53 protein-coding genes (2 of these 53 running past the window's edge) are annotated in these 56,142 nt (G+C 67.7%); 18 read left to right on the forward strand and 35 right to left on the reverse strand.

Annotated features, from left to right (window positions below; genetic code table 11):
* The 13 genes from UN84_RS07935 to UN84_RS07995 all read right to left on the reverse strand — a co-directional run.
* Positions 1-422: the 5' portion of a YciK family oxidoreductase gene (locus tag UN84_RS07935; RefSeq protein WP_035593158.1), read on the reverse strand. Its footprint begins 343 nt before the window's first position; only the first 422 of its 765 coding nucleotides appear in the window; it begins with the start codon at positions 420-422; the stop codon falls past the left edge of the window.
* A 15-nt stretch (positions 423-437) separates the two neighbouring features.
* On the reverse strand, positions 438-1,235 hold the full coding sequence (gene ybgF, locus UN84_RS07940) for a tol-pal system protein YbgF (RefSeq protein ID WP_046078700.1): 798 nt from the start codon (positions 1,233-1,235) through the stop codon (positions 438-440).
* Between the two features lie 44 nt (positions 1,236-1,279).
* Complete coding sequence (gene pal / locus UN84_RS07945) at positions 1,280-1,819, reverse strand: peptidoglycan-associated lipoprotein Pal (protein ID WP_046078701.1); 540 nt, start codon at positions 1,817-1,819, stop codon at positions 1,280-1,282.
* Between the two features lie 29 nt (positions 1,820-1,848).
* A complete protein-coding gene (gene tolB, locus UN84_RS07950) occupies positions 1,849-3,132 on the reverse strand; it encodes a Tol-Pal system beta propeller repeat protein TolB (protein WP_046078702.1) in 1,284 nt (427 codons plus the stop codon).
* Complete coding sequence (tolA, locus tag UN84_RS07955) at positions 3,132-4,244, reverse strand: cell envelope integrity protein TolA (RefSeq protein WP_173834984.1); 1,113 nt, start codon at positions 4,242-4,244, stop codon at positions 3,132-3,134. Before tolA ends, tolB begins: the two co-directional genes overlap by 1 nt.
* 9 nt (positions 4,245-4,253) lie before the next feature.
* Positions 4,254-4,694: a protein TolR gene (gene tolR / locus UN84_RS07960; protein WP_046078704.1), complete on the reverse strand. Its 441-nt coding sequence runs from the start codon at positions 4,692-4,694 to the stop codon at positions 4,254-4,256.
* 12 nt (positions 4,695-4,706) lie between these two features.
* The gene (gene tolQ / locus UN84_RS07965; RefSeq protein ID WP_172977757.1) at positions 4,707-5,384 is read right to left on the reverse strand and encodes a protein TolQ; all 678 of its coding nucleotides are present in this window, start codon (positions 5,382-5,384) and stop codon (positions 4,707-4,709) included.
* 34 nt (positions 5,385-5,418) lie between these two features.
* Complete coding sequence (gene ruvB / locus UN84_RS07970; protein ID WP_046078705.1) at positions 5,419-6,453, reverse strand: Holliday junction branch migration DNA helicase RuvB; 1,035 nt, start codon at positions 6,451-6,453, stop codon at positions 5,419-5,421.
* A 51-nt stretch (positions 6,454-6,504) separates the two neighbouring features.
* Positions 6,505-7,116, reverse strand: a complete 612-nt coding sequence (ruvA, locus tag UN84_RS07975) for a Holliday junction branch migration protein RuvA (RefSeq protein ID WP_046078706.1) — start codon at positions 7,114-7,116, stop codon at positions 6,505-6,507.
* A 124-nt stretch (positions 7,117-7,240) separates the two neighbouring features.
* Positions 7,241-7,786, reverse strand: coding sequence for a crossover junction endodeoxyribonuclease RuvC (gene ruvC, locus UN84_RS07980; protein ID WP_016854887.1), 546 nt, complete (start codon positions 7,784-7,786; stop codon positions 7,241-7,243).
* Between the two features lie 90 nt (positions 7,787-7,876).
* Entirely contained in the window at positions 7,877-8,629 is a 753-nt protein-coding gene (locus UN84_RS07985) for a YebC/PmpR family DNA-binding transcriptional regulator (RefSeq protein ID WP_046078707.1), read from the reverse strand.
* Between the two features lie 244 nt (positions 8,630-8,873).
* Positions 8,874-10,655 (reverse strand): aspartate--tRNA ligase, encoded by a 1,782-nt coding sequence (gene aspS, locus UN84_RS07990; RefSeq protein WP_046078708.1) that lies wholly within the window; start codon positions 10,653-10,655, stop codon positions 8,874-8,876.
* 51 nt (positions 10,656-10,706) lie between these two features.
* Complete coding sequence (locus tag UN84_RS07995) at positions 10,707-10,940, reverse strand: FmdB family zinc ribbon protein (protein ID WP_016854884.1); 234 nt, start codon at positions 10,938-10,940, stop codon at positions 10,707-10,709.
* Between the two features lie 192 nt (positions 10,941-11,132).
* On the opposite strand from UN84_RS07995, the gene UN84_RS08000 reads away from it, so the two are divergent.
* From UN84_RS08000 to UN84_RS08010, 3 genes are all read left to right on the forward strand, one after another.
* Positions 11,133-12,065: a D-2-hydroxyacid dehydrogenase gene (locus UN84_RS08000; protein ID WP_046078709.1), complete on the forward strand. Its 933-nt coding sequence runs from the start codon at positions 11,133-11,135 to the stop codon at positions 12,063-12,065.
* 157 nt (positions 12,066-12,222) lie between these two features.
* On the forward strand, positions 12,223-13,137 hold the full coding sequence (locus UN84_RS08005; RefSeq protein WP_046078710.1) for a ribokinase: 915 nt from the start codon (positions 12,223-12,225) through the stop codon (positions 13,135-13,137).
* A 19-nt stretch (positions 13,138-13,156) separates the two neighbouring features.
* A complete protein-coding gene (locus UN84_RS08010) occupies positions 13,157-14,098 on the forward strand; it encodes a nucleoside hydrolase (protein ID WP_173834985.1) in 942 nt (313 codons plus the stop codon).
* An 88-nt stretch (positions 14,099-14,186) separates the two neighbouring features.
* Here the strand turns inward: UN84_RS08010 and UN84_RS08015 are convergent, their stop codons facing one another.
* Positions 14,187-14,468: an acylphosphatase gene (locus tag UN84_RS08015; RefSeq protein WP_046078711.1), complete on the reverse strand. Its 282-nt coding sequence runs from the start codon at positions 14,466-14,468 to the stop codon at positions 14,187-14,189.
* A 129-nt stretch (positions 14,469-14,597) separates the two neighbouring features.
* Here UN84_RS08015 and UN84_RS08020 point away from each other — a divergent pair, with 129 nt between their 5' ends.
* Positions 14,598-15,650 (forward strand): Glu/Leu/Phe/Val family dehydrogenase, encoded by a 1,053-nt coding sequence (locus tag UN84_RS08020; RefSeq protein ID WP_046078712.1) that lies wholly within the window; start codon positions 14,598-14,600, stop codon positions 15,648-15,650.
* 3 nt (positions 15,651-15,653) lie between these two features.
* On the opposite strand, the gene UN84_RS08025 is transcribed toward UN84_RS08020, so the two are convergent.
* Positions 15,654-16,766 carry a YhjD/YihY/BrkB family envelope integrity protein gene (locus UN84_RS08025; RefSeq protein WP_173834986.1) on the reverse strand — a complete coding sequence of 371 codons (1,113 nt, stop codon included), beginning with the start codon at positions 16,764-16,766 and terminating at the stop codon, positions 15,654-15,656.
* A 126-nt stretch (positions 16,767-16,892) separates the two neighbouring features.
* Here UN84_RS08025 and UN84_RS08030 point away from each other — a divergent pair, with 126 nt between their 5' ends.
* Positions 16,893-17,987 (forward strand): bifunctional nicotinamide-nucleotide adenylyltransferase/Nudix hydroxylase, encoded by a 1,095-nt coding sequence (locus tag UN84_RS08030; RefSeq protein WP_035598507.1) that lies wholly within the window; start codon positions 16,893-16,895, stop codon positions 17,985-17,987.
* A 122-nt stretch (positions 17,988-18,109) separates the two neighbouring features.
* On the opposite strand, the gene UN84_RS08035 is transcribed toward UN84_RS08030, so the two are convergent.
* From UN84_RS08035 to UN84_RS08065, 7 genes are all read right to left on the reverse strand, one after another.
* On the reverse strand, positions 18,110-19,027 hold the full coding sequence (locus UN84_RS08035; RefSeq protein ID WP_046078713.1) for a LysR substrate-binding domain-containing protein: 918 nt from the start codon (positions 19,025-19,027) through the stop codon (positions 18,110-18,112).
* Positions 19,028-19,119: 92 nt separating this feature from the next.
* Positions 19,120-20,538 carry a cardiolipin synthase gene (gene cls, locus UN84_RS08040; protein WP_046078714.1) on the reverse strand — a complete coding sequence of 473 codons (1,419 nt, stop codon included), beginning with the start codon at positions 20,536-20,538 and terminating at the stop codon, positions 19,120-19,122.
* Between the two features lie 109 nt (positions 20,539-20,647).
* A complete protein-coding gene (locus UN84_RS08045) occupies positions 20,648-22,153 on the reverse strand; it encodes a fumarate hydratase (RefSeq protein WP_046078715.1) in 1,506 nt (501 codons plus the stop codon).
* Between the two features lie 220 nt (positions 22,154-22,373).
* The gene (gene nei / locus UN84_RS08050; protein WP_046078716.1) at positions 22,374-23,195 is read right to left on the reverse strand and encodes an endonuclease VIII; all 822 of its coding nucleotides are present in this window, start codon (positions 23,193-23,195) and stop codon (positions 22,374-22,376) included.
* Positions 23,196-23,236: 41 nt separating this feature from the next.
* Complete coding sequence (gene uvrB / locus UN84_RS08055) at positions 23,237-25,258, reverse strand: excinuclease ABC subunit UvrB (RefSeq protein ID WP_046078717.1); 2,022 nt, start codon at positions 25,256-25,258, stop codon at positions 23,237-23,239.
* A gap of 45 nt (positions 25,259-25,303) precedes the next feature.
* Positions 25,304-25,714, reverse strand: a complete 411-nt coding sequence (locus UN84_RS08060; protein WP_046078718.1) for an OsmC family protein — start codon at positions 25,712-25,714, stop codon at positions 25,304-25,306.
* Complete coding sequence (locus UN84_RS08065; protein WP_046078719.1) at positions 25,714-25,911, reverse strand: hypothetical protein; 198 nt, start codon at positions 25,909-25,911, stop codon at positions 25,714-25,716. Before UN84_RS08065 ends, UN84_RS08060 begins: the two co-directional genes overlap by 1 nt.
* A gap of 141 nt (positions 25,912-26,052) precedes the next feature.
* On the opposite strand from UN84_RS08065, the gene ygfZ reads away from it, so the two are divergent.
* The gene (gene ygfZ / locus UN84_RS08070) at positions 26,053-27,090 is read left to right on the forward strand and encodes a CAF17-like 4Fe-4S cluster assembly/insertion protein YgfZ (RefSeq protein WP_082090842.1); all 1,038 of its coding nucleotides are present in this window, start codon (positions 26,053-26,055) and stop codon (positions 27,088-27,090) included.
* A 205-nt stretch (positions 27,091-27,295) separates the two neighbouring features.
* On the opposite strand, the gene UN84_RS08075 is transcribed toward ygfZ, so the two are convergent.
* Together UN84_RS08075 and UN84_RS08080 are read right to left on the reverse strand one after the other, a co-directional pair.
* Positions 27,296-30,679 (reverse strand): peptidoglycan-binding protein, encoded by a 3,384-nt coding sequence (locus UN84_RS08075; protein WP_046078720.1) that lies wholly within the window; start codon positions 30,677-30,679, stop codon positions 27,296-27,298.
* Positions 30,680-30,697: 18 nt separating this feature from the next.
* Positions 30,698-31,522 (reverse strand): SH3 domain-containing protein, encoded by an 825-nt coding sequence (locus tag UN84_RS08080; RefSeq protein WP_046078721.1) that lies wholly within the window; start codon positions 31,520-31,522, stop codon positions 30,698-30,700.
* Positions 31,523-31,953: 431 nt separating this feature from the next.
* On the opposite strand from UN84_RS08080, the gene UN84_RS08085 reads away from it, so the two are divergent.
* Positions 31,954-32,388: a hypothetical protein gene (locus UN84_RS08085; protein ID WP_152662847.1), complete on the forward strand. Its 435-nt coding sequence runs from the start codon at positions 31,954-31,956 to the stop codon at positions 32,386-32,388.
* Positions 32,389-32,618: 230 nt separating this feature from the next.
* Here UN84_RS08085 and UN84_RS08090 read toward each other — a convergent pair whose 3' ends face one another.
* The 5 genes from UN84_RS08090 to UN84_RS08110 all read right to left on the reverse strand — a co-directional run bounded on the left by UN84_RS08090 (position 32,619) and on the right by UN84_RS08110 (position 37,292).
* Positions 32,619-33,389 (reverse strand): TatD family hydrolase, encoded by a 771-nt coding sequence (locus tag UN84_RS08090; RefSeq protein ID WP_046078722.1) that lies wholly within the window; start codon positions 33,387-33,389, stop codon positions 32,619-32,621.
* A 162-nt stretch (positions 33,390-33,551) separates the two neighbouring features.
* A complete protein-coding gene (gene prfC, locus UN84_RS08095) occupies positions 33,552-35,141 on the reverse strand; it encodes a peptide chain release factor 3 (protein ID WP_035598590.1) in 1,590 nt (529 codons plus the stop codon).
* 192 nt (positions 35,142-35,333) lie between these two features.
* The gene (locus UN84_RS08100) at positions 35,334-35,639 is read right to left on the reverse strand and encodes a hypothetical protein (protein ID WP_046078723.1); all 306 of its coding nucleotides are present in this window, start codon (positions 35,637-35,639) and stop codon (positions 35,334-35,336) included.
* Between the two features lie 136 nt (positions 35,640-35,775).
* Complete coding sequence (gene cysQ, locus UN84_RS08105; RefSeq protein ID WP_046078724.1) at positions 35,776-36,633, reverse strand: 3'(2'),5'-bisphosphate nucleotidase CysQ; 858 nt, start codon at positions 36,631-36,633, stop codon at positions 35,776-35,778.
* Positions 36,627-37,292, reverse strand: coding sequence for an SDR family oxidoreductase (locus tag UN84_RS08110; RefSeq protein WP_046078725.1), 666 nt, complete (start codon positions 37,290-37,292; stop codon positions 36,627-36,629). The genes cysQ and UN84_RS08110 overlap by 7 nt, the downstream gene beginning before the upstream one ends.
* 145 nt (positions 37,293-37,437) lie before the next feature.
* Between UN84_RS08110 and UN84_RS08115 the strand changes: the two genes are divergently transcribed.
* Positions 37,438-38,784, forward strand: coding sequence for a type II toxin-antitoxin system HipA family toxin (locus UN84_RS08115; protein ID WP_046078726.1), 1,347 nt, complete (start codon positions 37,438-37,440; stop codon positions 38,782-38,784).
* Positions 38,781-39,089 carry a helix-turn-helix transcriptional regulator gene (locus UN84_RS08120; RefSeq protein ID WP_046078727.1) on the forward strand — a complete coding sequence of 103 codons (309 nt, stop codon included), beginning with the start codon at positions 38,781-38,783 and terminating at the stop codon, positions 39,087-39,089. Before UN84_RS08115 ends, UN84_RS08120 begins: the two co-directional genes overlap by 4 nt.
* A gap of 16 nt (positions 39,090-39,105) precedes the next feature.
* On the opposite strand, the gene UN84_RS08125 is transcribed toward UN84_RS08120, so the two are convergent.
* Both UN84_RS08125 and UN84_RS08130 read right to left on the reverse strand, forming a co-directional pair.
* A complete protein-coding gene (locus UN84_RS08125) occupies positions 39,106-42,243 on the reverse strand; it encodes an efflux RND transporter permease subunit (protein WP_046078728.1) in 3,138 nt (1,045 codons plus the stop codon).
* Positions 42,240-43,490 (reverse strand): efflux RND transporter periplasmic adaptor subunit, encoded by a 1,251-nt coding sequence (locus UN84_RS08130; protein ID WP_046078729.1) that lies wholly within the window; start codon positions 43,488-43,490, stop codon positions 42,240-42,242. The genes UN84_RS08125 and UN84_RS08130 overlap by 4 nt, the downstream gene beginning before the upstream one ends.
* Positions 43,491-43,929: 439 nt before the next feature.
* Between UN84_RS08130 and UN84_RS08135 the strand changes: the two genes are divergently transcribed.
* Entirely contained in the window at positions 43,930-45,201 is a 1,272-nt protein-coding gene (locus UN84_RS08135) for an ATP-binding protein (protein ID WP_046078730.1), read from the forward strand.
* A gap of 21 nt (positions 45,202-45,222) precedes the next feature.
* Entirely contained in the window at positions 45,223-45,762 is a 540-nt protein-coding gene (locus UN84_RS08140; protein ID WP_035598567.1) for a response regulator transcription factor, read from the forward strand.
* A 159-nt stretch (positions 45,763-45,921) separates the two neighbouring features.
* Here UN84_RS08140 and UN84_RS08145 read toward each other — a convergent pair whose 3' ends face one another.
* Both UN84_RS08145 and hybE read right to left on the reverse strand, forming a co-directional pair.
* Positions 45,922-46,692 (reverse strand): 3-hydroxybutyrate dehydrogenase, encoded by a 771-nt coding sequence (locus UN84_RS08145; RefSeq protein WP_046078731.1) that lies wholly within the window; start codon positions 46,690-46,692, stop codon positions 45,922-45,924.
* A 98-nt stretch (positions 46,693-46,790) separates the two neighbouring features.
* Complete coding sequence (gene hybE / locus UN84_RS08150) at positions 46,791-47,225, reverse strand: [NiFe]-hydrogenase assembly chaperone HybE (protein WP_046078732.1); 435 nt, start codon at positions 47,223-47,225, stop codon at positions 46,791-46,793.
* A gap of 124 nt (positions 47,226-47,349) precedes the next feature.
* Here hybE and UN84_RS08155 point away from each other — a divergent pair, with 124 nt between their 5' ends.
* From UN84_RS08155 to UN84_RS08165, 3 genes are all read left to right on the forward strand, one after another.
* Entirely contained in the window at positions 47,350-48,171 is an 822-nt protein-coding gene (locus tag UN84_RS08155) for an inositol monophosphatase family protein (RefSeq protein WP_046078733.1), read from the forward strand.
* A 162-nt stretch (positions 48,172-48,333) separates the two neighbouring features.
* Positions 48,334-48,609: a GrxA family glutaredoxin gene (locus UN84_RS08160; protein ID WP_035595881.1), complete on the forward strand. Its 276-nt coding sequence runs from the start codon at positions 48,334-48,336 to the stop codon at positions 48,607-48,609.
* Positions 48,610-48,754: 145 nt separating this feature from the next.
* A complete protein-coding gene (locus UN84_RS08165; RefSeq protein ID WP_035595880.1) occupies positions 48,755-49,522 on the forward strand; it encodes a hypothetical protein in 768 nt (255 codons plus the stop codon).
* A 384-nt stretch (positions 49,523-49,906) separates the two neighbouring features.
* On the opposite strand, the gene UN84_RS08170 is transcribed toward UN84_RS08165, so the two are convergent.
* Positions 49,907-50,569, reverse strand: coding sequence for a CoA transferase subunit B (locus UN84_RS08170; protein ID WP_035595879.1), 663 nt, complete (start codon positions 50,567-50,569; stop codon positions 49,907-49,909).
* 162 nt (positions 50,570-50,731) lie between these two features.
* Complete coding sequence (locus tag UN84_RS08175) at positions 50,732-51,433, reverse strand: CoA transferase subunit A (RefSeq protein WP_046078734.1); 702 nt, start codon at positions 51,431-51,433, stop codon at positions 50,732-50,734.
* Positions 51,434-51,618: 185 nt separating this feature from the next.
* Between UN84_RS08175 and UN84_RS08180 the strand changes: the two genes are divergently transcribed.
* The 4 genes from UN84_RS08180 to UN84_RS08195 all read left to right on the forward strand — a co-directional run.
* Positions 51,619-52,521 (forward strand): LysR family transcriptional regulator, encoded by a 903-nt coding sequence (locus tag UN84_RS08180; protein WP_046078735.1) that lies wholly within the window; start codon positions 51,619-51,621, stop codon positions 52,519-52,521.
* A 37-nt stretch (positions 52,522-52,558) separates the two neighbouring features.
* Positions 52,559-54,508, forward strand: coding sequence for an acetoacetate--CoA ligase (locus UN84_RS08185; protein WP_046078736.1), 1,950 nt, complete (start codon positions 52,559-52,561; stop codon positions 54,506-54,508).
* A gap of 271 nt (positions 54,509-54,779) precedes the next feature.
* Entirely contained in the window at positions 54,780-55,649 is an 870-nt protein-coding gene (locus tag UN84_RS08190; protein ID WP_035595871.1) for an acetyltransferase, read from the forward strand.
* Positions 55,598-56,142: the 5' portion of a LysM peptidoglycan-binding domain-containing protein gene (locus tag UN84_RS08195; RefSeq protein ID WP_237022385.1), read on the forward strand. 382 nt of this gene lie beyond the right edge of the window; 545 of the gene's 927 nt are visible here — the first part of the coding sequence; it begins with the start codon at positions 55,598-55,600; its stop codon lies beyond the right edge, outside the window. The genes UN84_RS08190 and UN84_RS08195 overlap by 52 nt, the downstream gene beginning before the upstream one ends.

Consider the following 56,142-nt stretch of genomic DNA (forward strand, 5'->3'; position numbering starts at 1 on the left):
AGCAGCGCCTGGGTCATCCAGATCGGCCCGTTGATGTTGACCTGCATCACCTGCTCCCACAGCGCCGGATCGTACTGGGCGAAGGGGGTGATGTCGCCCAGCAGGCCGGCGTTGTGCAGGATGCCGTCCAGGCGTCCGAACTCCTTGTCCAGGGCCGCGGCCATGTCGTGGTAGTCCTTGAGCGTCGCCCCCTCGAAGTTGAGCGGGAAGATCGCCGGCTGCGGCAGTCCCTCGGACTCGATGGCGTCGTACACCGCTTCCAGCTTGGCGATCGTCCGCCCCAGCAGGACCACCGTGGCGCCGTGGCGGGCATAGGCGAGCGCCGCGGCGCGGCCGATGCCGTCGCCCGCGCCGGTGACGAGGATCACCCGGCCGTCGAGTAGCCCCTGCGGCGCTTCGTAGTCGATCTTGCAGACCGTCATGATGTCCCTCCGGGGCTAGTTGCCCGACTGCCGCTGGAAGTCGGCCGCCAGGTTGGCGGCGCTGCTGTCGGGGTACGCCTGCTGTACCCGCTCGAGCAGCGCCTGGCCGGCTTCCGGATCCCCCTGGCGGGCCTTGAGCAGGCCCAGCTTGTAGAGGGTGTCGGGTACCTTGTTGCTGTCGGGGAAGTCGTCGAGCACGCGTTGGAAGGCCGCGTCGGCGGCGTCGAGATCACCGCCGGCCGAATGCAGCTCACCGAGCCAGTAGTAGGCGTTGGCGGTGAGGGTACTGCTCGGATGTTTGTCGACGAAGGACTCGAAGGCCCGCGTCGCGGCATCGAACTCCCGGGCCTGCACCTTGGCGAAGGCCGCCTGGTAGTCGGCCCGGGCGCCGGCATCGCTGCCGCTGGCTGACTGACCAGAGCTCGATTGGCCCGATGCCTCCGCCCCACCGCTGTCGGCCACCTGCTCGGCCGCGGCGGCACCGGCCCCGCCCGCCGCGCTGGCGGCGTTCGCGGACAGGCGCTCGTCCAGATCCATGTACTGCTGGCGGGTCTGACGCTTGAGGCGGTCGAGCTGGTAGCGCAGCTCCTCGACCTGGCCACGCAGCTGGCGAAGCTGCTCCTGGTTGCGCTGCAGCTCGTTGAACAGCTCCAGATTGCCGCCCGCCGGTTCGCGGGCGGCGGTTTGGTCGTAGAAGCTGCCTGAGCCGGAGCGGGCGGTGAGATCCTCCACCACCGGCTGCTGAGCCAGCGCCGGGGCGGCCAGCAGGCTCAAGGCGCCGGCGGCGGTCCAGATTCTGAGACGCGGTCTCATCGCTTTCTCCCTTCGCTATGGTGGTGCCGTGCGTGGCGCGGGGCTCAGTAGGCGAAGACCACCCGGCGGTTCTGGGCGTAGGCTTCCTCGTTGCTGCCGCGGGCCGCCGGACGCTCCTCGCCGTAGCTGACGACCTCGACCTGGGACGGCGAGACGCCCTGCACGCTCAGGAAGCGCTTGACGGCGTCGGCGCGGCGCTCACCGAGGGCCAGGTTGTACTCGCGGGTGCCGCGCTCGTCGGTATGGCCCTGCAGCACCACGCTGGCGTTGCCGTTGTTTTGCAGGAAGCGGGCGTGGGACTGGAGTACCGACTGGAACTCGGGGCGGATGGTGTCGCTGTCGTAGGCGAAGTAGATGGTGCGGACTTCGGGAATCCGCGAGCCGGCCATCTGACCGGCGCCCTCGCCGAGGCCGCTGCCGCTGACCTGGCCGGTGCCGGCGGTGCCGGTCCCCACGCCACCGGCACCGGTGCCGGCGGTGCCGTCCATGGTCCCTTCCTGGGTGCCACCGGTGCTGGAGCAGCCGGCCATGACGGCCATCGACATGGCGGCGATCAGAGTGCGGGCATAAGGCTTGAATTGCATCGTTCGACTCCTTTCCTTGCGGGATACATTCAGTTCAGAAACGGGGACCAGGCGGGCTCACGCACGTCGCCCTGGGCCGCGGGAAGACGGAACGAGGCCCGGCCGTCCGCGGAAACGCCCCCCAGCACACCATTACCGCCCTGCTGGGTGGCGAAGATTACCATGGTGCCGTTGGGCGCGACACTGGGGGACTCGGCCTGGCGGGAGTCGCCGAGCTCGACCAGGCGGCCGCTCTCCAGATCCTGCTTGGCCACCCGGTAGCCGTTGCTGCCGCGGTGGATCAGGAAGATGGATTCACCGTCAGGGGCGAAGCGCGCCCGAGCGTTGTAGTTGCCGGTGAAGGTGATGCGCTCCGGCGAGCCGCCAAGCGACTGACGATAGATCTGCGGGCCGCCGCTGCGGTCCGAGGTGTAGATCAGGCTGTTGCCGTCCGGCGACCAGGCCGGCTCGGTCTCGATGCTCTGGCTGTTGGTGACGCGTTGCAGATTCTGCGAGGCGACGTCCATGACGTAGATCTCCGGCTGCCCGTCGCGGGACAGCGCCATCGCCAGCCGACGGCCGTCCGGCGACCAGGTCGGGGCGCTGTTGAGACCCTCGAAGGAGGTCAGGCGTGCCCGACGGCCGCTGGCCACTTCCTGCACGTAGATGCCGGGCCGGCCGGACTCGAACGACACGTAGGCCAGCTTGCCGCCATCCGGTGACCAGGCCGGCGACATGATCGGCTCGTCCGAGCTCAGCACCTGCTGGCTGTTGCGACCGTCGGCGTCGGCGACGTAGAGCTGATAGGCGGTGTCGTCGCCGACGCCCTGGGAGGTGACGTAGGCGATGCGCGTGGAGAAGGCGCCGCGAATGCCGGTGATCTCCTCGAAGATCTTGTCGCTGATGCGGTGGGCGGCGGCGCGCATCTGATCCTGACCGGCGGTGATCACCTCGCCCAGCATCCGCGATTCGCCGCTGACGTTCATCAGCTCGTACTGGATCTCGACGCCGCCGCCGGTGCGGCTGACGCGGCCGACCACCAGATAACGGGTATCCAGCGCCTGCCAGTCGCCGAAGCTGACGTCGTCGCCGCGGGTCGGCCTGGCGAACATCGCCTCGCGCTCCAGGGGCGCGAAGTAGCCGCTGCGCTCCAGGTCGTCGGAGATGATCCGCGCCACGTCCTGGGGCAGGTTCTCGCCCTCGGCGAACGGCACCACGGCGATCGGCGTGGCCTGCTCGTTGCCCTGGGTGATGTCGATGGTCAGGTCGGCCTGGGCCAGCGACGTGCACAGCAACAGCACGGCCGCCAGCCAGGTGGTGATCAAGGCTCTCATCAGCGTATGTCCCCCGGTCGGAATCTGAGATTGAACTCACGGTACTGGCGCTGCACCGAAGCGGGCAGCTCGCGCAGCTCGGCGAAGGGCGCGGCGGTTTCCACCGCGCTCAGCGCCGAACGGTCGAAGGCACTGTTGCCACTGCTACGACCGATGTTGGCGGCGAATAGCTCCCCGGAGGGCCCCAGGCGAACCGATATCTCGGCCGTGGCGCCGTCGGGGACGTTGGGCGGAATCGACCAGGCCTGCTCCACCGCCTGGCGCACCAGGTTGATGAAGCCGTTGGCCGCTTCCTCTGCCTGCTTGGCGTTGGCCACGGCCTCGGATTCGCCGGCGATGGCCTGGTCGAGGCTGTTCTGGGCGGCCTCGGCGGCGCGCTTGGCGGCGGCCTCACGCTCGCGCTGTTCCTCGGCTTCACGCTGGCGACGGGCCTCTTCCTCGGCCTGGCGCTGGCGTTCGGCTTCCGCCTCGCGCCGTCGCTGCTCCTCGGCTTCACGCTGACGGCGGGCCTCCTCCTCGGCCTGACGCTGGCGTTCGGCCTCCGCCTCGCGCTGGCGCTGTTCCTCGGCTTCGCGCTGACGGCGGGCCTCTTCCTCGGCTTGACGCTGGCGTTCGGCTTCCGCCTCGCGCTGCCGCTGTTCCTCGGCTTCGCGTCGTTGGCGCGCGGCCTCCTGCTGACGCTCCCGCTCGGCCGCCTGCTCCGCGGCTTCGCGCTCGCGGCGCTCTGCTTCGGCGGCGGCCTGTTCGGCGGCCTCACGGGCTTGCTCGCGCTCGGCGGCCTGGGCCGCCTCCTGTGCCTGGCGCTGGGCTTCTTGCGCCTGCCGCTCCGCTTCGGCGGCGGCCTGACGTTCCGCCTCCGCCCGTTCGGCGGCTTCGGCCTCCCGTCGCTGCTGCTCCGTCCTGGCCTCGGCCCGGGCCTGCTGCTGCGCCTGCTGGGCCTGATCGGTGGCGGTCTCGGCGCGCACCAGGGTGGCGTTGACGATGGCCTGGTTGGGCGGCTCCTGCTCGGCGCTCGGGAAGCGGATCACGCTGACGACCAGCAGCCCCAGGTGCAGCCCGACGGCGAGGATCAGCGGCAATCCGTAGCCGACATGGCGATGTTGTTTAGCCATGCGTCCTCCTCAGGCGTCCCCGGGCGGGGGCTCGGAGATCAGCCCGACGTTGGCCACGCCCGAGGTCTGCAGGGTGCTCATCAGGGTGACGATCTGGCCGTAGGCCACGTTGCGGTCGCCGCGGACCAGGACGCGGGTGCCCGGCTCGCGCTCGAGCAGGATACCGACCCGCTGGCCGAGCTCGTCGAGGTCGACGGCGGTCTCGTCACCGCTCAGGCTGACGTAGATCTGGCCCTCGCTGTCCACCGAGACGACGATCGGGTCGCGATCCTCGCTGTCCTCGATCGGCTCGGAGGTCACCTGGGGCAGGTCCACCTTGACGCCCTGGGTCAGCATCGGCGCGGTGATCATGAAGATCACCAGCAGCACCAGCATCACGTCGATGAAGGGGACGACGTTGATCTCGTTCATCGGCTTGCGCCGGCCCATGCGGTTGAAGGGTCCGTGCATGGCGTGCCCTCCTTAGCCGGCGGCGGATTCGCCGCGACCCTGCAGGTTGCGGTGCAGGATGGAATGGAACTCCTCGGCGAAGTCCTCGTACTTGCCCAGCAGGCGGCTGGATTCCGCCGACAGCCGGTTGTAGAAGATCACCGCGGGGATGGCCGCGAACAGGCCCATGGCGGTGGCGATCAGCGCCTCGGCGATCCACGGCGCCACGGTGCCGAGCGTGGCCTGCTGGGCCATGGACAGCGACTGGAAGGAGCCCATGATGCCCCACACGGTGCCGAACAGCCCGATGTAGGGGCTGGACGAGGCCACGGTGGCCAGGAACACCAGGTGCAGGTTGAGGCGGTCCTCCTCGCGGGACCAGGCCACGCGCATGCTGCGCTGCACGCCGTCGAGGATGGCCTGGGGACTCTGGGTCTTCGGCATCAGGCGATTGAACTCGCGGAAGCCGGCGCGAAAGATGTGCTCGGCGCCCAGGGTCTCCTGCTCGGCGGGCGTCTCGCGATACAGCTCGTTGAGGTCGACCCCGGACCAGAAGCGGTCCTCGAATTCACGGTGGGCCTTGCGCGCGCGGCGCATCACGAAGGTGCGCTGGAAGATCACCACCCAGGACAGCAGCGAACCCAGCAGCAGCAGCAGCATCACCGCCTGGACCACGCCGCTGGCGTTCATGATCAGGTGGGGAATGGACATGGCGTCGTTCACGGGAATCCTCGTCTCGTCGAAGTCAGTCTTGGGAAGGCGTCGGCGCCGGGGCGCGGTCGTCCGGAGCCAGGCCGAAGTGCTGCCAGGCCTGGCGGGTCACCACCCGGCCGCGGGCGGTGCGCATCATCAGCCCCTGCTGGATCAGGTAGGGCTCGATGACGTCCTCGATGGTGTCGCGCTCCTCACCGATGGCCGCGGCCAGGGAGTCGACGCCCACCGGGCCGCCGTCGAACTTCTCGATCATCGCCAGCAGCAGCCGGCGGTCCATGTGGTCCAGGCCGTGGTGGTCGACGTGGAGCATGTTCAGGGCCTGGTCGGCGATCTCGGCGTCGATGCGTCCGCCGCCGCGTACCTCGGCGTAGTCGCGCACGCGGCGCAGCAGGCGGTTGGCGATGCGCGGGGTGCCGCGGGAGCGGCGCGCCACTTCCCGGGCGCCGGCGTCGTCGGTGGTCACGCCCAGCAGCCGCGCTGAACGGGCGACGATCTCGCTGAGCTCGTCGATGGAGTAGAACTCCAGGCGCTGGACGATGCCGAAGCGGTCGCGCAGCGGCGAGGTCAGCAGGCCTGTCCGGGTGGTGGCGCCGACCAGGGTGAACGGTGGCAGGTCGAGCTTGATCGAGCGCGCGGCCGGCCCCTCGCCGATCACGATGTCGAGCTGGAAATCCTCCATGGCGGGATAGAGGATCTCTTCCACCACCGCCGACAGGCGATGGATCTCGTCGATGAACAGCACGTCGCCGGGCTGAAGGTTGGTGAGCATGGCGGCGAGATCGCCGGCCCGCTCGAGCACCGGCCCGGAGGTCGACTTCAGGCCGACGCCCATCTCGGTGGCGATGATGTTGGCGAGCGTGGTCTTGCCGAGCCCCGGTGGGCCGAACACCAGGGTGTGGTCGAGGCTCTCGTCGCGGCCGCGGGCGGCGTGGATGAAGATCTCCAGCTGCTCGCGAACCCTCGGCTGGCCGATGTAGTCGCCGAGCTGCTTGGGGCGGATGGCGTGATCGAGGTGGCCCTCGCCCTCGCGATCCTCGGCGGCGATCAGGCGGTCAGTCTCCAGCATGGGTGTCCTCCGCCGGCATCGTGATGAAAGGCTGCGTATCGTGCATGGTCATCAACCGGCCATGCGACGCGCGAGCGCCGCCTTGATGATCGCCTCGGTGCTGCCCTCTTCCTCGAGGCCGGCGAGCATGCGCGCGGCCTCGGCCGGCTTGTAGCCGAGGCTGACCAGCGCCGCCTCGGCCTCGGCCAGCGGGTCCTGGCGCGGTTCGGCGGCGGCGCCGGGCGACGGTGCCACGCCGGCGGCGGGCGCTTCGGCCTCCCAGTGCGGGAAGCGGTCGCGCATCTCGACGATCAGCCGCTCGGCGGTCTTCTTGCCGACGCCGGGCAGGCGTGTCAGCGACTTGACGTCGTCGTCCATCACGCAGCGGATGAAGGCGTCCTCGTCCATGCCGGAGAGGATGGCCAGGGCCAGCTTGGGGCCGACGCCGTTGACCTTGATCAGGGCACGGAACAGCGCCCGCTCCTGCTCGCGGGCAAAGCCGTAGAGCAGGTGGGCGTCGTCGCGTACGGTGAGATGGGTATGCAGCACCACGTCCTCGCCGACCCCGGGCAATGCCACCAGGGTGGTCATGGAGGCCTCCAGCTCGTAGCCGACCCCGGCCACGTCCAACAGCAGCCAGGGCGGCTGCTTGTCGATCAGGGTGCCTCGCAAGCGTCCGATCATGATATGTCACTGTCCTTGATGATGAATCCGCAGCGCGTCGCGCTCACTATACTGGTCCCCCCCGGGCCATGCCAGCCCGCGGAACGCTGTTCGACAACCGACTCGGCGTCGCCGTCAGGCGACATCACTCGGGGCGAAAGTCGCGCCAGGACGCGCTCTTGCCGCGGCCTCGCCCGCCTCCACCATAGCTGCCCCGACGGATCAGCCCGAGCCGGGCATAGGCATGCGTCAGGGCGATGGCCAGGGCGTCGGCGGCATCGGCCTGGGGCGTGCCGGAGAGCCCCAGGATGGCGGTCACCATGTGCTGCACCTGGGCCTTGTCGGCGGCCCCGCCGCCGGTGACTGCCTGCTTGATCTGGCGCGGGCCGTACTCGCTGACCGGCAGGCCGTGATTGGCCGCGCAGACGATGGCGGTGCCCCGCGCCTGGCCGAGCTTGAGCGCCGAGTCGGCGTTCTTCGACATGAACACCTGCTCGATGGCGAACTCGCCGGGCCCGTGCAGGCCGATCACCTCGCTGACCCCGGCGTAGACCTGGGCCAGGCGCTGAGCGAGATCGTCGCCGCGGGTGCGGATGCAGCCGCTGGTCACGTACTTCGGCTTGGGCTCGGTCACGTCCAGCACGCCGTAGCCGGTGATCCGGGATCCCGGATCGATGCCCAGGATCAGCATGTCGGGCCCTTCATCTCGCGGGGGCTAGTCATCATGCAGTGCTTCCAGAATGTCATGGGCGCACGGTCGAGAGCGCGCGGGTGTACGGCTTCAATCATGCAACGCTTCCAGAATGTCATCCGAGAAGTCGGCATTGGTGTAAACATTCTGCACATCGTCCAGGTCCTCGAGCCGGTCGACCAGCCCGACGATGCGCCGGCCGAGTTCGACGTCGTCGATGCGAGTGTAAGTGTCGGGATACAGCCCCACGTCGCTGGCCTCGGGCGTGATGCCCGCCTCCAACAGGGCGTCCTTGACCGCACCGAAGGTGTCCGGCGTGGTGACGATCTCCAGGCGACCGTCCTCGAGGGTCTCGATGTCCTCGGGCTCGGCGGACAGGGTCGCTTCCATGGCCGTCTCCTCGTCGACGCCTGGCGGCAGCGTCAGCCTCCCCTGCTTGTGGAACATGAAGGCCACCGAGCCGGAGGTGCCGAGGTTGCCGCCGTGCTTGCCGAAGGCGTGTCGCACCTCGGAGACAGTTCGATTGCGGTTATCGGTCATGGCCTCGACCATCACCGCCACGCCTTCGGGGCCGTAGCCCTCGTAGACGACCTCCTCCATGGCGTCGCCGTCGGTGTTGCCGGCGCCGCGATCCACCGCCCGCTGCACGGTGTCCTTGGGCATGTTGCTGCCGAGCGCCTTGTCCATGGCCGCGCGCAGGCGCGGGTTGTCCTCGGGATCGCCGCCGCCCTGCCGCGCGGCCACGGTCAGCTCGCGAATCAGCTTGTTGAAGATCTTGCCGCGCTTGGCGTCCTGAGCCGCCTTGCGATGCTTGATATTGGACCATTTGCTATGGCCGGCCATATTCCCTCCTTCGTGTCTCGTCGGTGAATCGGGAAGCCACTGCGGGTTCACCGTTAACGGCCGCTCGAGGTCAAGCCGTGGCGAGGACGCTGTGAACCCGTCCCTGGGCGCTTTCTTTGACCATCCATGGTCAAAAAAACCTCGCCCCGACTCGCCCTCGGCTGGCACGGTGCCGTCGTTTCTCTGGGGCAGAAACGACACCGGCGCCACAAGGGGCGCCGGTGCGATCGCGTGAGACGGCCGATTATTCGGCGCCGCCCTCCGCCTTGGCCTTCTGGCGCAGGCGGATGTTGAGCTCCTTGAGCTGCTCGCCGCTGACCTCGCCCGGGGCGTCGGTCATCAGGCAGGCCGCGCTCTGGGTCTTGGGGAAGGCGATCACCTCACGGATGGTGCGGGCACCGCTCATCAGCATCACCAGGCGGTCGAGGCCGAAGGCCAGGCCGCCGTGGGGCGGCGCGCCGTACTGCAGGGCGTCGAGCAGGAAGCCGAACTTCTCGCGGGCCTCTTCCTCGCCGATGCCGAGTAGCTCGAGCACGCTCTGTTGCATGGCCTGGTCGTGGATACGGATCGAGCCGCCACCCAGCTCGGTGCCGTTGAGGACCATGTCATAGGCGCGGGACAGCGCCTCGGCCGGGTTGTTCTTGAGCGTTTCCACGTCGCAGGACGGCGCAGTGAACGGGTGGTGCAGCGCCTGCAGGCGCGCTTCGCCGTCGGCCTCGAACATCGGGAAGTCGACCACCCACAGCGGCGACCACTCGGCGGTGTAGAGCTCGAGGTCCTCGCCCAGCTTGACGCGCAGCGCCCCCAGCGCCTCGTTGACGATGTTGGTCTTGTCCGCGCCGAAGAAGATGATGTCGCCGTCCTCGGCGCCGACGCGATCCAGCAGCTGCTCGACCACGCCTTCCATGAACTTGACGATCGGCGACTGCAGGCCCTCGAGGCCCTTGGCGCGCTCGTTGACCTTGATCCAGGCCAGGCCCCGGGCGCCGTAGATACCGACGAACTTGGTGTACTCGTCGATTTCCTTGCGGGTCAGGGTGGCGCCGCCCTTGACCTTGAGCGCGGCCACGCGGCCGTCATCGGCGTTGGCCGGGCCGGAGAAGACCTTGAAGTCCACGTCCTTCATCAGGTCGTCGACGTCGGTCAGCTCGAGCGGGATACGCAGATCCGGCTTGTCGGAACCGAAGCGCTGCATGGCCTCGGCGTAAGGCATGCGCGGAAATGCCGGCAGCTCGACGTCCAGCACGTCCTTGAACAGGTTGCGCACCATGTTCTCGGTGATCGACATGATGTCCTCTTCCTCGACGAAGGAGGCCTCGAGGTCGATCTGGGTGAACTCGGGCTGGCGGTCGGCGCGCAGGTCCTCGTCGCGGAAGCACTTGGCGATCTGGTAGTAGCGGTCGAAGCCGGAGACCATCAGCAGCTGCTTGAACAGCTGCGGCGACTGCGGCAGCGCGAAGAAGCTGCCGGCGTGGGTGCGACTCGGCACCAGGTAGTCGCGGGCGCCTTCCGGGGTGGCGCGAGTCAGGATCGGCGTCTCGATGTCGAGGAAGCCCTGCCCCTCGAGATAGGCGCGCACGCTGTGGGAGATGCGCGAGCGCAGGCGCAGCTTGTCGATCATCTCCGGACGGCGCAGGTCGATGTAGCGGTGCTTGAGGCGCACTTCCTCGCCGACCTTGCCGTGCTCGTCGAGCTGGAACGGCGGCGTGGCGGCGGTGTTGAGGACCTCCACGTCCTTGGCCAGTACCTCGATCAGGCCGGTGGGCATGTTCGGGTTCTGGGTGCCCTCGGGGCGCAGACGCACGCGGCCGCTGATGCGCAGCACGTATTCGCTGCGGGCGCGGTCGGCATTGGCGAAGGCCTCGGCGGTGTCGGGGTCGACCACGACCTGAGCGATGCCGTCCCGGTCGCGCATGTCGAGGAAGATGACCCCGCCATGGTCACGGCGGCGGTGGACCCAGCCGCACAGGGTGACCGTCTGATCCACCATGGTCTCGTTCAGCTGGCCGCTATAATGGCTGCGCATGTCGTATCCTGTTCTGTTGCGTGAAGTGATGTAGGGAGGCGACGACCGCGGTCAGGCCGCCGACCCGGACGTCTCGCCCCCGCCGGCCAGGTTCTTCTTGCTGCCGGACTTGAAGTCGGTCTCGTACCAGCCGCTGCCCGCCAGGCGAAAGCCCGCCGCGGAGACCAGGCGGTCGAGCTCGGCCTGTTCGCAGGCCGGGCAGTCGGTCAACGGCGCGGCGCTGATCTTCTGCAGCTTTTCCAGGCGGTGGCCGCAGGCCTTGCACTCGTATTCGTAGATGGGCATGGTTCGATATCTCCCGGTAACGACGTCCCAGAGGGCGATGCGGACCGAACGGGCCCGCGACACGTTCTGCGATATAGGGTCGGGCGGCGAAGATTCCAACACTGGCCTGCCCGGAAAGCCCGACATTATAGCCTGCCGTCAGGCCCCAGGCCCAGCCCCGCGGCGACGTCTCTAACGACAAGGAAGACCGCCATGCATGCCGTGATTCTCGACGCCGCCAGTCTGGGCGATGGTATCGATCTGTCGCCGATCCGCGAACGTGTCTCTCGCCTCGACGTTCACGACTTCACTGACCGCGACGAGGCCGTTGCACGGCTCGAGGGCGCCGAGGTCGCCATCGTCAACAAGGTGGTGCTCGATGCCGAGACCCTGGCCGCCCTGCCCCATCTCAGGCTGATCTGCGTGCTGGCCACCGGCACCAACAACATCGCCATGGACGAGGCCGAGCGCCGCGGCATCGAGGTGCGCAACGTCGCCGCCTACGGCACGGCGAGCGTGGCGCAGCACACCCTGATGCAACTGCTGGCCCTGGCCAACCGCCTGCCGCGCTACCAGCGTGACGTGGCCGATGGACGCTGGGGAAAAAGCCCCTTCTTCTGCCTGATGGATCACACCACCCTGCAGCTCGAGGGCAAGCGGCTGGTCATCGTCGGCCAGGGTGAGCTCGGCACTCGGGTCGGCGAACTCGCCGGCGCCTTCGGCATGGAGGTCGTCTTCGCCGCGCGCCCCGGCGCCGAGCAGGATGCCCGCCCGACGCTCGCCGAGCTCGTCCCCACCGCCGATGCCATCAGCCTGCACTGTCCGCTCACCGAAGCCAGCCGCCACCTGGTCGACGCCGACCTGCTGGCCAGGCTCAAGCCCTCGGCGCTGGTGGTCAACTGCGCCCGTGGCGGCATGATCGACGAGATTGCCGCCCTCGACGCCCTGCGCGAAGGCCGGCTCGGCGGGCTCGCCGTCGACGTGCTGCCCGAGGAGCCGCCGCGCGACGGCCATCCTTTAATCGATGCCCTGAGCGAACCGCTCAACCTGATCGTCACGCCCCACAGCGCCTGGATCAGCCCCGAGGCTCGCCAGCGCATCGTCGAGCTCACCGCCGACAATCTGAGTCGCCCCCTTCGGGACTGAAAACCGTTATACCGCCAGGCTTGAGCTTGGTGTTCCAAGATAAGAGATAACGGTATAAATCAGAGATCGGGTCGCAGCCTGGCTTGCGAAGGTCGCTCCGGGCCCCGATACTCTCGCCGGTATCGTTTTCACCCAAGCCCCTCATCCGGACGACGGCATGCTGCACAACTTCGGGTCGATCAATCTCGACCACATCTATCGTGTTCCCCACCTGGTCACGCCCGGCGAAACCCTCACCAGCCACGGCTACCGCGTCGGGCTCGGCGGCAAGGGCGCCAACCAGTCGCTGGCCATGGCCCGTGCCGGCGGTCAGGTGCGCCACTGGGGCCGCCTGGGCCGGCAGGACGCCTGGGCACGCGACCTGCTCGAGGCCTCCGGGGTCGGCGTCGACAGCGTGGAACTGGTGGATGAGCCCAGCGGCCACGCCATCATCCAGGTCGACGACGCGGGCGAGAACGCCATCCTGCTCTTCCCCGGTGCCAATCACGGCTTCACCGAGGCGGCGCTGGACGCCCGTCTGGCCGAGGCCACGCCCGGCGACTGGCTGCTGGCCCAGAACGAATGCATCGCCCTGCCCTACCTGTTCAAGGCAGCGCGCGAGCGCGGGCTGCATATCGCCTTCAACCCGGCGCCGATGACCGCCGACGCCGCCGAGCTGCCGCTGGAGGCCTGCCGGCTGCTGTTCGTCAATCGCAGCGAGGCCGAGATGCTCACCGGCCTGCCCGCCGGCAGTGCCGCCTCGGCCCTGCTCGACGCCCTGGCCCAGCGCCTGCCGGCCACCGAGACCGTGCTGACCCTGGGCGGCGACGGCGCCTGGTACCAGGTCGGCGAGACGCGCCACTTCCAGCCGCCGATGCCGGTCACGCCGGTCGACACCACCGCCGCCGGCGACACCTTCATCGGCTACTATCTGGCGGCACTGCAGGAAGGCGAAGGCCCCGAGGCCTGCCTGGAACGGGCCGCCGCGGCCGCCGCCCTCGGCGTGCAGCGCTCCGGCGCGGCCGAGAGCATTCCCGAGGCCGCCGAGGTGGCTCAGTGGCAACGCCAGACTCAGACCCCGAACACTCCCTGAACCGACCGCCGAGGACGCCATGTCTGAACCGATCATCTTCGATACCGATCCGGGCGTCGACGACGCCCAGGCCATCGCCATCGCCCTGCGCCATCCCGACATCGAGCTGCTGGGCATGACCACCACCTTCGGCAACGTCGACGTGGAGACCGCCACCCACAACGCGCTGCTGCTGTCCGAGCTGGCCGGCCGGCACATCCCGGTGGCCCAGGGCGCGGCGGTGCCGATGGTCAAGCCGCGTCATCCGGCGCCGGCGCATATCCACGGCGCCAACGGCCTCGGCGACATCGAACTGCCGGCGGTGACCGGCCAGGCCGACGCCCGCAGCGCGGCGCAGTTCATCGTCGATACCGTCAACGCCCGCCCCGGCGAGGTGTCGCTGGTGGCCGTGGGGCCGCTCGGCAACCTGGCCGCGGCGCTGCAGATCGACCCGAGCATCACCGAGCGGGTCAAGCGCGTGGTGGTGATGGGCGGCTCGATCAGGGAAGGCGGCAACGTCACCCCGGTGGCCGAGGCCAACATCTTCAACGACCCACACGCCGCCCAGCGGGTGCTGACCGCCGGCTGGCCGCTGACCCTGGTCGGCCTCGACGTCACCCATCGCTGCGTGCTGGCGCCGCAGCACATGGAACGCATCGCCGCCGGCCAAGGCACGCTGGGCGAGGTGCTGGCCGGCAGCTACGCCTTCTACCGCGAGTTCTACCAGGGCGCGCTGGGCATCGACGGCTGCTGCCCGCACGACAGCCTGGCCCTGGCCTGGCTGGTGCGTCCGGAGCTGTTCACCGTCGCCAGCGGCCATCTCAACGTGGCCACCGAAGGCCCGGCGGAGGGGCAGACCCTGTTCGCGTCCGAGGGCCGCGAGTTCATCGCCCCGCGCTGGTCGCAGACGCCGCTGGCCGACGTCTGCCTGGGCGTCGACGGCAGTGCCGTGGTCGACTGGATCACCGAGACCCTCGCCTGATCCGCATCGAAACGTCAGTCATGACGACACCGCCGGCCCCGTGGGCCGGCGGTTTTCGTTGGGGCGCGGTATCCGGCTCTTGGCGCCGTCAGCCGGTAATGAAGTCGTCCGGCGCCTCGCCCTCCGCCAGCGCGATCTCCTCGGTCTCGACGCTCGTGACCTCGGCGTTCGGCGGCCCCTGCCACAGCCAGGCCGCCACGGCCTCGACGTCCTCGCGTGCCCCGCACAGCAGCACCTCCACGCGGCCATCGGCGAGATTGATGGCGTAGCCGGTCACCCCGGACTGCCTCGCGCGCTCCTGGGTGGAGCGGCGATACCAGACGCCCTGGACGCGGCCGCTGACACGCGCCTTGATGGCATGAGCATCCATTCGACGCCTCCTTCGTGAGCGGTTGGCGATGATGATAACCTAATCTACAGGGTGACATCGGCGTTTGCGCGGTCACAAGCCTCGTCGCGCCGTCTCGCTGCCCCGGTTTCCTCATAAGGGAGACGCCTCATGCCGGTCTTCGATCATCCCGATTTCGACCACCATCAGCAGGTCATTCACGGCTGCGACGCGGCCAGCGGCCTGCGCGCCATCATCGCCATCCACGACACCACCCGCGGCCCGGCGCTCGGCGGACTGCGAATCTATCCCTACGCCAGCGAGGCCGACGCCCTCACCGACGTGCTGCGGCTGTCCCGCGGCATGACCTACAAGTCGGCATTGGCCGATCTGCCGCTGGGCGGCGGCAAGGCGGTGATCATCGCCGATCCGCGTCGCGACAAGACACCCGAGCTATTGCTCGCCATGGGCCGACTGATCGACTCGCTGGGCGGGCGCTACATCACCGCCGAGGATTCCGGTTCCGGCGAGGCGGACATGCGCGTCATCGCCGAGGTCACCCCCCACGTGGGCGGGCTCGGCCGCGATGGCAGCTCCGGCGACCCCTCGCCCTGGACCGCGCTCGGCGTCTTCCATGCCATGCAGAGCGCCGTGTATCACGGCCTCGGCCGGGCGGAATCCGAGGATCAGTTCGCCGGGCTGCGGGTCGCCCTCCAGGGCGTCGGCCACGTCGGCACCCACCTGGCCCGTCGGCTCCACGACGCCGGCGCGCGGCTGGTGCTGGCCGACGTCGACCGCGACGCGGTGACCCGGCTGGCCGGGGAGCTGGAGGCCGAGATGGTGGCGCCCGAGGCCATCGTCGATGCCGAGGTGGACGTCTTCGCCCCCTGCGCCATGGGCGCGGCGCTGACGCCGGAGGTGGTGAGGCGCCTCAAGGCGCGGGTGGTGTGCGGGGCGGCCAACAATCAGCTGGCCCACGCGGAGGTGGCGGGCCAGCTGCAGGCCCGCGGCATCCTCTACACGCCCGACTACGTGGCCAATGCCGGCGGCGTGATCGAGATCGCCTGGCAGCGCCGTGACGACGCTCGCCCCGAGGCGGTGATGGCGCATATCGCCGGGATCGGCACGACCCTGGACGAGATCTTCGCCAGGGCCGCGCAGGAGGGCCGCAGCCCGGCCCCGGTCGCCGACGACATGGCCCGGGAGCGGTTCGAGGCCGGCTGAGGCTCAGCGAGGCGAAGTGGGTCGGGAGACCGGGTCGCCATTGGTGCCATCGGCGTCCTTCGCCCTCGCCTCGGCGTGGGAGGACGACCCGCTGGCACGTTCGCCGGCGGGCATGCGATCAGACGTCTCGTGAGGCGTCGCGTCGGCACGGTGGCGGCCGGGCCACCAGCGATGGCCGTTCGTCGCGGGCTCGTCACGGGACTCGTCCTCGACCAGCTCGTGATGCACCAGCACGGCGGTATTGCGCGGGATCACCTTGCCGCCCCGTGCCAGCAGCAGGCTCTTGGTGAAGGCGGCGCCGAACAGCAGGATCAGCGAGCTGTAGTAGACCCACAGCAGCACGACCACCACCGAGCCCGCCGCCCCGTAGGTGGACGCGGTGGCGGTATAGGCCAGGTAGGTGGCGATGGCGCTGCGACCCACAGCGAACAGCAGTGCGGTCACCACGGCCCCCACCAGCACGTCGCGCCAGCTCAGCAGCACGTCCGGCAGCACCCGGAAGATGGTCGCGAACAGGGCGCTGACCAGCGCCAGGGAGATCAGGAACTCGATGCCAGCGGTCAGGGCACCGACGAACGGCATCAGGTCATTGGCCGCGTGCAGCAGCGACCTGACCGCCACGCCCAGCACCAGCGACACCAGCAGGATGAAGCCGATGGCCAGCACCACCGTCATCGACAGGGTGCGCTTCTTCAGCAGCAGCAGCACGCTGTTGGCCTTCGGGTGAGCAGTGACGCCCCACAGGGTATTCAGCGAGTACTGCATCTGGCCGAACACGGTGGTCGCACCGACCAGCATGGCGCCGATGCCCATCAGCGTCGGCCACAGCCCCGAGGCCTCGATGCGCGACTGGGCCACGGCATTCTGGATGGCCTCGGCGGCCCCGGTGCCCATGGTGCCCTCGAGCTGGGCAACGATCTGCCCCTGGGCGGCCTCCTCGCCCAGCACCACGCCGATGACGGTCACCGCGATGATCATGGTCGGTGCCAGCGAGAACAGCGTGTAGAAGGCCAGCGAGCCGGCATAGCTGAAGGCGTTGCGCTCGACCCACAGCTTGACGGCGTCGCGGGTCACGACCCACCAGAAGAGTACGACCTGCTTGATACGGCGCCACATCACGATGTCTCCTTCACAGTCCCTTGCCGCGTCAGCATACCGGAGCCTTCCGGTCGTCACGAGCATTCGCATTGCACGGCTTCATGGGGCTCACCATAATGGGCCTTTTCCCGCCGGAGCCCCGCCATGTGTCCGCCGCCGGACGCCGAGACGTCCTCCCCCGACTTCGATTGCCTGGTCTTCATCGGTCGCTTCCAGCCGCCCCACCTGGGGCATCTGGCGGTGATCCACGAGGCGCTCAAGCGGGCCCGGCAGGTGATCGTGCTGGTGGGCTCCGCCTGGCAGGCCCGCTCGCTGCGCAATCCCTGGCGCTTCGACGAGCGCCGCCGGATGCTCAGGAGCGCCTTCGATGCCGACGACAACGCCCGGCTCGAGATCGTGCCGCTGCTCGATGCGCTCTACAACAACGACGTCTGGGTCCGTGACGTGCAGCGCAAGGTGCGCGACATTGCCTCGCCGAGCCATGCCAGACTGCCGCGTATCGGCCTGATCGGCGCCAGCCGCGGCCAGTCCAGCTACTACCTTTCGCTCTTCCCACAGTGGGAGTCCGTCAGCGTGCCGATGGTCGAGGGCATCTCGGCGAGCCAGATCCGCGAGCGCCTGTTCCGCTCGTCGATCGCCGCGGCCGACTACGCCAGCGCCGGCGCCTCCCACGACCTGCCGCCGGGTGTGGTGGACAGTCTCAAGGGATTCCTCGAGACCGAGGCCTTCGAGCAGCTGGTGGAGGAACAGGGGCTGCTGGAGCAGTACCGTCAGGCCTGGGCCCACGCGCCCTACCCGCCGGTGTTCGTCACCGCCTGCGCGGTGGTGGTGCAGTCGGGGCACGTGCTGCTGGTCAAGCGTACCGCGGCGCCGGGCAAGGGGCTCTATGCCCTCCCCGGCGGCTTCATCAGCCCTCAGGAGCGGCTGCTGGACGCCTGCCTGCGGGAGCTGCGCGAGCGGGTGCGGCTCAAGGTGCCGGAGCCGGTGCTGAAGGGATCGCTACGCGGACAGCGGCTGTTCGACGAGCCGCATCGTAGCTGGCGGGGACGCACCCTGGCGGAAGCCTTCTACTTCGCCCTGCGCCCGGAGCAGCAGCTGCCGCAGCTCAAGCCGGTCAAGGGCGGCGACCACGCCCGCTGGGTGCCGCTGGCCGACCTCGAACCCGATGCGCTGTTCGAGGACCACTTCTTCATCATCCAGAATTTCCTGGGCCTGCCCGCGGACTTCGGTGGCCCGTGATCGGGGTATAGCAGAGCGGACATGGGGTCAGACCCTTCAGTGGCCTTAGGATCTCCGATCCTAAGGCCACTGAAGGGTCTGACCCCGAGACGGCGCCCGATACGATGATCCGAACCGACAGATCAGGCCTGGAGGAAATCCCGCGGCAACTTCATCATCTGCCGCCACAGCTTCTCCACCCCCGGCTTGTGCACCAGAGAGCAGCGATAGAGCCGGATCTCCAGCGGCACGTCGTAGCTCTCGGCGCCAGCCCGCACCAGGCGACCGCTGTTGAGCTCCTCGCGGATGCAGAAGTCGGGAATCCAGGCCATGCCCACCCCCTGCAGCACCATGCCCTTGAGGCCTTCGGCCATGGCGGTCTCGTAGACCACCCGCAGCCGCATCCGCAGCGGGTCGTTCTTGAGCAGCATGCGCACGCTGCGCCCGAGGAAGGCGCCCTGGGTATAGGCCAGGTACGGCACCTCCTGGCGCCCCTCCAGTGGGAAGCGTGGCTTGCCCGACTCGTCCGGCAGGCTCACCGGCACCATCTTGACCTGGCCGATGGAGAACGACGGAAAGACCTCGGCGTCCAGCTGCATGGTGGCATAGGGGTCGTAGTAGGCCAGCATCAGGTCGCAGTTGCCTTCCCTCAGCACGTGGATGGCATCGCCCACGTTCATCGCCACCAGCCGCGTCGGCAGCTCGCCCACGCCCTTCTGCAGGCGAGAGATCCAGGGCGGGAAGAAGCTCAGTGCCAGGGAGTGGGCGGCGACGATGTCGAGCGCCTCGTTGGCCATCGACAGTCCGCGCAGGTGCCCGAGGCTCTCGTTGAGCTGCTCGACCATGTTGCGCGCAGTGACCAGGAACAGCTGGCCCTGGGGCGTGAGATCGACCGGGGTGGTGGAGCGATCGACCAGGGTCACGCCCACGGCCTGCTCCAGGGAGCGGATGCGACGACTGAAGGCCGGCTGCGTGACATGACGCTGGCGGGCCGAGGCGGAAAAGCTGCGGGTATTGGCCAGGGCGACGAAGTCTTCCAGCCACTTGGTCTCGAGGTTCACCACGACTCCCGATCACGGATGCATTAGCGGCCCGGGGGCCAGCCAGGTCGCTAATGTACCCCAGGCGCCCACACGACCCAAGCAAAGGACGCTCACTGCACCGGTGCGAACAGGTAGGCGCCCCGGGACACCAGCTTCTTCCACAGCGGTCGCGAGCGGATCTCCTCCAGCGACACTTCCCGGCAGCCGGCGAAATCCCGCTCCAGCATGGCTTCCACCTCGGCGGCGAAACCACGGTCCGGCACGAAGGCGGTGACCTCGAAATTGAGCCGGAAGGAGCGATTGTCGAGGTTGACCGTGCCCACGCAGGCCGCCGCATCGTCGATCAGGATCACCTTCTGGTGCAAAAACCCCGGCTGGTAGCGATAGACCTTGACCCCGGCGCGCAGCATGTCGGGCAGGAAGGAGAAGGCCGACAGGAACACCAGCAGGTGGTCCGGACGTTCCGGCATCATGATGCGCACGTCCACGCCACGCATCGCCGCCAGGCGCAGGGCGTCCTGGACGCTGTGATCCGGTACGAAGTAGGGACTGGTGATCCACAGCCGCTCGTGGGCGCGATGAATGGCGTGCTGCACCAGCAGGCTGGCGGTCTCCTGGGGGTCGGCCGGCCCCGAGGGCACGATGACCACGTTCTGCGACGAGGCCTCGCTCTGTCGCGGCAACCAGTCCAGGCGGATCACCTCACCGGTGGCCCAGTGCCAGTCCTCCCAGAAGGCCTCCTGCAGACCGAGCACGCTGGGGCCAGTGAGCTTGAGATGCGTATCCCGCCAGTGCCCGTGACGGGCATGCCGGCCCAGGTATTCGACGCCGACGTTATGGCCGCCGATCCAACCCTGATAGCCGTCGACCACCACGATCTTGCGGTGGTTGCGGAAGTTGAGCTGGAAGCGATGCCTCAACCCGCGGGAGGAGTGAAAGGCGCTGATTTCGATGCCGGCCTCGCGCAGCGCCTTCAGGTAGCGCTCGGGCAAGGCATGGCTGCCGATCTCGTCATACAGGAAGCGCACCCAGACCCCCCGCTCCGCCGCCGCGCACAGCCGCTCGCGCAGGCGACGCCCCAGGTCATCGTCACGCACGATGAAGAACTGGATCAGGATGTAATCCTCGGCGGCGTCGATGCCGGCGAACAGGCTGTCAAAGGTCGCCTCCCCATCGACCAGCAGTTCGGCGCGATTGCCACTGGTCATCGGCATCATCGCCAGCTTCTCGACCGCCCGCACGTCGGCCTCCCGGGCGCCGGCCAGATAGGGCACGATCCGCTCGCGATAGCCTTCCAGCACTCGACGGAGCACGGTGTCGCGCTCGCCACGCGCGGAGACGTAACCATAGAAGCGCGGTCGACCGAACACCCAGTAGGCCGGCACCGCCAGATAGGGCACGGTGACCAGCGACAGGATCCAGGCGATGGCCCCCTGTGAGGTACGCGCCGACATCAACGCCTGCACCGCCGACAGCATGCCGAGCAGATGGAGGGCGAGGATCAGCATGCCGAGCAGCCATGACGTCATGAGCAGACTCCCTTTCCGTGGGATGAGCGGCCGAAGTGCCCAGCATACGCAAAACGACGACGGCCCCGCCAGTTGGCGGGGCCGTCGATCATCACGCTGGCGTCAGGGATCAGGCGCGCTCGGCGATGATCTCCTTCCACTTGGCCGGACCGGTCTGGTGGACCGACGTGCCCGCGCTGTCCACGGCCACGGTCACCGGCATGTCCTCCACCTCGAACTCGTAGATGGCTTCCATGCCCAAATCCTCGAAGCCGACCACCCGGGCCTGCTTGATGGCCTGGGCCACCAGGTAGGCGGAACCGCCCACCGCCATCAGGTAGACGGCCTGGTTGTCGCGGATCGCCTCGATGGCCGCCTCGCCCCGCTCGGCCTTGCCGACCATGCCCTGCAGGCCGGTCTGTTCGAGCATGGTGCGGGTGAACTTGTCCATGCGCGTCGCGGTCGTCGGGCCTGCCGGGCCGACCACCTCGTCGCCGACCGGATCGACCGGACCGACGTAGTAGATGAAGCGTCCCTTGAGGTCCACCGGCAGGCTCTCGCCCTTGGCCAGCATGTCGACCATGCGCTTGTGGGCGGCGTCGCGGCCGGTCAGCAGATTGCCGTTGAGCAACAGGGTGTCGCCGGGCTGCCAGCTCTGCACCTCTTCCGGGGTGATCGCATCGAGGTTGACGCGCTTGACGTTGTCGCCCGCCTCGCGGGTGATCTCCGGCCAGTCCTCCAGCTTCGGCGCCGGCAGGGCCGCCGGGCCGGTGCCGTCCAGCGTGAAGTGGGCGTGACGGGTGGCCGCGCAGTTGGGGATGATCGCCACCGGCTTGTTGGCCGCGTGGGTCGGGTAGTCCTTGACCTTGATGTCGAGCACCGTGGTCAGGCCACCGAGGCCCTGGGCGCCGATGCCGCTCCGGTTGACCTTGTCGTAGAGCTCGAGGCGCAGCTCCTCGGCGCGATCGGACGCCCCGCGGGCCTGCAGGTCCTGGATGTCGATCGGGTCGAGCAGTGACTCCTTGGCGAGCTCCATGGCCTTCTCGGCGGTACCGCCGATGCCGATGCCGAGCATGCCGGGCGGGCACCAGCCGGCGCCCATCTTGGGCAGCTGCTCGAGCACCCAGTCGACCACGCTATCGGAGGGGTTGAGCATGGCGAACTTGGACTTGGCCTCGCTGCCGCCGCCCTTGGCCGCCACGTGCACCTCGACGGTGTCACCGGGCACCAGCTTGTGGTGGATGATCGCCGGGGTGTTGTCCTTGGTGTTCTGACGCTTGCCGTCCGGGTCGGCCAGCACCGAGGCGCGCAGGATGTTGTCGGGCAGCTTGTAGGCCCGGCGCACGCCCTCGTTGACCATGTCGTCGAGGCTCATGTCGGTCTCGAAGCGCACATTCATGCCGACGTGGACGAAGACGGTGACAATGCCGGTGTCCTGGCAGATCGGCCGGTGGCCGGTGGCACACATCCGCGAGTTGATCAGGATCTGGGCGATGGCGTCCTTGGCCGCGGGGTTCTCCTCGCGCTCGTAGGCCGCCGCCATGGCGTCGATGAAGTCCTTGGGATGGTAGTAGGAGATGTACTGCAGGGCATCGGCGACGCTCTGGATGAGGTCATCCTGGCGGATCACGGTCATGGGCAAGACGCTCCATTGGGTGGGTCGACACGCCCGCTTCTCAAGGCAGATGCCGGACTCAACGCTGATCCGGCAGACGCCTGCGGCCGGAAACCGGTGGCGGGCTCGAACGGGCAGGCATTATATCGCACTTGCCTTCCTGCGGCAGCGCCACCGAGGTTAGCGAGGTAAGGAAAATGCAAGATAACGGTATACGCTTCCCCCGAGAGCCTCGTAAGGCTCAGTCCGGCTGGCAGGACGGGCAGCGATAGAGCCGCCTTGAGGCCACGCTGAGCTTCTCGATCAGCCGCTCGCAGCGATGGCACGGCAGGCCTTCACGCTCGAAGGCGGCGAAGCGCCAGCGTCTGCGGCTACGTCCCTCGCGACGGTCGGCGGCGGCCCAGTCGTCGCGGTTGGTCACCCCGCCGGTCTCGTAGGAGCGCCGCGTCAGCGCCAGCATCTGCTCGGCCAGCTGACGACGCTCATCGTCGCTCAGGTCGACCGGCCGGACCCGATGGGAGAGCGCGGCGAAGAACAGGATCTCCGAGCGCAGGTAGTTGCCGAGCCCCGCGACCAGGGACTGGTCCAGCAGCAGGCCGCCCAGGCGGCGTCCGCGCCAGCGCGGGTCCATCAGCCGCTCGACGATGGTGTCGACCGTCACCTCATGGGTCAGCAGATCGGGACCGAGTCGCGACAGGAAGGGATGCTCGTGCAGGCGCCCTTCTTCCCACAGCGACACGTCAGAGGCGCTGTAGAGGCTCGCCATGCGATCCCCGGCGGTCAGGCGAACGCGCAACGAGCGTTGGGTATCGGGCTCGCGCTCGGCGTCGTGGAGCTTCCACACGCCATAGAGCTGGTTGTGGGAATAGAGCACTCGACCGTCGTCGAAGCGGGTCAGCAGCGCCTTGCCCCAGCTGTCGACCGCCCTCACCTCGCGGCCGATCAGCGAGCCGGCCTGGTCCGCCAGCTCGGGAAACGCGAACCAGGCGTCGTCGAGGCGACGCCCGGCGATGTGATCGTGCAGCGCATCCGCCGCCCGACGGATCTCGGGTCCTTCCGGCATGTTTGCTCCTTGCTAACGCCTTCCATACACACCCGTCACGCCTAGCCGACCGCGAGCTGACGCTCCTTGAGCTCCAGCAGCCGGTCGCGCAGCCGCGCGGCCTCCTCGAATTCGAGGTTCTGGGCGGCCTCTGACATGGCGTCCTCCAGCCGGGTGATTTCCTTCGCCAGCTCGGCCGGTCCCAGATCGTTCGGATCGTAGACCGCCGAACCCTCGGCCACCTTGCGCTCGTTCTTGCGGCCCTTGCCCTTGCGCCCCGGGGCCTCGGCGGCCTCGAGGATGTCGGCCACCGAGCGATGCACCGTCTCCGGCACGATGCCATGCTCCTCATTGTGAGCGATCTGCTTGGCTCGGCGACGCTCGGTCTCGTCCATGGCACGGCGCATGGAATCGGTGATGCGGTCGGCGTAGAGCACCGCCTTGCCGTGTGCGTTGCGCGCCGCCCGGCCGATGGTCTGGATCAGCGAGCGCTCGTTGCGCAAGAAGCCTTCCTTGTCGGCATCGAGGATCGCCACCAGCGACACCTCGGGAATGTCGAGGCCCTCGCGCAGCAGGTTGATGCCCACCAGCACGTCGAACTTGCCGAGGCGCAGGTCGCGAATGATCTCGACCCGTTCCACGGTGTCGATGTCGGAGTGCAGGTAGCGCACCCGCACGTCGTGCTCGTCGAGGTACTCGGTGAGGTCCTCGGCCATGCGCTTGGTCAGGGTGGTGACCAGTACGCGCTCCTCGACCGCGGTGCGCTCGCGGATCTCGGACAGCAGGTCATCGACCTGGGTGGAGGCCGGCCGCACCTCGAGCTCGGGATCGAGCAGCCCGGTGGGGCGCACCACCTGCTCGACCACCTGGCCGGCGTGCTCGGCTTCGTAGGGGCCGGGCGTGGCCGAGACGAAGACCGTCTGAGGGCTGATCCGCTCCCACTCCTCGAACTTCATCGGCCGGTTGTCCAGCGCCGAGGGCAGGCGGAAGCCGTACTCGACCAGGGTCTCCTTGCGCGAGCGGTCGCCCTTGTACATGCCGCCCACCTGGGGAACGCTGACATGGGACTCGTCGATGAACAGCAGCGCGTCGCTGGGCAGATAGTCGAAGAAGGTCGGCGGCGCCTGGCCCGGCTCGCGGCCGGAGAGATAGCGCGAGTAGTTCTCGATACCGTTGCAGTAGCCGAGCTCGAGCATCATCTCGATGTCGTAGAGGGTGCGCTGCTCGAGGCGCTGAGCCTCCACCAGCTTGTCGTGCTGGCGCATGAAGGCCAGCCGCTCCGCGAGCTCCTCCTTGATGCGGTCGATGGCGCCCATGATGGTCTCGCGGGGCGTGACGTAGTGCGACTTCGGGTAAATGGTCATGCGCGGGACCTTGCCGCGCACCTCGCCGGTCAGCGGGTCGAACAGGCTGATGCCGTCGATCTCGTCGTCGAACAGCTCCACGCGCACCGCCTCGTCCTCGGCGTCGGCCGGGAAGATGTCGATCACGTCGCCGCGCACCCGGTAGGTGCCGCGCTTGAAGTCCAGGTCGTTGCGGGTGTACTGCAGCTCCGCCAGGCGGCGCAGGAAGGCCCGCTGGTCGATCAGCTCGCCGCGATTGAAGTGCAGGCGCATCTTCAGGTACTGATCGGGATCGCCGAGGCCGTAGATGGCCGACACCGAGACCACGATCAGGGCGTCGCGACGCTCGAGCAGCGCCTTGGTCGCCGACAGGCGCATCTGCTCGATGTGGTCGTTGATCGAGGCGTCCTTCTCGATGAAGGTGTCCGAGGACGGCACATAGGCCTCGGGCTGGTAGTAGTCGTAGTAGGAGACGAAGTATTCCACGGCGTTGTCGGGGAAGAACGACTTGAACTCGCCGTAGAGCTGGGCCGCCAGCGTCTTGTTGGGCGCCATGACGATGGTCGGCCGCTGCAGGCGCTCGACCACGTTGGCCATGGTGTAGGTCTTGCCCGAACCGGTCACGCCGAGCAGCGTCTGGTGGGCCAGTCCGGCATCCAGCCCGTTGACCAGGCCCTGGATGGCCGAGGGCTGATCGCCGGCGGGCCGGTACTTGGACTCGAGTCGGAATGCCTTGCTCATCGGGTCTCCTGGTCTCAGTGACGGCAGGTCACATGAATCTGGGGCTCAGTCGCGCTGCCGGGTGGTGATCTCCACCGTGGCGGCGGTCATCAGGCGGTGGATCGGGCACTTGTCGCTGATTTCCTCGAGCCGCGCCCGCTGGTCGTCGTCGAGATCGCCGAGGAAAGCCATGACGACCTCCAGACGATAGACGCCGCGGCGCTCCTCGCGTTCATCGCGATTGACCGTCACCTCGACGCCTGCCAGCGGCCATTCCTTGCGCCGTGCGTACATCTGGGCGGTGATCGCCTTGCAGGCGCCCAGCGACAGGTCGAAGTAGTCGTGGGGATCCGGCGCGCTGCCCTCGCCGCCGAAGGCCTCGGGCACGTCGACGAACAGGTCCTCCGCACCCTCGAGCTCGACCCGCTGGCGGAAGACGCGATCGCGCTGACTGGTGACACGGATCGGCGGCTTCATCACGACACCTGGATGCCGAGCCCCAGCTTCTTGACGGCCTGAATCAGCGCCTCGCGACGCGCGCGGCCGTCGACCTCGGCGCCGTGGCGACCGACCTCGACACTCTCGACGCCGTCGAGCATCATCAGGGCGGTGGTGATGCGATTGACCTGATCGGCGTTCTCGACGCCCTTGAAGGTGAGGCTCTGCTGGGCCATGGGCTGGCTCTCCGGTCGGCTGGATGGGAACGGCACGAGTCTAGCATGCCGCCTCGGGGCCCGGCAGCGGTTGCATTGACGCCCCGACGCCCTCATCTCGGGGGAGCAAAGGCCTAAGGAAAGAGACAAGGAAGATCCCACATGAATGATTGGCTCGACCGCCTCGGCGGCCGCCGGAAAGACGACACGCGCCTCGTCTTCGAGACGCCGGACCAGGCACATCTCGCCATGGACGCCACCGTGATGACGCCGCTGGTCCATCTGGGCATCCTCGATGTCAGCGGCGCCGACGCCGAAGGTTTCCTGCAGGGCCAGACCAGCGCCCAGGTATCGCTGGCCGACGGCGCCTTCGCGCCGCTGACCAGCTTCTGCACGCCCAAGGGCCGGATGCTGGCCAACGCCCAGCTGTGGCGCGTGGCCGAGGGCCACTACCGGCTGCTGATGCATCGCAGCCTGGTGCAGGGCCTGCACGACCATCTCAGGAAGTTCGCGCCCTTCTACAAGGCCGAGCTCACGGTCCGCGACGACCTGGCGCTGATCGGACTGATCGGGCGCGAGGCGCCGGCAGTGGCCGAGGCGCGCCTGGACGTGCGGCCACCCACGGCCTGGCATCAGGCCAACGGCGACGACCTTCAGCTGCTCGCCCATCCCGGGCCGCGCCCTCGCCTGCTGGCCTGTCTGCCCGCCGAGCGCGCCGAAGCCATCTGGCAGTCGCTGGCCGATCAGACCACCCCAGTCGACAACGCCGTCTGGCGCCTGCACGACATCCAGGCCGGGATGGCCTGGCTGAACGCCGACCAGGCCGACGCCCATCTGCCGCAGATGCTCAACTGGGAGGCGCTCGGCGGCATCAGCTTCAAGAAGGGCTGCTATACCGGCCAGGAAGTCGTGGCCCGGGCGCACTTCCGCGGTCAGGTGAAGAAGCGCCTGGTGCGCGGCCAGCTCGAGGGCGAGCGACTGCCCGCCGAGGGCAGCGCGGTGGTGGATGCCAACGGCAAGAGCCTCGGTGAGGTGCTGTGCGCCGAGCTCGACGCCTACGGCCAGCCGGAGGTGCTCGCGGTGATGAGCACCAAGGAAGCCCCCGAACCGCTCAGCGTCGACGGCCAGCAGTTCAAGCGCCTGCAGCTGCCCTACCCGCTCGAGCGCCTTGACCCGGAGACGCTAGCCACCAAGGCCTAAATCCGTTTTTCGACAACCAAGCTTGTTGCACACTCGCGCTACTTACCATTCAGAAAATGGAGGCTCTGCCTTCTTCAGCCAAACTCCGACCTCAATACGCCACATCTGCAGCGGACAGACATCCGCTGCTTGGACCAGCTTATTGAGACTGTAGCTCTCCCCCTCCCGGCCGGGAGCCACTCCTGTTTAGATAAGCAACGGCCAGCTAGAAACGAATCTCCGGCACCTCGGCCTCCGGTGCAGCAGATTCAGGAGGTGGTGCATCCAGACGCAGTGCCACCAGTGTCAGACCATGGGCCTCACTGATGCGACCCTCGAGAGTCAGTAGCGATTGACCGGCCGAGACACTTCGCCCGAATACCTCTGGCGGCGCCGCCAGTGGGTCGCCCCAGGCCAAAATCAGCGTCTCAGTCTCAGCGTCTTTCACACGATCGCCTGGTGAGCCGAATCGTGAGACCAGCAGTTCCTCCAGTGCTGCTGTTTGCTCTCCTTCCACAACATTACGCACATAGACATGACGAACCAGGCCGTCTTCGTTGAACTCAGCCTTAGCGCACGCGGCCCCGACCTCTTCGGCCAGCCGGGGGTCTGTGATGACGTGGTAGAGACAGTTTCCCTCCTCAGCGGCGATAGTTTGCTCGTCCGGCCAGGAGATCGCCTCGGAAGAGAAGCGTTCGGTCAAGGCCTGCCGGGCCTGCTCGGCCTCCATGCCCAGGCTTACCCCCACCAGGGCAAGAGATTCACGCTCAGGAGAAGCGTCTAGATCAACGGCCGACACCTCTGTCGGCGCAGCGCCGGGGGGTGGGGCCTGCGCTTCGGCTTCAACGACCTCGGTGCCGTCTTCGCCCGGCAACTCGCCGGCCTGGAAGAGCACACTGTCATCCTTGCGGTCCAGCACCCGCATGGCATGCACGGTCGCCGGCATGGCAGTACTCTCCGATGCCTGTTCGGCACCCGGCGCCGGCGGCGTTCCAAGGCTCGCCAGCACCTCGATCGTGACCTGCCGCTCACGGCCATCCTTGCGCCCATTGAAGCGCTCGAGGAACGTCTCGGCCGTTTTCGACTCCATCGGCAGCCCTGCGTCGATTAAGGGCTCCATGCCATCGAGTGCCAGGCTAAAGGCCTGCGGCACTTCGGAGTCGTCACCGGGTCGGCAGTAACGGTTCAACTGGTAGCTGTGCACCTGGCGATAGAAGCTGATATCGCCACGCCTCGAGGTAAAGGGGAAACGCTCGGCGTCCATGTCATACTGGCCAAGCACTTCGTTGGGGAACGCCACCCGCACGTACCGGCGGCCCGTCGTCTCCACTGCCTCCGCGAGTTGAGTGCGGAACTCCTGCTGTAGCCGAGCCATGGTAATGGGATTGCCCTCGGCGTCGCGCACGCGATTGCACGCCTCCACGCGCATGTAGGCGTCGACATAGTCGCTGCGCTCGGCCAGGGCGGGACGACCGCGCACCAGATGCAGAAACAGCGCCCGGTAGTCAAGCTCGGCGTAGTCCTCCCAGAGTGAGGACGCAGGCCGGGCCGCGTTGACCTGCTCGAGGGTGACCTCCTTGAGCAGCTCTCCGCTCACGGCGTCGAAGACGCGGCCGCGCAGTAGCTCCATGCGGGCGCCCTGAATCTTGCCGTAGGCGCGCTCGAACCCCACGAGGCGCAGCTCGAGCTGGATCGAGACCTGACGTTCAGGGTTGGCCTTGACCAGCTGTTCTGCCGGGCCGGCCGCCTTCGGCACCGCGGCCAGCAGCCCTTCATCGCGGATCTCGACACTGTTGAACCGGGGCAGATCGGGACCATCTCTGGTAACGCAATCGGGAATGCGCGCCCGATCAGTAACGCTGAAGCGAAACCGCTCCGTTGCATCATCGGGGCGGCCGCTGGAAAGGCGTATGCGCAAGCCGAACGCGCCGCGCTCGGTGTCGTATTCCTGCAGCTCGCCCTCGCTGGTAGCGTGGAAGCGATTATGGACAGAAGCCTCCGCCAGTTTGCTCGCGGCGCGCTGCGGCGCCGCCTCCAGCAGGCGCTGGCGCTCGAATTCGGCGTTGGCCTTGCCACGCAGGTTGGCCTCAGGAATGCAGCCCCGTTCACCGTCCCAGTAGGCGTATCGCGCCGCGGTGCGTGGGTCATCGAGCAGCGCCGGTGACTCATGCAGGGCCGAGACCAGCAGAGCGCTACCCGTCAGATCGGCCCCCTGTAGGCTGTCGGCAACCACGGGCGCGTCGTCGCCGGCGGACTGCGGTTCGGGCAGGGTCAGGGCGTCGGCCCCCAACACGGCCAGCTGGCGGGAATACTGGGGATTGCCTGGCGTTCTCACCTCGGCCTTCAGCGGGCGCAGCTGCACCAGGCTATGGCCCTGGGTCGCGCGGGTCACCCCTTCGACGCGGCCGGTGACGATCACCGAAATGTTCGGAAAGTCCGAGGCGTAGAGCTCCTCGGCGGCACCTGACGGCATGGCGAGCCGGCCGCCCAGCAGCGCGGCCACGCCGGCCGCTTCGAGCGCCTGCTCGCCGGCCGGCAGGGTAACTCGGAACGCGGAGGGAAACGCCTTCTGGTCGTGCAGCCGCAAGCCTTCCTGGCGCGCCACGCTCTGGCAGAAATCCCCCGGCCGAATCTGGCCCTCGATGGAGCCGTGCGGCAGGATGGGAAAGCTCTGGCGCTCGAAGTCATAGTCCGCCAGCCGCAGGCGAGCCGTGAAGGCGATCCGCGCGCCCGGCATGGCCTCTCCTCCGCCAAGCTCGGCGCGCATGGCCGCTAGGCGCCGGCGCGCGGCGTCCTTGACCTCACGCAGCTCGAAGGGGTTCAGGTTGCCTCGCCAGCCCTGCGCGCGGCACTCGTAGCCGGCGAAATAGGGCAGAAAGGCCGGATCGTCAACGGCCTCGGGATGTGCGCGAATATAGTGCCGCAGCAGGGCCGGGTAGGCCTCCTCGCCGTTGAGCGGCGCGCTCTCGACGCCGGCTATCGTGGCCGCCGAGCCGCCCTGCACCGCGCTGCCCCCCGCGGTGGCACCCCGCATATGCGCCAGCGCGATCGCCGGCTGGCCCGTCTGCGGGAGGCCGTTGGCGGCCTGATAGGCGCGGATCGCCCGGGTAGTTCTCCGGCCCATCAGCCCATCGACCGGGCCGGGCCGGTAGCCGAGCTGGCTCAAGCGACGCTGGAGCTCGGCTATCTGCGCACGACTTAATGGCTCGGTGAGCGCAAGCGGTTGAGCCGCCTGCTGAGCGACCGTATCGGACGTCGCGCTTGCCCGCAGTCTACCGTTAGCAAGATGCGTCCAGCGTCCTACAATCTGGCCATTGGCTACCCCCGTGAGCTGCAGCTGCTGGAGGTTGGGGCACTCGAGGCCTAGGATCTGGCGAACGCCACCGGCTAGGCGCTGTAGTTGTCGGGTATCCTCGGTCAGCGCCTCTGCTCGAGTAGCCTGTACACGCACCGCCACCGTCTGGCCGCACCAGTCAGGCTCGCTGACGACGGCCCTTAGCTCGCCCATGCGGGCGACGCTGCGCTCGGCAGCCCGGGCATCGGACGGCGCAAGGCCGAGCAGCGCCAGCACGACCGCAGCGAAGGGAAACAGGGTGACCCCCATCATCATGACACCTCCACTGCGAGCTCAGGCTTCCTCGATCACATAGCCATCCGGTCCCTCGCAGATCCGGATGCGATCTTCGGCCACGGAACCGTCCGGCTCGGTGACCCGGGTAGTGTTGACGCTACAGGTACGCTCCGCCTGCACCAGCATGACCTCCCCCTCTCCGCCGGTAACCGGGGGACTCTGCGGCTGCTGAGGCGCAGGCGTCAGCAGCCGGGTGGCCACGAAACCATCTGCAGCCCCCTCCTCGGCGATCAGATACCAATCGCGGCCCTCCACCTTGCCCACCACATGTACGCTCTGACCGGCGGCAAGCGAGCCGACGCTGCGGTACTCGGTGCTCGGGCCACCGCGTACGTTACTGCTGGCGGTGGCACGATAACTGGAGCCGATCAGGTCGATGGGCGGCATCTCATCGACGCGATCGCGCTTGACGCTGACCGGTACCTCGCGGCGCTGGGTGGAACGCTGAGTGACCTTGGTCTGACCTCTGGCACCGGTTTCGGGGTCTTCCCAGGATTGGGGCTGCCCGGTCTCTAAGGCTCGCTGGTTGGCATCCACCATCTCCTGCTGGCCAGAGCGACTCAGGTGTCGGGCAATCTCGCGCCCGATCAAGGCCCCCGCAATGGTACCGACCCCTGTGGCTACAAGGCGACCGCTTCCACCTCCGACCTGCGAGCCCACAAGCGCCCCGGCACTTCCTCCAATCAGGGTGCCGAGCGTGTCGGGGTTCATCTCGCCCATCGTCTCGCAGCCAGACAGTGCAGTCAGACTGAAGCCGGCAACCAAAGCCCAGGATGCCCGTTTGACGCGGGTGCGGAGCGGGGGAGGATGAGAGATGGTCATGTCGGCTCCTTGCTCTGGAATTATTATGAAATGTACTTAATCAAGGTAAGCTTCACGCAAGAACCGTCAACATGAGCGTTATGACCTCGCCATGACCAGCATGTTGATGCAGAGCGAGTGATGAAAGTGGTAGTTCTGATGGCAGGAGGAGAGGCGTTGCTGACTGGCTGTCACCACCAGGTTCTGCAGGCCATAGCGGTCGAATGCTCAGCAGTGGCTGAGCAGGAGTAATCTCAGGCGGTATTGCCCAAGCCCCCTACGTAAGCTAATTCCGGGGGGCGGAGATTCGACTGTGTTTTGGTGATCATTGTATTGACATGCTCCGGCCTCCTACCTATCTCGCTCTGTAGACTTGCTTGTATTACGACATCCATAGACTGATGGCCCTTGCTAGGGAGGGGTTGTGGAGCGATAAAGAGGGGAAGGTCATCATGAGAGAATCAACCATCACGATTCTGCTGGCAGGTTGCCTGATGGGCGGCACCGTTGAAGTGTCGGCGGCTAATCTAACCGGCGTCTACTGTGGGCGAGATGGCAGTGACACGATGATCCTAGATGACCAAGGGAGCCGGGTAAGCTTCGAGATCAGTTCCTGGCAGGCGGGAGGGCACTATTGCGGTACGCCACGCCTGATGGCTACCCGTCTCAACGGCCGCTACGAAGTTACCGACCGGGATTGCACGTTGAGCCTGTCAAGTGATCAGGAATCTATCACTTTGTTAGCCAATCCATCCGGCAGTTGTAGTGACCAGTACTGTGGGCAGCGAGCTGCGTTGAAGAAATTCAGTCTGCCGCTGTCCAGTCGGCAACCCTTGCCAGGCCCCTTCGAGGAAATCTCGATGATGGAAACGCCTCTGTGCCGTTAGCCGGTTGTGGTCTCAAGCGAGGTGGGTTGTACAATGGCTATGATGAAACTGTATTTCACAGTTATGTGGTTGTCGGATTCAGTGGTTAACTGCCCGCTTGGTGAATAACTTAAGCCGCTTGGCATGCCATTCTTTCATTGCTGCCACCGGTGATTAATGATGGTGGACGCGGTGCTCGAACTCGAACCGACAAAGCCTTGCACAAAGCAGAGATTGGATAATCCGCCGCGTCACGAATCCGGCGCAAGGCCGAACAGCCGCCGAGCGGTGGCGGCGCTGTCCGCCGCCACCCGCTCGGCGCACTGCCCCCGCAGCTCGGCCACCCGGCGACACACCTCGCTCACCCTGGCCGGCTCGTTACGCTCGCCCTGATGACCGGCCGGCGGCATGTCCGGACTGTCGGTCTCCAGCACGTAGCCATCGTCCGGCAGCGCGGCCACGCTGCGCTGCAGTCGCTTGGCTCGATCGTGGGTCAGCGCCCCGCCAAGCCCCACCACGAAGCCGAGATCGAGAAACGCCTGAGCCTGCTGGGGCGAGCCGGCGAAGGCGTGGATCAGCCCGCCGGCCTCGGGCGACAGCTGACGCAGCCGCTTGGCCAGCGGGTCGTTGGCCCGCACGCAGTGGATCACCAGCGGCAGGTTCCTCGCCTTGGCGAGGCGGACCTGGCCGTCGAACAGCGCCCACTGGGCGTCCAGGGTGTCAGTGAAGCGCGCATCGATGCCGCACTCGCCCAGCGCCACCGCCTCGGGGTGCGCGTCCAGCGCCGCCGCCAGGGCATCGACGTCGCCCTCGCGGTGATCCTGCATGAAGTACGGATGCAGCCCCAGGCAGACGCTGATGTCATGCCGTGCTCCCAGCGCCAGCACCCGCGGCCAGTCGCGACGCCGGGTGCCCGGCACCACGAAGTGCTCGACGCCCGCCGCATGGGCACGCGCCAGCACCGCCTCGCGGTCGGCGTCGAAGTCGGGAAAGTCCAGATGGCAGTGGGCGTCGATCAACATAAGCTGGAAGCTGGAAGCTGGAAGCTGGAAGCTGGAAGCTGGAAAGAAGCGTAACGCGAACCGCCTCTATGGCAAGTGCCTAGGGGCGGTTCTTCTTCTCGCTTTCAGGCACGAAGCGCCGCTCTTCAAGCTTCTAGCGTAAGGCTCCGGGCGCAGCCCGGGTCAGTGCTCGCGGGTCGGGCTGAAGCGAACGTCCGGCCAGCGCTCCTGGGTCATCTGCAGGTTGACCCGGGTCGGTGCGATGTAGGTCAGGTAGCCACCGCCGTCGATGGCGAGGTTCTGGCTGGCCTTGCGCTTGAACTCCTCGAGCATCTTGGCGTCGTCGCAGTAGACCCAGCGGGCGGTCTGGACGTTGATGCCCTCGTAGATGCAGTCGACCTTGTACTCTTCCTTGAGGCGATGGGCGACCACGTCGAACTGCAGGGTGCCCACGGCGCCGAGGATCAGATCGTTGTTGTCCATCGGCATGAACACCTGGGTGGCGCCCTCCTCGGACAGCTGCTGCAGGCCCTTCTGCAGCGCCTTCATCTTCAACGGGTCCTTGAGGCGCACGCGTTTGAACAGCTCCGGAGCGAAGTGCGGAATGCCGGTGAAGCGCATGTCCTCGCCCTGGGTGAAGGTGTCGCCGATCTGGATGGTGCCGTGGTTGTGCAGGCCGATGATGTCACCGGGCCAGGCTTCCTCTACGTGGGAACGATCCGAGGCCATGAAGGTCAGGGCGTCGGCGATCTTGACGTCCTTGCCGATGCGCGTGTGGCGCATCTTCATGTTCTTCTCGTACTTGCCCGAGCAGACCCGCAGGAAGGCGATCCGATCGCGGTGGTTCGGGTCCATGTTGGCCTGGATCTTGAACACGAAGCCGGTGAACTTGCCGTCCTCGGATTCCACCGTACGCAGATTGGTCTCCCGCGGCTGGGGTGCCGGCGCATACTCGACGAAGCCGTCCAGCATCTCGCGCACGCCGAAGTTGCCCATGGCGGTACCGAAGTACACCGGGGTCAGCTCGCCGCGACGATAGGCCTCGAGGTCGAATTCGTGGGAGGCGCCGCGCACCAGCTCGACCTCCATGCGCAGCTCCTCGGCGGCGTCCTCGCCCAGGATCTCGTCGACCTCGGGGCTGTCGAGGCCCTCGATGCGCTTGTCCTCGGGGATGCGGTTGCCCTGGCCCTGGGTGTAGAGGTGGATGACGTCGTTGTAGAGGTGATAGACACCCTTGAAGTGACGGCCCATGCCGATCGGCCAGGTCATGGGCGCGCACTGGATGTTGAGCACCTTCTCGACCTCGTCCATCACTTCGATGGGGTCACGGATATCACGGTCCATCTTGTTGATGAAGGTCAGGATCGGCGTGGTGCGCAGCCGGCAGACCTCCATCAGCTTGATGGTGCGGTCCTCAACGCCCTTGGCGCCGTCGATCACCATCAGCGCCGAGTCCACCGCGGTCAGGGTGCGGTAGGTATCCTCGGAGAAGTCCTCGTGGCCCGGGGTGTCGAGCAGGTTGACGATACGCCCGCCGTAGGGGAACTGCATCACGGAGGTGGTCACCGAGATGCCGCGCTCCTGCTCCATCTTCATCCAGTCGGAGGTGGCATGACGATCGTCGCGCTTGCTCTTCACCGAACCCGCCATCTGGATGGCGTTTCCGAACAGCAGCATCTTCTCGGTGATGGTGGTCTTACCCGCATCGGGGTGCGAGATGATCGCGAAGGTGCGACGCAGCGCGGCTTCTTGGGCGATAGGGTCGGTCGACATTGAGGCTCGTTACTGATCAGTACTCGCCCGCATGCTCGGGCATCCAAGCAGGTCGGGGCGATGATGGGTGTGGGAAATGCAGCGATTGTACCGCCCGGCCCGGCCTCTGTCTCGAGCCTATCGACAGCCGCCGGGGAAGCGCCTCGCGGCCACCGCGCCTTGACGTGACCTCGGCAGCGCCCGGCGGAACGACTAGACCGCCACTCCCAGTGCCTCGCCCAGCGCCTCGATGACGAACGCCTTCACCCGGGGATCATCGGGTGCAGCCACTTCCACTGCCAGCAGACGCATGGCCAGGATGTCGCTGTCGCGACTGACATCGTAGAGCGGGTAGCAACGATCACCGCACTGCAGCATCAGGAAGAGTCCCCGTCGGGGATCCCAGCCGACGCCGCGCAACGGCTCGTGACGCGGCACGATGAAGACCACATCGGGCGCGGCGCCGACACGCGCGTGAAGTCGGTGCAGGGGACGCCGCTCGATCTCGACATGACACATGTGACCGCCTCCGACTGACCTGATCGGACCTATACGATAGTCCAAACGGGGGAGGTCACAGGGTGACATGTGGATGAAAATTTTGCGCCTCAGGGATTGTCGAACAGCGGTCGACTTCCAGCCGAACCGGGGAGGCTCAATCCCCCTCGACGAGGCTCTCGGCCAGCGCCCGCTCCCAGCGGGGATCTCGCTCGCCACAGGCGATGAAAGCGGGATTGAGCAGCGAGTCATGACGGTTGCAGCGAAGCGGCTTGAGGGACCCGGCATCCAGTACCTGGCCACCGGCCGCCGTCACCACCGCCTGGGCCGCCGCCGTGTCCCACTCGCTGGTCGGGCCGAAGCGCGGATAGAGGTCGGCGCTCCCCTCCGCCACCAGACACAGTTTCAGCGAACTGCCTCGCGAGACGAGCGCGTGGCATGGCAGGCGTTCCAGGAAGCTCGCCAGCGCCGACAGGCCATGGGAGCGGCTGCCCATGACCCGCCAGGCTTCGAACGCCGGGTCCGGCAGAGGGCGCACGCCGATCGCCCGCGTCTCACCGGCCTCACGCCGCCAGGCGCCCTCTCCGAGCTGGCCGAACCAACTCACGCCGAGCGTCGGCGCATGCACGATGCCGAAGGTCGGCACGCCGTCCTCGATCAGCGCCACGTTGAGCGTGAAGTCGCCGCTGCGTCGGATGAATTCCTTGGTCCCGTCCAACGGGTCGACGAGCCAGTAGCGCTGCCAGGTGCGGCGAGTGGCGTAGGGCACGGCCTCCGACTCCTCGGAAAGCACCGGTACCGCCGGCGTCACCTCGCCGAGCAGGTCGACCAGCGCATGGTGGGCACAGAGATCGGCCTCGGTGACCGGGCTGTCGTCGGCCTTGGTCTCGACGTCGAAGGGCCGTCGATAGATCGCCATCACCGCCTCGCCGGCCGCCTCGACGCCCGCCAGCAGCCGTTCGCGCGCCACGGGGGTGACGAAGGCGCCTCTCTCTCCTGCCGCGGCGCTCACCATGGCAGGCGTTCGCCGTTGCTGTGCCAGAAACCGCCGCTGGTCTCCAGCGTCAGCGCCTCGATGCGCTCGGCCAGCCCCGCGGCGGCCTCTGCCGGGGAAATCAGGCCACCGAAGCCGACCATCCGTGTCTGTACATAGCCGGGATGCAGCTGGGCCACGGCGATGCCGCGCGGGGCCAGATCCACTGCCAGCGACTTGCCGAAGGCGTTCAGCGCCGCCTTGGAAGCGCGGTAACCGTATCGGCCACCGGAATCGTTGTCGGCGATCGAGCCCATGCGGCTGGTGATGTTGGCGATCTTCGCCCCTTCACCCAGGCACGGCAACAGCGCCTCCACCACCCGCAGCGGCGCATAGGCGTTGATCTCCATCTGGGTGCGGATCGCGTCGAAGTCGATCTCTCCCAGTACCTCGTCATGGAGCATTCCGGCGTTGTTGATCAGCAACGCCAGCGCCTGGCCCTCGAGCTCGGCGGCCAGGCGCTCCACGTCCTTCTCACGCGTCACGTCGATTCCCTCGATGACGCGAGCCGCCACCTCGGCCAGCTCGAAGGACGCCTCCCGGCAGACACCGATCACGGTCCAGCCCGCGTCATGGTAGTGGCGAGCCAGCGCCAGCCCGACGCCGCGATTGGCGCCGGTGATCAGTACGGTGGACGTCATCTCGTCTCCTTGCATGCGCAAAACATTTTTGAGCAGGAAATCTGCTCAAAGATTGTGACAAAGCCCTTTTTTGAGAAAAATAGTTCTCAAAAAAAGCCTGACTGCTCTATCCTGAGTAGCATATTGCTCAAAACAGATGCCCTCCATGCAGCTGACGATCCAGATCCATCACCAGACACGTTGGCAGAACGCCGCGCTGCTCGAGATTCCTGCGCCGGAACAGGGAACGCGTGGCCCCGCCAGGCTGGGATACTTCCAGGACTATGCACTGGCCTGGATGTTCCACGACGACGAACACGCGTGCAGCCTGACCCTGCCCGTCGAATTGATGATGACCCACCGCGGCGATCGCTGGTTCGGCTTTCTCGAGGACATCATGCCGGCCGGTGCCAGCCGCCGCTACTGGATCGAGCATCTGGGGTTGCAGGACCTCGACCCCAGCCAGCAGGACGGTGAACTGCTGCGCCGCGGTACCATAGCGCCGGTAGGAAACCTGCGCATCCGCGAAGCACTCCCCGAACGCCCGGCCGGATATGCCCTGGCGTCCCTGCGCTTCCCGCAGGAAGAGGTGCTGGAACGCCATACAGACTTCCTCGAATACGCTCAGCAGATGGGCGCCGCCAGCGGCGGCGCCACCGGCGCCGGTGGGGAGGCCCCCAAGCTGCTGGTACGTCGCACCCCGGATCGTCAGGTGTGGATCGACACCTGGCAGGACGACACCACCACGCCCGACGCCCATTGTCTGGTCAAGTTTCCCCGCGGGAGCCGCAGCGACGACGACTGCGACATCCTGCGCGCCGAATATCACTACTATCGCGAGTTGCATGCCCTTGGCGTGGATACCGTGCCTGTCGAAGGCCTGGAGCTCCACGAGGGCACCCGCTATCCCTCTCTCTGGCTGCCGCGTTTCGATGTCGAATGGCGCCAGGGCCAGCTCCATCGCCACGGTCTGGAATCGGTATACGCGCTGCTCGGCGTCGCACCGGGCACTCACCTGCGCCACCCCGCGGCCATTCGCCGACTGGTGGCGCTGCTGAAGGGCCAGCATCGGGTACGCGAGGGCCGCGAGCCCTTCGATGCGGCCGCTTTCGTCATCGAATGGGTCAAGCGGGACCTGCTCAATCTGGCCTTCGGCAATTCGGACAATCACGGTCGCAATGCCGCCCTGCTCAAGCGTCCCGAGGGCATCTGGCACGCACCGGTCTATGACTTCGCCCCCATGAAGGCCGACCCCGAGGGCGTGACCCGGACGACGCAGTGGGGGCCGACATTCGAACGAGGCGGAGACGTCGACTGGCCGGCAGTCGCCGAGCACCTGGCGGATCTGGTCGAGCCGGAGCGCCTGATGGGTGAGCTACGAGCCCTGGGCGACCGCCTGCCGGGCCTTCGCGATCGACTGGCGGATCACGGCGTGCCGTCGCGCATCCTGGACATGCCGGCGGTGGGACTGAACCATCTCGATGATCGCCTGACACGCTGGGGGCTGACATGAAGCCACAGGCCCGCTCTCCCCAGGCGCGCCAGGCGGCGCTGCTCGAACAGCTGCGCCTGCTGATGCGCGGCGAGACCACCGAAGGCCGCGTGCTGCGCACCCTTCGGCGCGAGGTCCTGGGCCTGACCCAGACGGCCTATGCCGAGCTGGTCGGCGTCAGCCGGCGCACCCTGTCGGACATCGAGCGGGACGCCGGCAACGCCTCCATGGCCAGCCTCGACCGGGTCTTCCGACCGCTGGGGCTCAAGGTCGGCCTGATGCCGCGACAGCCCGAACTGCTGGCCGAACTGCTCGACGAGCCATGACCCGATCCCGCGCCCGTCACTCGCTGTCCGTCAGCGCCACGCGCCCGAAGCGCTCACGCAGGTGCTCGAGATAGCTGAGCAGCGCCGGAATCACCGCCAGCACCAGCAGCGTCGAGAGCCCCAGGCCGAAGGCGATGGACACCGCCATCGGGATCAGGAACTGGGCCTGCAGCGAGGTCTCGAACAGCAGCGGCATCAGCCCGCCGATGGTGGTCAGCGAGGTCAGCAGCACCGCGCGCACGCGCTGGACCACCGCCTCGTTGAGCGCGGCATCGATGGCCAGCCCCCGATGGCGCTGCTGGCGATAGAAGGCCACCAGGATGATGGCGTTGTTGACCACGATGCCGGAGAGCCCGAACAGGCCGAACAGCGACAGCATGGTCAGGTCGAGCCCCATCAGCCAGTGGCCCACCAGCGCCCCCACCAGCGCCAGCGGAATCGTCGCCATGACGATCAACGGCAGGCTCCAGGAGGCGAACACCCAGGCCAGGACCACGTACATCAGCGCCAGTCCCACCATCAGCCCGACGCGCATGTCGGCGAAGGTCTCGCGCTGGTCGGCGGCGCGACCCTCGAAGCTGTAGCGCACCCCATGATCACGCATCAACGTCGGCAGCACCGTGGCTTCCAGGTCGGCGAGGATGCGGTCGGGCGTGTTGACAGCCGCATCCACTTCGGCGGTGACCTCCACCGCCAGGTTACCGTCCGCATGGCGCAGGGCCGAGAAGCCCTGGCGGTGGTCGAAACGAGCCACCTGGTCGAGCGGCACGAAGTCGCCGCCGGGGGTGCGGATCGACAGTCGCGACAGCGAGCTCAGCCGCTCGCGCTGCGCGCGGGGCAACAGCACCCGCACCTCGACCTCGTCCGGCCCGTCCTGATAGACCTGCACCAGCCGACCGTCGTAGGCGGCCCGCAGCTGGCGCCCCAGCTCCCGGGTCGTCAGGCCCAGCGCCTCGCCCCGCGGGCTGACCCGGTAGATCAGCTGCTCGCGGCCCCAGGGCATGTCGTCCTCGGTGGCCAGCACCCCGGGCAGCTGGGAAAGCGAACGCGACAGCGATTCCGCCGCCGCCTTCAGGGCCTCGGCGGACTCCCCGGTCAGGCGCACGTTGACATCCTTGCCCGGCGGCCCGGCGCTGCGCTCGCTGATGGTCAGGTTCTCGATACCCGCCGGCAACGCGAGGCGCGAACGCCAGTCGCGGATGATCTCGGCATTGCGGGCCGACCGGTCGTCGGACGGGATGAGCTCGACCATGATCGAGCCCAGATTGTCGCCGCTGCGCCCGGCCGCGCCCTCGGCGATCACCGCGCCGTGACGCGTCACCGCCTGGGCCACCAGGCCACCGCCCAGCGCCTCGTCGGTCGCCGCGAGGGCGGTTTCCATGTCACGCAGGAAGGCGTCGACCCGGGCGCGGTCGGTGCCGGCGACGAAGCTGGCGTTGGCATAGAGCACGTTGGGCTCGGGCGTGGGGAAAAAGTTGAAGGCCAGCCGCCCGCCGACCAGCAGCCCAGCCGTGGCCAGCACCACGGCCACCGCCGCCGCCAGGGTCGCGGCCCGATAGCGCAGGGTCAGCGCCGAGAAGCGTCGGAAGGGCCCCTGGCGGAAGGCATCGAAGGCGGCATCGAAACGCGCCCGGGGCCGGCCCAGCGGCGAGAGACTCGGCGACTTGGCGCCTGACGAAGCGGCGGCAGGTACGAAGGCGTTGCGCAGATGCGCGGGCAGCACCACGAAGCACTCCAGCAGCGAGGCGACCAGCACGCAGATCATCACCACCGGGATGTCGCCGAGGATGCTGCCGATCACTCCGCCCACCATCAGCAGCGGCATGAAGGCCGCCACCGTGGTCAGCGACGAGGCCATCACCGGCCACAGCATGCGTCGCGCGGCGCCCTCGGAGGCACGCTGCGACGCCTCGCCCTGGCGGAAGTGGGCGTCGGCGTCCTCGCCCACCACGATGGCGTCATCGACGATCACCCCCAGCGCCATGATCAGCGCGAACAGCGAGATCATGTTGATCGAGCCGCCGATGATCCAGAACGTGGCCATCGCCCCGAGAAAGGCGGTGGGAATGCCGACCGCCACCCAGAACGCCACCCGGCCCGGCAGGAAGAAGTAGAGCAGGCCGAGCACCAGCAGCAGGCCGCCCAGGCCGTTGCTGATCAATAGCCCGATACGCTCGGCGATCAGCTGCCAGGTCTCGTCGTGCACCTCGAGCGTCACCGTGGGCGGCAGCAGCGGCCGGGTCTCGTCGAGCCAGGCTCGCAGCGTCTCGGCGGCCGCCAGGGAGTTGCCGTCCTCGCTGCGCTGGAGCAGCAGCTCCACCGCGCCCTGGCCATCTCGGCTCAGGGTCACCTCGCCCTGCTGGGGCTCCTGGCGAATGATGGCGATGTCGCCCAGGCGCAGCTGCACCCGATCGCTGCCGAGAATCGGCAGCTCGGCGAAACCGGCCGGCGAGCGGCGCTGCTCGACGGCGCGCAGCTCGCGGGCACTGTCGCGCTGGCCGATCAGCCCGGCCGGCAGATCACGGGAGAGGGCCTCCACGCGCTCGGCGATCTCGTCGAGGGACAGCTTCAGCTCTTCCAGGCGACGGGCCGGCACCTCGATGCTGATCTGCTGCTCGGGCAATCCCTCGATCTCCACCCGGTCGAGGCCCGCCTGGAGCAGCGAATCCTCCAGGCGATTGGCCAGGTGGCGCAGCTCGTCGTCGGACAGCGTACCGTGAAGCAGCAGCCGCGCGACCGGTTCGAAGTGCGCCACCCGGCTGATGCGCGGCTCCTCGGCGTCGACCGGCAGATGGGTGAACTCGGCAACCCGCTGGCGCACATCGTCCAGCGCCAGCACCGGGTCGGCACCTTCACGGAACTCCAGGGTGATGCTGGACACCCCCTGGGCCGAGGTCGAGGTCATGCGCTTGAGACCCTCGATGCTGCGCAGACGCTGTTCCAGCGGCAGAGTGATGCCCTGCTCCACGTCCTCGGCAGCGGCGCCGCCCCACACCGTGCTCACGGTGACGACGTCGAGAGAGAAATCGGGAAAGAACTGGACGTTCATGCGCGTCAGGCCCAGCGCCCCACCCAGCAGCATCACCAGCATCACCAGATGGGCGGCGACGCGATGCTGGACGAAGAAGCCCAGCGGGCCCCGGCGACGGCTCATTCGTCCTCCTCGTCGCCGACCACCTGGAGCTTGAGCCCCTCGGCGGCGTTGGGCAGGTGCGTGACGATCACCTCCTGACCGGCGGCCAGCCCCGCGCCGCTGACCAGCACCCAGCCATCGTTCGTCGCCGCGCCATCCCCCCTTGCATCGCCGGCCACCGGGCCATGGCGTTCGATCCGCAGCCGGCGCATGCGGTCATCCTCATCGCGCAGATACAGCACCTCGTCGCCATAGAGGGCGCTGGCGGGCACCGCCAGGCTGTCGGCCACCGGCGGGCGGCGCAGCATCACGTCGACCAGGCTGCCCGGTCGCAGCCCGCGGGGCATCCCCTCCAGGCGCAGGATCGCTTCGGTACCACCGGGCGCGCTCTCTCCGACGAACCCCTCGAGACGAAAGCGCGCCCTCTCGCCGACGGCATGGGGATGCCGGCCGTCATCCAACGCCACCTGCAGCTCGTCGAGGTAGGCGCTGGGCACCTGGGCACGCAGTTCCAGACCGTCGCGCGGGTAGATCGACAGCAGCTCGGCGCCCTCGCCGACCCGCTCACCCGGCGCCACCGCCACGCCGCTGACGATGCCGGCGAAGGGCGCCTCGACCCGGCTGCGCTCGGCATCACGACGCGCCTCGTCCAGCCCCGCCCGGGCTTCGGCCAGCCCGGCCTCGAGCTGGGCCAGCCTGGCGGGATACCCGGCCAGCGCACCTTCCCTAGCGTCAACCGTGACCCGCGCCTGGGCCAGCGCATCGCGAGCGTCATCCAGCGACGAGGCGGAGGCCAGGTTACGCTCGGACAGCGAACGGACCCGTTCCAGCCGGCGGCGAGCGTTGCCGAGCAGTTCGCGCTCTCGGGCCAGGGCGGTGCGATCGCTCTCCTGGCGGACCCGTTCCGCCTCGATCTGCGCCTCCAGATCATTGACCCGCGCCTCGGCACGCGCCACCACCGGGGCCACGTCCGCCTCGTCCAGGGCCACCAGCAACTGGTCTTCGGCCACGCGCTGTCCATCGCGCACCGGCCGTTCGGCGATGCGCGCGGGCAGCGGCGCGGTGAAGGTCACCGCCTCGGGCGCGACGATCTCGCCGTAGAGCGGCAGCAGCGGGGCATGACTCGACAGTGCCACGGACAGCGTCTCGACCCGCCAGCTGCGCTCCTGGGGCGCCACCTCGGCGGGCTCCGGTCGCGTCGCCCTGAGGCCAAGGAAGGCGGCGGCGCCGAGCACCAGGAACAGCACGGGAATCAGCAGTCGTCGCATCAGGTATCCATCGAGCAGGATTCGAGAGTCCCAATATACCGCCTGAGCCACGGGGAGAAACCCGCTCTCCGCGACTCCCTTGCGCGCCGTCATCGTTCCGTCATCCCGCGCCCCTATCGTCATGCCCCGATTTCATCAGGAGAACGATCGATGCGACTGGGACGCGACCTGCTGGGCCTGGCGATGCCGCCGGGACACACGCCACATGCGAGGCCACGGACTGGCCCACACGATGCCGTGCCAGGCCTCGAGATGCACACGCCGTCGCGGCCGGCGGTGACCTCCGGCGTGATGAGCCCGGACCTGCTGACCGGGCGCGCCATGCGCTGGTCACGACATCGAGGTCGGTCGAGGAGCGACGCCTGACCGCACCCCACCGCGGGACGCGGTGCGGGGCGATCGGGTATCATCGCGGCCACGATTCTGCCGCGGAGCCGTCATGCCAGCCGCCCTGCCCCTGCCGCTGTCCACCCCCAACCGCAACATGGTGCGCCTGACCATCGTCCGCGGCATCACCTGGACCGGATTCCTCTTCGGCATCGTGATCGGCGTGACGGGGCTCGGCTTCGAGCTCGACGTGCCTGCCGTCGGCGCGGTGATCGTGGTGATGGCGCTGATCAACATCGGCACCTGGTGGCGCCTGGGCCGCCCTCGGGACGTCAGTCACCGTGAATACCTGGCGCACCTGCTGGCCGACATGGCCGGCCTGACGCTGCTGTTCTACTTCACCGGCGGCGCCACCAACCCCTTCATCAACTACTACCTGGTGCCGGTCACCATCGCCGCCGCCACCCTGCCCTGGCGCTATGCCTGGGGCGTGGCCGTGGCCGGCCTGGCCGGCACCAGCGTGCTGATGGTCTTCTACCACCCGGTGCCCCAGCTCGGCATGCCGCACCTCCAGGACGGCGTCAGCCTGCACATCCTCGGCGTATGGCTGAACTTCGCCCTGTCCGCCGGGCTGGTGACCTTCTTCATCTTCAAGATGGCCCGCGCCCTGCGCGGCCGCGAGCAGGCCCTGTCACGCACCCGCGAGGCGGTGCTGCGCAACGAGCAGGTGCTGGCGGTGGCCACCCAGGCCGCCGGCACCGCCCATGAGCTCGGCACGCCGCTGTCGACCATGGCGGTGCTGCTCAACGAGATGCGCGAGGATGCACGCGGCAACGAGCTGCTCGAGAAGGACATCGATCTGCTGCGCGAACAGGTCGACACCTGCAAGTCGCGCCTGCGCCACCTGGTGGACAACGCCGACCGCCGACGCATGGCCAATGCGGAGATTCGCGAGGCCAGGGAGTGGCTGGAGGAGGTCGTGCAGCGCTGGCTGGTACTGCGCCCGGACGTCGGCTATCGCCTCGAGGTGACCGGCCGCCGCGGCACGCCCCGCCTGAGCGTGGACACCACCCTCGCCCAGGCGCTGACCAACCTGCTCAACAACGCCGCCGATGCCAACCCGGACAACATCCTGATCCAGCTCGACTGGAAGGCCGACGAGGTGGTGATCGACATTCGCGACCACGGCCCCGGCGTCTCGCTGGACATCGCCGACCAGCTCGGCGAAACCTTCGTCTCGACCAAGAGCAAGGGGCTCGGCATCGGCCTGTTCCTGACCCATGCCACCATCAATCGCTTCGGCGGCGGCGTGCGGCTGTACAATCATCCCGAAGGCGGCACCCTGACCGAGGTGACCCTGCCCCGCAGCGCCCCCGAGGCCTGAGCCGATCACAGCGAGGATGCCATGCAAGAGACCGACGAACGCCTGCTGATCGTCGACGACGACGAGATGTTCTGCCACGTGCTGCACCGCGCCATGAGCCGACGTGGCTTCGAGGTGCTGGTGGCCCACGATGCGGAACGCGCCCTGGCCCTGGCGCGCCAGCATGAACCCACCATGGCCACCCTGGACCTGAAGCTGGAACAGGAATCGGGGCTCAAGCTGCTGCCCGAGATGCTCGAGGCGGTGCCGGACTGCCGCGTCGTCGTGCTGACCGGCTACTCGAGCATCGCCACGGCGGTGCAGGCGATCAAGCTCGGCGCGGTGAACTACCTGTGCAAGCCCGCCGACGCCGAGGAGATCCTCGCCGCCCTGTCACAGGAGGAAGCCGATCCCGAGGCCGAGGTCGCCGAGCATCCGCCGTCGATCAACCGCCTGACCTGGGAGCACATTCAGAAGGTGCTGCAGGAGCACGACGGCAATATCTCCGCCACCGCACGGGCGCTGGGCATGCATCGCCGCACCCTGCAGCGCAAGCTGCAGAAGCGGCCGGTCAGGCGCTGAAGCTGGAAGCTGGGGCGGAAGCTGGGGCGGAAGCTGCGAAGGCGGGGTAACAAGCAACGGAGTCACGGCAACGGGGTCAGACCCTTAAGCCCCCTTAGGGATTTCATCCCTAAGGGGGCTTAAGGGTCTGACCCCTATCAGATGCTTGTAGCTCGGCGCTTACTGCGCCGTCCAGCCCAGATCGATGTTCCAGCTGGCGCCGGTGACGGCCCCCGCCGCATCGGAGGCCAGATAGCCCACCAGCGACGCCACCTCGCCGGGATCGATCAGACGCTTGACGGCGGCGTTCTTGAGCATGATCTGCTCGACCACTTCCTGCTCGTCCATCCGGTTCAGTTTGGCCTGGTCGGCGATCTGGTTTTCCACCAGCGGCGTCTTCACGTAGGCCGGGCACAGGGCGTTGGCGGTGATGCCCTGCGAGCCACCTTCCAGGGCCGCGGTCTTGGTCAGCCCGATCAGGCCGTGCTTGGCGCTGATGTAGGCGGCCTTGCCCGGGGACGCGACCTGGGCGTGGATCGAGGCCACGTTGACGATGCGCCCCCAGCCGTTCTCCCTCATCGACGGCCAGGCCGCCTGGGTCAGCAGGAAAGGGGCGGTCAGCATCAGGTCGATGATGCGCCGCCACTGCGCCTCGGGAAACTCCTCGATCGACGACACGTGCTGGATGCCGGCATTGTTGACCAGGATATCGAGCCGGCCGAAGCGGCTCAGGGCATCGGCCACCGCCGCCTTGCAGGCCTCGCCATCGGTCAGGTCGGCCTGGAAGAAGGCGGCACCCGCGCGCTCGGCGATCGCCTCCCCCTCGGGATTGAAATCCACCGCCAGCACCTGATGGCCCTGCTCGCGGAAGTGACGCACCACGGCCTCGCCGATGCCGCTGCTGGTGCCGGTGACGAGTGCCACCCGCGGCGTGGAAGATTGAGCGGTCATGAAGTCTCCTCGTTCCAGTTCCATGGGAAAGGTGAAGCTACGACGCTGCGTCACCAGCATATGAACCTTTGCCGCACTGCACCAGAGCGACCTTTCTCCTACTCGGCGGCAGCCGGTGCCATCACCTGCGCTATCAACCGCTGGGCCAGCCGACTGCCGTCCTGCACCGAATAGAGATCGGCGAGATCCTCGAGCAGCACGCACTGCCACAGCCACTCGCCCCCGGCCAGCGACACCGCCTCGAAGGGATAGCGTCCGGAGGGCAGTGCCAGCGTCAGGCGTGCCCCCTCACCGGGCGGTAGCGCGTCGTTCGCCTCCGGCACCAGCGCCAGCGACAGCGAGACCGGCGTGATCAGCGCGCCCAGCAGGCCACGATCGCCACTGGGCATCTCCTGCGGCTGGAAGCACAGCGCATCCACCCCGAGCCGAGCGTTATAGCCGTGCTCACGGCGGGCGGCCTCGAGGAAGGTACGCTCCCAGGCCTGCGCCAGGCGGTTCAGGCGGTCGTATTGATCGGCGGACAGGGCCTGCATCACGGCGCTCCTGTGTGGATATGGACGAGTGGGATGTAACGGTGAGATGAACGGGCGGCCAGTATAGCCAGCCGACCGGGGGTTGCTGCTAGCATGAGAACTCAGCCAACCCCGAGGAGCCGCCATGACCCCCGAACAGCGCCTGGAGATCGCCGTCGACATCGCCACCCACGCCGGGCGAATGATCGTCGAAGCCCGCGACCAGGGTGATTTCGACCATCGCTACAAGCACGGGCAGGAACTGGTCACCGACATCGACCTGCAGGTGGACACCTACATCGGCGAGCGGCTGGAGGCAAGCTTTCCCGAGGAGACACGGCTCAGCGAGGAGCTCGCGCCGGACCGCGAGGTCCTCGAACGGCCCGATGCGCTGTGGGTGGTGGACCCCATCGACGGCACCGTCAACTTCGCCCACGGCCTGCACCACGTGGCGGTATCGGTCGGCTGGGCCAGCGGCGGCAAGGTGCGGCTCGGCGTGGTACACGCGCCCTTCCTCGGCGAGACCTACACGGCGCTGGCCGGACGCGGCGCCTGGTGCAACGGCGAGCCGATCCGCGCCAGCGGCAGCAAGGAGATGACCACCAGCCTGGTCGGCACCGGCTTCCCCTATCGTCGCGACAGCCGACCGCCGCTGATGCGCCGGCTGATGGCCGTGCTCACCCACTGCCAGGACGTGCGTCGCGCCGGTTCCGCGGCTCTCGACCTGTGCGCGGTGGCCAGCGGGCGGCTGGACGCCTACTACGAGAGTGTCTCGCCCTGGGACATGGCCGCCGGTCTGCTGATCGCCCGCGAAGCCGGGGCACGGACCGGGCATCTATACCCGGTACCCGGAGGCCTTCCCGAGGATCTCTACGGCGAGAACCTGCTGGTCTCGAGCCCGGCACTGCATGACTCGCTCGGCGAGCTGCTGCGCCACGCCGACGCCAGCGACCACGACGCTCTCTGAGCCAGCCGCCGGGGCACACGCCCCGGCGACGAGCGCCCTATAGCGCGATGCAATCGACGTCTCAGCCGAGGCCTATTGGCCAGATGCGCGCTACTGGGGCAAAATGGCGCTCGATTTCGCCTTTATTCCCTTTCGATGCATCCGTGATGCAAGGAGTCTGTCATGTTCGTCGTCATCTTCGGCCGCCCCGGCTGCCCGTTCTGCGTTCGCGCCAAGGACCTCGCCGAGAAGCTCGAGAGCGCCGGCGCCATCCAGGGGCATCGCTACGTGGACATCCATGAGGAAGGCATCACCAAGGCCGACATGGAAAAGACCATCGGCAAGCCGGTCGAGACCGTGCCGCAGATCTTCGCCGACCAGACTCACATCGGCGGGTTCACCGAGTTCGACCAGTACGTGCGCGAGCAGGCACTGATGCCGGTCGAGACCGCCCAGTAAGCCACGCGACGCGTGCGAGACGAAGGCCGCCTCCGTGCGGCCTTCTTGCGTCATGGCCCTGCCGCCTGCCTCGTTGAATCCGCCCACACCCCCGCGGCTTACACTGCCTGAAAGGACAACGACGCATAAAAGAGGATGAGGCAGGATGCAGCGGGAAGAATTCATCCAGCAGCTGTGGCTGGATTACGTGCATCAGCACCCCGACCTGGGCGGGCTGCGACTATGGCCGGTGGAGGCGCCACCGGAATACCTGACGCTGCTGACCCTCAATCATGGCCCCTGGTCCATGGAAGCCCTGCTGCCGACCCTGGTGCGCTTCGGCTATCGCCCGCGTCAGCGCTTTGCCATGGCCGACCGCGGCCTGCTGGCCACCCTGCTCGCCGCCCCCGACGACGGCGCCTGGCTGGTGCTGGCAGAGCTTCAGCTCGGCACCCTGTCGCGTCCGCCCCGCGAGGCCCTGCAGCGGCTGGTGAACCAGGCCGCCGACGCCGATACCAAGGGCCAGAACCTGCTGTGCCGCGGTCGTCCCTGGCCAATGCCGGACTGGGCCACCTACCAGACCCTGGCAGCGGCGCACCCGCTGGCCGGCTGGCTGGCCGCCATGGGGCCGCGCCTGCACCACCCCGGATTCGACTGCGCGAGACTCGGGCAGCGCCTCAGCCATCTTGACGCGGCCCTGGCCGACGCGGGCATCACGGGCAGCGGCGACCGCCATCACGGCATCCTGCCCGTGTCGCCGCTGCTCGACTACCGTTTCTATCCCGGCCCCGCCCGGCGGCTGGTCTTCGCCGAGGGCGACGAGCATCGCGTATCCTCCGGCGGCCTGGCGCTGGTGCAGAAGCAGGTCAGCGCCAATCAGGAACGCTGCGCCGAACTGCTGCTGCCACACCACACCCGCTGCGAGCTCACCTAGGTTCTGTACGAAAACTGTCTGCGCTCGGCGACTTTTCGCACAAAACCTGGGCGCCGTCTCCGAACGACATGCCCTCGAACCCACGCGCTCGCCAGTCCGGCGGGCGTTTTTCGTGGCCATTCACACGACGTCTCACCCGCCGTTTTTCGGCCCGACATCCGCTCGCATCCCTTGACGATTCGGCCTCGAGGCGTCCCGGCTCACGTCGCGCCGGCGGGACCATCCACAGTTTCTGTGGATAACGCTGTGCATCGTGTCGGCACAAGCGACGACGAGCCCCGTGACATGGCCGTGCCGCTTGGAATGGTCAGTTTTTCGGCACCCGCCAGCAACGAGATGGCCCGGGCAAGCCCGGGCCATGAAAGGAAAAAATCCTTGACGACGTCAGTCGGCGAAGACCATCTCCGGCACGTGGTCCGGCACGATCAGCTTGCCGGCGGTCTTTTCCTTGATCTCCTCGACCGACACGCCCGGGGCGCGCTCCTTGAGCACGAAGGCGCCGTTCTCGATCTCGAGGTAGGCCAGGTCGGTCAGCACGCGGTTGATGCAACCGGCGCCGGTCAGCGGCAGGTTGCAGGATTCCAGCAGCTTGGACTCACCGTGCTTGGAGGCGTGGGTCATGGTGCAGATGATGTTCTCGGCGCCGGCCACCAGGTCCATGGCGCCGCCCATACCCTTGATCAGTTTGCCGGGGATCATCCAGGAGGCGATGTTGCCGTTCTGGTCGACCTCGAAGGCGCCGAGCACGGTCAGGTCGACGTGGCCGCCGCGGATCATGGCGAAGGATTCCGCGGAGGAGAAGATCGCCGCGCCGGGACGGGCGGTGACGGTCTGCTTGCCGGCGTTGATCATGTCCGGGTCCACTTCCTCCTCGGTGGGGAAGCGGCCCATGCCCAGCAGGCCGTTCTCGGACTGCAGCATGACGTCGATGTCGTCCGGCACGTAGTTGGCCACCAGGGTGGGAATGCCGATGCCCAGATTGACGTAGAAACCGTCCTCGAGTTCGCGCGCCACGCGCATAGCCATCTGTTCGCGAGTCAGTGCCATCGTGATTGCCTCTTGTCTGTCATGATTGACGACCGTCGGGGAAAGGCGAAGCGAGGGTTTTTGCCATGGATGGCAAAAGTAGCGCCCAAGGATGGGTTCACAGCGCCTCGCGCAGGCTTTCCCGGACAGGCTCGCCTCATCGTTGATCGTGTAATGACGCGCTTAGCCCTGGTGCACGGTGCGCTTCTCGATACGCTTCTCGAAGGTGCCCTGGATGATGCGATCGACGTAGATGCCCGGGGTATGGATCTGGTCCGGCGGCAGCTCGCCGGGCTCGACGATCTCCTCGACCTCGACCACGGTGATCCTGCCCGCGGTAGCGGCCAGCGGATTGAAGTTCTGGGCAGTGTCGCGATAGATGACGTTGCCGTAGCGATCGGCCTTCCAGCCCTTGACGATGGCGAAGTCGCCGACGACGGATTCCTCGAGGATATAGTGGCGACCTTTGAACTCACGGACCTCCTTGCCCTCGCCGATGGGTGTCCCGTAGCCGGTGGCGGTGTAGAAGGCCGGAATGCCGGCACCGCCGGCGCGCATCTTCTCGGCCAGGGTCCCCTGCGGCGTCAGCACCACCTCGATGTCGCCCTCGAGCATCTGCTGCTCGAACAGCGCGTTCTCGCCCACGTAGGAGGCGTAGATGGTGCTGATCTGGCGATCCTCGAGCAGCAGGCCCAGGCCAAAGCCGTCCACGCCACAGTTGTTGGAATAGACGGTCAGGTCCTTGACGCCGCGACGCTGGATCTCGCCGATCAGGTTCTCGGGGATGCCGCACAGCCCGAAGCCGCCGGCGATCACGGTCATGCCGCTCTCGATACCGGCCATTGCCTCCTCAAAGGAACCCACTCGCTTGTCGAATCCGGCCATATCTGCCTCGCCTGGTTGGAAAAAGTGGTTGTTGTTGCGGAGCCATCATGGAAGACGCTTCATCTCATGGTCCGTTGATGACGCTGTGTTGCCGACCCCCAGCAGTGTCGACGGGGATCATATATTTGTTAAGTTTGATTTTTTTATGGATTATTTTAAGTATCAAATAGACTAGCGGAGCCTCCATGACCGTCAAGCAACTCCGTGCGTTTCTCGCCGTGGCCCAGACGCTCAGCTTCACCCAGGCCTGCGAGCGGCTGCACCTGTCTCAACCGGCCCTCAGCCTGACCATCAAGAGCCTGGAAGAATCGCTTGGCGGGCGGCTGCTCACCCGCAGCACCCGCCGCGTACGGCTGACCCCGGAGGGCGAGTCCCTGGTGCCGCTGGCCAAGCGCCTGCTGGCCGACTGGGACAACACCGAGGAGCTGCTGCGCCAGCGCTTCACCCTGCGACTGGGCCGGGTCGCCGTGGCCGCCATGCCCTCCTTCGCCGGCAACCAGCTGCCCACCGTGCTCGGGGCCTTTCGCGCGCGCTACCCGCAGATCAACGTCACCGTTCACGACGTGATCAACGAGCAGGTCATCGAGATGGTGCGTCAGGGCCGCGTCGAGCTGGGCATCGCCTTCGCCCCGGAAGCCACCGACACCCTGCACTTCACGCCGCTGTTCGAGGACCGCTTCGTGGCCGTGGTACCGGCCGATTCGCCGCTGGCCGGCCGACAGCGGGTGGACTGGCCCACGCTGCTTTCCGAGGACTTCATCACCCTGCAGCGCCCCTCCATGGTGCGCCTGATGATCGAGGAGCAGCTGCGCGCCCAGGGCATCGAGCTGCCGGTGGCCTTCGAGAGCTATCAGCTCGCCACCGTGGGCCGCATGGTGGCCGCCGGACTCGGCGTCAGCGCGGTGCCGTCACTGTGCATCGAACAGATGCACGAACTCGGGGCGCGCTGCCTAACCCTCGAGGCACCGACCATCCAGCGCGCGGTGGGGGTGCTTTCGGCCAACGCCGAGGCGCTCTCGGTGGCCGCGCAGGCGCTGAGGGAGGTCATCCAGGAAACCATCACCGCCCCCGTCCTCAGCGCCGACTAGTCTCAAGACAGGTAAACGCGACCAGGAGGGATATCCCATGGCCGATCCGCTCTGGCAACCGTCTCCCGAGGCCATCGAGGCGACTCGCCTGGCCACCCTGATGCGCCGGCTCGAACGCCAGCACGGCATCGAGATGCCCGACTACGCCGCCCTGCACGCCTGGAGCCTCGCACATCCCGAGGCCTTCTGGACCCAGCTGTGGGAGGACGCCGACATCATCGCCGAGCGACGCGGCGAGCGCGTGCTGGAACGCCCCGACGCCATGCCCGGCGCCCGCTGGTTCCCGGACGCCCGGCTGAACTTCGCCGAGAACCTGCTGCGCCGGCGCGACGCGCACCCGGCGCTGATTGTCCACGACGAGCGCGGCCGGCGCCGCGAGCTGAGCCACGAGGCGCTATATCGCCAGGTGGCCGCCCTGGCCTCGGCGCTGCACGACCTCGGCGTGGTGCCGGGCGATCGCGTCGCCGGCATCGTGCCCAACGGCGAGCACGCGGTGATCGCCATGCTCGCCGCCGCGAGCCTCGGCGCCATCTGGTCCTCCTGCTCGCCAGACTTCGGCGTCCAGGGCGTACTCGACCGCTTCGGCCAGATCGGCCCCCGCGTGCTGATCGCCGCCGACGGCTACACCTGGAACGGCAAGGCCATCGACATCCGTCCGCGGCTGGCCGAGATCGCCGGTGCCATCGACGGCCTGGCGCGGGTGGTGGTCTTCCCCTTCCTCGCCGACGCGCCCGAGCTTGGCGACATCACCGGGGCCGTGGCCTGGGACGATGTCCTGGATCACGATGCCACCGAGATCGACTTCGTCTCGCTGCCCTTCGATCACCCGCTCTATCTGCTCTATTCCTCGGGCACCACCGGCACGCCCAAGGCCATCCTGCACTCGGCCGGCGGCACCCTGCTGCAGCATCTCAAGGAACATCGTCTACACACCGACCTCGGCCCCGAAGACGTGCTGTTCTACTACACCACCTGCGGCTGGATGATGTGGAACTGGCTGGTCTCCGGGCTCGCCTCGGGCGCCACCCTGGTGCTGTTCGACGGTGCGCCCTTCTCGCCTTCGCCCGACGCGCTGTGGGCCATGGCCGAACGCGAGGGCATCACGGTGTTCGGCACCAGTGCCCGCTACCTGGCCGCCTGCGAGAAGGAAGGCCTGCGCCCCGGCCACGAGCACGATCTCGGGGCGCTGCGGTCGGTGCTGTCCACCGGTTCGGCGCTGTCTCACGCCTCCTTCGACTACGTCTATCGCGACATCAAGGCCGACCTGCTGCTGGCCTCGATCTCCGGCGGCACCGACATCGTCTCCTGTTTCGCGCTGGGCTGCCCGATTCGCCCGGTCCATCGCGGCCAGATCCAGTGCCGCGGGCTGGCCATGGCGGTGGACGTGTACGACGACGAGGGACGGCCGCTGCGCGGCGACAAGGGCGAGCTGGTGTGCACGCAACCGTTCCCCGCCATGCCGCTGGGATTCTGGAAGGACCCCGACGGAGAGCGCTATCACGACGCCTACTTCTCCACCTTCCCCGGCGTCTGGGCCCATGGCGACTATGCCGAGATCACCCCGGAGGACGGCCTGATCATCCACGGCCGTTCGGACGCCGTACTCAATCCCGGCGGGGTGCGCATCGGCACCGCCGAGATCTACCGTCAGGTGGAAAAGGTCGAGGAGGTGCTGGAGTCGCTGTGCATCGGCCAGGAGTGGGAAGACGATATCCGCGTGGTGCTGTTCGTGCGCCTGCGCCCGGGGCTGACCCTGGACGACGCCCTGCGCGACAAGGTCCGCCAGACGATCCGCGCCAACGCCACCCCGCGTCACGTGCCGGCGAAGATCCTCCAGGTCGAGGACCTGCCGCGGACCCTGTCGGGCAAGCTGGTGGAGCTCGCCGTGCGCAACGTGGTCCACGGCCGGCCGGTCAGGAACAGGGAAGCACTGGCCAATCCCGATGCGCTGTCGCTTTTCGAGGATCTTCCCGAACTGAGGGACTGACGAGGACGAGAGGCGCCGTGGACAGGTCGTAGCGGGCGTCTTGACCAAGGATGGCCAGCACTGGCCCTGCAAGCGGAGCCGAATGCGAAGCGCCGCAGGCCATCGCGGGCGACAGGAGAGTATTCCTGCGTGTCCTCGCGACTTGGCGCCGGAGCGGCCCGAGTCGTCGACGACACAGGCCCCCGAGCATGATGTTGCCCTCACCGCTGGGCACCCCCGCCACGATCCATTAGCATTGACCCCTATAGCTTTCTTCAAGGAGACCGACGGCATGTCGACCCTCAGGGGGATCGTCAGCCTGCTGCTGCTGACCCTCAACACCCTGTGCTGGGCGGTGCCGCTGATCGCGCTCACCCTGCTCAAGCTGATCACCCCGGGCCGCCCGCTGCGGCGCCGGGTGCTGCGCTGGCTGAACGGCGTGGCCCTGGGCTGGGTCGACGTCAACCTGTGGTGGATCCGCCACTGGATTCGCCCCGACTTGCGCGTCGACCTGCCGGAGGGGCTGAGCCGCGACGAATGGTGGCTGGTATTGGCCAATCACCGCAGCTGGACCGATATCTTCGCGCTGTTCCTGGCCCTGCACCGTCGGCTGCCGATGCCGCACTTCTTCGTCAAGCGCCAGCTGATCTGGATCCCGGTGGTCGGGCTGGCCTTCTGGGCACTGGAGTTCCCGATGCTGCGCCGGCTGACCCGCGAGCAGCGCGAACGCCATCCGCACCTGGCCCGCCGCGACCGAGAAGCCACCGAACGCATGTGCGCCCATGCCCGGGAGCGCCCGATCGCCATCTACAACTTCGTCGAAGGCACCCGCTTCACGCCGGCCAAGCACGCCGCCCGCCACAGCCCCTACCGGCACCTGCTGCCGCCGCGCGCCGGCGGCATCGCCCAGGTGCTGGGCCTGCTCGGCGACCGGCTGGGCGGCATTCTCGACGTGACGCTTCGCTATTCGCGCCCCGAACCCCGCTTCTGGGATTTCCTCTGCGGCCGCGAGGGCACGATCCACCTGACTGCCCGCCGCCTGACCGTGCCCGAGTGGATGACTCAGGGCGACTATCACCAGGATCCCGCCTACAAGGAACGCTTCCACACATGGCTCAACGCCCAGTGGCAGGCCAAGGACGCCGCCCTCGATACGCCCTGACGTTTCTCACGCTGCTGCTGATCGCCCTGCTGACCGGCTGCGCCGGCCCCTCGGGAGTGATGCGCGGCGGCTCGCCCGCCGGCAACTGGGTAACCATCCAGCGAGGCGACACCCTGGGCGCGATCGCACGACGCGCCGACGTGCCACTGGTGCGGCTGAGACGCTTCAATCCCGGCGTGAATCCGCGCGGCCTGGCCGTGGGGCAGCGTATCCTGGTGCCCAGCCAGAACGAGCGCGCCCCATCCGGCGGCCCCTATCGCTACCAGATCCGCCCCGGGGACACCTACAGCGCCATCGCCCGGCGCTTCGGCACCTCGCCGGTCAGCATCGCCGCGGCCAACACTGGCGTCAGCCCCACCGACCTCAAGGTCGGCCAGCTGGTCTCGGTGCCGCTGCACGGCACCCGGACCGCCTCGAGCCGCCGCAGCACGTCCAGCGCCCCGTCACGCTCGTCGTCACCGAGCCCCCGGCCGGCGCCCGATCCCGGCCCGGT

It is taken from the genome of Halomonas sp. HG01 (assembly GCF_000968715.2).
Classification (GTDB): Bacteria; Pseudomonadota; Gammaproteobacteria; order Pseudomonadales; family Halomonadaceae; genus Halomonas; species Halomonas halophila.

Excerpts from the sequence above, each read along its gene's own strand:
- UN84_RS08115 (WP_046078726.1), top strand. The coding sequence starts at position 37,438 with ATGCAGCTGACGATCCAGATCCATCACCAGACACGTTGGCAGAACGCC.
- UN84_RS08180 (WP_046078735.1), top strand. The coding sequence starts at position 51,619 with ATGACCGTCAAGCAACTCCGTGCGTTTCTCGCCGTGGCCCAGACGCTC.
- UN84_RS08140 (WP_035598567.1), top strand. The coding sequence starts at position 45,223 with ATGCAAGAGACCGACGAACGCCTGCTGATCGTCGACGACGACGAGATG.
- UN84_RS08125 (WP_046078728.1), bottom strand. The coding sequence starts at position 42,243 with ATGAGCCGTCGCCGGGGCCCGCTGGGCTTCTTCGTCCAGCATCGCGTC.
- UN84_RS08100 (WP_046078723.1), bottom strand. The coding sequence starts at position 35,639 with ATGTGTCATGTCGAGATCGAGCGGCGTCCCCTGCACCGACTTCACGCG.
- UN84_RS08080 (WP_046078721.1), bottom strand. The coding sequence starts at position 31,522 with ATGACCATCTCTCATCCTCCCCCGCTCCGCACCCGCGTCAAACGGGCA.
- UN84_RS08060 (WP_046078718.1), bottom strand. The coding sequence starts at position 25,714 with ATGAAGCCGCCGATCCGTGTCACCAGTCAGCGCGATCGCGTCTTCCGC.
- tolA (WP_173834984.1), bottom strand. The coding sequence starts at position 4,244 with ATGGCTAAACAACATCGCCATGTCGGCTACGGATTGCCGCTGATCCTC.
- UN84_RS08135 (WP_046078730.1), top strand. The coding sequence starts at position 43,930 with ATGCCAGCCGCCCTGCCCCTGCCGCTGTCCACCCCCAACCGCAACATG.
- UN84_RS08120 (WP_046078727.1), top strand. The coding sequence starts at position 38,781 with ATGAAGCCACAGGCCCGCTCTCCCCAGGCGCGCCAGGCGGCGCTGCTC.
- UN84_RS08130 (WP_046078729.1), bottom strand. The coding sequence starts at position 43,490 with ATGCGACGACTGCTGATTCCCGTGCTGTTCCTGGTGCTCGGCGCCGCC.
- aspS (WP_046078708.1), bottom strand. The coding sequence starts at position 10,655 with ATGCGCAGCCATTATAGCGGCCAGCTGAACGAGACCATGGTGGATCAG.
- UN84_RS08005 (WP_046078710.1), top strand. The coding sequence starts at position 12,223 with ATGCTGCACAACTTCGGGTCGATCAATCTCGACCACATCTATCGTGTT.
- UN84_RS07985 (WP_046078707.1), bottom strand. The coding sequence starts at position 8,629 with ATGGCCGGCCATAGCAAATGGTCCAATATCAAGCATCGCAAGGCGGCT.
- nei (WP_046078716.1), bottom strand. The coding sequence starts at position 23,195 with ATGCCGGAAGGACCCGAGATCCGTCGGGCGGCGGATGCGCTGCACGAT.
- UN84_RS08010 (WP_173834985.1), top strand. The coding sequence starts at position 13,157 with ATGTCTGAACCGATCATCTTCGATACCGATCCGGGCGTCGACGACGCC.
- ruvA (WP_046078706.1), bottom strand. The coding sequence starts at position 7,116 with ATGATCGGACGCTTGCGAGGCACCCTGATCGACAAGCAGCCGCCCTGG.
- UN84_RS08170 (WP_035595879.1), bottom strand. The coding sequence starts at position 50,569 with ATGGCACTGACTCGCGAACAGATGGCTATGCGCGTGGCGCGCGAACTC.
- tolQ (WP_172977757.1), bottom strand. The coding sequence starts at position 5,384 with ATGTCCATTCCCCACCTGATCATGAACGCCAGCGGCGTGGTCCAGGCG.
- UN84_RS08155 (WP_046078733.1), top strand. The coding sequence starts at position 47,350 with ATGACCCCCGAACAGCGCCTGGAGATCGCCGTCGACATCGCCACCCAC.
- UN84_RS08145 (WP_046078731.1), bottom strand. The coding sequence starts at position 46,692 with ATGACCGCTCAATCTTCCACGCCGCGGGTGGCACTCGTCACCGGCACC.
- UN84_RS08020 (WP_046078712.1), top strand. The coding sequence starts at position 14,598 with ATGCCGGTCTTCGATCATCCCGATTTCGACCACCATCAGCAGGTCATT.
- UN84_RS08065 (WP_046078719.1), bottom strand. The coding sequence starts at position 25,911 with ATGGCCCAGCAGAGCCTCACCTTCAAGGGCGTCGAGAACGCCGATCAG.
- UN84_RS08185 (WP_046078736.1), top strand. The coding sequence starts at position 52,559 with ATGGCCGATCCGCTCTGGCAACCGTCTCCCGAGGCCATCGAGGCGACT.
- UN84_RS07995 (WP_016854884.1), bottom strand. The coding sequence starts at position 10,940 with ATGCCCATCTACGAATACGAGTGCAAGGCCTGCGGCCACCGCCTGGAA.
- UN84_RS08190 (WP_035595871.1), top strand. The coding sequence starts at position 54,780 with ATGTCGACCCTCAGGGGGATCGTCAGCCTGCTGCTGCTGACCCTCAAC.
- hybE (WP_046078732.1), bottom strand. The coding sequence starts at position 47,225 with ATGCAGGCCCTGTCCGCCGATCAATACGACCGCCTGAACCGCCTGGCG.
- UN84_RS08165 (WP_035595880.1), top strand. The coding sequence starts at position 48,755 with ATGCAGCGGGAAGAATTCATCCAGCAGCTGTGGCTGGATTACGTGCAT.
- uvrB (WP_046078717.1), bottom strand. The coding sequence starts at position 25,258 with ATGAGCAAGGCATTCCGACTCGAGTCCAAGTACCGGCCCGCCGGCGAT.
- ruvB (WP_046078705.1), bottom strand. The coding sequence starts at position 6,453 with ATGCTGGAGACTGACCGCCTGATCGCCGCCGAGGATCGCGAGGGCGAG.
- ruvC (WP_016854887.1), bottom strand. The coding sequence starts at position 7,786 with ATGCTGATCCTGGGCATCGATCCGGGATCCCGGATCACCGGCTACGGC.
- UN84_RS08025 (WP_173834986.1), bottom strand. The coding sequence starts at position 16,766 with ATGTGGCGCCGTATCAAGCAGGTCGTACTCTTCTGGTGGGTCGTGACC.
- tolR (WP_046078704.1), bottom strand. The coding sequence starts at position 4,694 with ATGCACGGACCCTTCAACCGCATGGGCCGGCGCAAGCCGATGAACGAG.
- UN84_RS08000 (WP_046078709.1), top strand. The coding sequence starts at position 11,133 with ATGCATGCCGTGATTCTCGACGCCGCCAGTCTGGGCGATGGTATCGAT.
- UN84_RS08015 (WP_046078711.1), bottom strand. The coding sequence starts at position 14,468 with ATGGATGCTCATGCCATCAAGGCGCGTGTCAGCGGCCGCGTCCAGGGC.
- ybgF (WP_046078700.1), bottom strand. The coding sequence starts at position 1,235 with ATGAGACCGCGTCTCAGAATCTGGACCGCCGCCGGCGCCTTGAGCCTG.
- UN84_RS08030 (WP_035598507.1), top strand. The coding sequence starts at position 16,893 with ATGTGTCCGCCGCCGGACGCCGAGACGTCCTCCCCCGACTTCGATTGC.
- prfC (WP_035598590.1), bottom strand. The coding sequence starts at position 35,141 with ATGTCGACCGACCCTATCGCCCAAGAAGCCGCGCTGCGTCGCACCTTC.
- cysQ (WP_046078724.1), bottom strand. The coding sequence starts at position 36,633 with ATGGTGAGCGCCGCGGCAGGAGAGAGAGGCGCCTTCGTCACCCCCGTG.
- UN84_RS08160 (WP_035595881.1), top strand. The coding sequence starts at position 48,334 with ATGTTCGTCGTCATCTTCGGCCGCCCCGGCTGCCCGTTCTGCGTTCGC.
- cls (WP_046078714.1), bottom strand. The coding sequence starts at position 20,538 with ATGACGTCATGGCTGCTCGGCATGCTGATCCTCGCCCTCCATCTGCTC.
- UN84_RS08090 (WP_046078722.1), bottom strand. The coding sequence starts at position 33,389 with ATGTTGATCGACGCCCACTGCCATCTGGACTTTCCCGACTTCGACGCC.
- pal (WP_046078701.1), bottom strand. The coding sequence starts at position 1,819 with ATGCAATTCAAGCCTTATGCCCGCACTCTGATCGCCGCCATGTCGATG.
- UN84_RS08045 (WP_046078715.1), bottom strand. The coding sequence starts at position 22,153 with ATGACCGTGATCCGCCAGGATGACCTCATCCAGAGCGTCGCCGATGCC.
- UN84_RS08075 (WP_046078720.1), bottom strand. The coding sequence starts at position 30,679 with ATGATGATGGGGGTCACCCTGTTTCCCTTCGCTGCGGTCGTGCTGGCG.
- tolB (WP_046078702.1), bottom strand. The coding sequence starts at position 3,132 with ATGAGAGCCTTGATCACCACCTGGCTGGCGGCCGTGCTGTTGCTGTGC.
- ygfZ (WP_082090842.1), top strand. The coding sequence starts at position 26,053 with ATGAATGATTGGCTCGACCGCCTCGGCGGCCGCCGGAAAGACGACACG.
- UN84_RS08175 (WP_046078734.1), bottom strand. The coding sequence starts at position 51,433 with ATGGCCGGATTCGACAAGCGAGTGGGTTCCTTTGAGGAGGCAATGGCC.
- UN84_RS08110 (WP_046078725.1), bottom strand. The coding sequence starts at position 37,292 with ATGACGTCCACCGTACTGATCACCGGCGCCAATCGCGGCGTCGGGCTG.
- UN84_RS08085 (WP_152662847.1), top strand. The coding sequence starts at position 31,954 with ATGAGAGAATCAACCATCACGATTCTGCTGGCAGGTTGCCTGATGGGC.